The sequence below is a fragment of the Enterobacter sp. BIDMC 29 genome, assembly GCF_019378755.1.
Lineage (GTDB): Bacteria > Pseudomonadota > Gammaproteobacteria > Enterobacterales > Enterobacteriaceae > Enterobacter > Enterobacter ludwigii.
This window is the reverse complement of sequence record NZ_CP080000.1, coordinates 3,495,332-3,547,175: the sequence shown is the minus strand read 5'-3', so window position 1 is coordinate 3,547,175 and position 51,844 is coordinate 3,495,332. Positions and strand designations below refer to the sequence as shown.

The following is a 51,844-nucleotide window of genomic DNA, read 5'->3' as shown; positions in this document are numbered from 1 at the left end:
AGTGATGATCCATAAACGGGTCATCTTTGGCATGAATGATAAGCGTCGGTTGCGTGATCTTGCTGAGCAGCGGCATGGCGCTGCACTGACGGTAGTAGTCAATCGCATCGGCAAAACCGTGAATTTTGGCGGTGATCAGATCGTCGAATTCGCGGATGCGACGGACCTTTTTCAACTGACGCAGGCTCACCGGCAGCGTATCCGGATAGGCTTTCAACTTGCGCGCCGCGTTGGCTTTCAGCAGGTTGAGCAGGTAACGTTGATAGACCCGGGAAAAGCCTTTCTCCATATGGTAGCTGCACTGCTCCAGCATAAAGGGCGCGGAGACAATGACGGCCGCATCCAGCGGCACGGTGTCGCCCTCTTTTGCCAGCAGGCAGGCCAGCATATTGCCACCCAGCGAGTAGCCCACGGCCGCCGTCGGGACGGTACCAAAGTTTTCCCGTAACCAGTGTAAAAACCAGGTGCCGTCTTCGGTTTCACCCGAGTGATAGATGCGCTTCTGGCGATTCGGTTCGCCGCTACAGCCGCGAAAGTGCATCACCACGCCGAGCCAGCCCCGCGCTTTGGCTGCCTGGATGAGCCCGTGTGCATAGGGGCTGTGCAGACTGCCTTCCAGACCGTGAAAAACCACCAGACGCGGCTTGTGGCGCGCCTGTTCTGGCTCTTCGCTCCATGCCAGGTCCAGAAAGTCACCGTCCGGTAAGTCTAGCCGTTGCCAGTGCGGCGTGAACTGAACCTTACGGCGGATGAGTCGCGGCAGCATGGTCTGCAGATGGCAATTGGCCACGCCGCGCATGGGCACGAACTCGGTGCTGTCTTCGGCGATGATGTCGAAGTCTGATGGAATGATTTGGCTCATAACGGCGATGCTAATTCTTGTCAGTTATTTTCTGTTCTTTCCGAATTGTACCCCGTTTAGCCTGGTTTTCCGAAACATGAACTGATCTCGATCACAAATATTTACCTTGATTATTACTCTCAGGCTAATGATTCCGCCCTGCGCTTAATTGATGACTTCCTCGCCACAGCGCACACTTTACACAACGTTAAGCAAATCAGAATGATGTGCTGAATCAGGAGGTTAATAATGTTATCTGGGCAAACACCCACCCGGCAATGGAACACACGACGCACCGAGAAAGCGCGTCGTCTGGCCTCCGTACCGGTGCAGGGCAAGGTACTGCCAACCGGCGATCTTGTCGCCATGCTGGAAAAACTGATCGCGCCTGGCGACAAAGTCGTTCTGGAAGGTAATAACCAGAAGCAGGCCGATTTCCTTTCACGCTCGCTGGCTGAAGTGAACCCGCAAATCGTGCATGACCTGCACATGATTATGCCAAGCGTGGGCCGTAGCGAGCATCTGGATATCTTTGAGAAAGGTATCGCCCGCAAGCTGGACTTCTCCTTCTCCGGTACCCAGAGCCTGCGCATCTCGCAGCTGCTGGAAGATGGTCAGCTCGAAATTGGCGCTATCCATACCTACATAGAACTCTATTCACGTCTGTACGTGGACCTCTCGCCAAACGTGGCGCTGATTGCCGGCTTTAAAGCGGACCGAAAAGGTAATCTTTATACCGGTGCAAGCACCGAAGATACCCCCGCGCTGGTGGAAGCGGCCGCGTTCCATGACGGCATTGTCATCGCACAGGTGAATGAGCTGGTGGACGACGAATGCGACCTGCCGCGCGTTGATATTCCCGGCTCCTGGATTGACTTCGTGGTGGTGGCCGACAAACCGTTCTTTATCGAACCGCTGTTTACCCGCGACCCGCGTCTCATCAAACAGGAACATATCCTGATGGCGATGATGGCCATTAAGGGCATTTATGCGGAACATCAGGTGCAATCCCTGAACCACGGGATTGGTTTTAATACCGCGGCGATTGAACTGCTGCTGCCGACCTACGGTGAACAGCTCGGCCTGAAAGGCAAAATCTGTAAACACTGGACCCTTAACCCGCACCCAACCCTGATCCCGGCGATTGAAAGCGGCTGGGTGGAAAGCGTGCACTGCTTCGGCGGTGAGCTGGGGATGGAAGAGTACATTCGTGCACGTCCGGATATCTTCTTTACCGGTGCCGACGGCTCTATGCGTTCCAACCGCGCCTTCTGTCAGCTGGCAGGCCAGTACGCCGTTGATATGTTCATCGGCTCAACCCTGCAGGTTGACGGGTATGCCAACTCCTCAACCGTGACCCGTGGTCGTCTCTCTGGTTTCGGCGGTGCGCCAAACATGGGCCATGACCCGCATGGTCGTCGTCATGCCACCCCGGCCTGGCTGAACATGATCACCGAACCTGATCCGATGCAGCGCGGTAAAAAACTCGTCGTCCAGATGGTGGAAACCTTCCAGGCAGGCGTGAAACCGACCTTTGTGGAAAAACTCGATGCTGTTGACGTTGCGAAAGCGTCCGGGATGCCTCTGGCTCCGGTCATGATCTACGGCGACGACGTGACACATGTGCTGACGGAAGAGGGGATTGCTTACCTCTATCGCGCAGAAAGTCTGGAAGAGCGCCGGGCGATGGTTGCGGCCGTCGCGGGGATCACCGATATCGGTCTGGGCGTCGATGCCAAACGTGTGGCGCAGTTGCGCCAGAGCGGCAAAGTGGTTTACCCGGAAGATATGGGAATTCGCCGCACCGATGCCACCCGTTCTCTGCTGGCAGCAGGCAGCGTGTCAGACCTGGTTGAATGGTCTGGCGGTCTTTACAACCCACCTGCGAAATTCCGGAGCTGGTAATGAAACTTCTGCCCCAGATTCAGGTTGAAGGCGGTGCCGAATGGCTGGCGCGAACCGCCACGCAGTGTCTGATTGACGAAGCACAGTTAAGCCCGAAACCCGGTCTGGTGGACAGTCGGGGGAACGGCGCGCACCACGATCTGTCGCTCGCGTTGATGGAGCGTTCCGCGCGCAGCCTGACCCCCACGTTTCAGACGCTGGCGCAACACAGCTGGCAGCGTCCGGCGGATATTGCGCTCAGGCAAACCATAGGGCGGCTCGGCCGTGAAGGTGAGCAGCAGATGATGGCGGCTACCGACGGTGTAAATACCCACCGCGGCGCGATTTGGGCGCTGGGGCTGCTGGTCAGTGCCGTGGCGATGCTCGGTGGCGATGCCAGCGCGCAGGCGGTAGCGAATACCGCGGCACAGCTGGCGAAACTGCCCGATGACGTGGCGCCGAAAGTGTTCAGCAAAGGGCTACGCGCCACGCGCCGCTACCGGGTTCCGGGCGCACGTGAAGAGGCTCAGCAGGCATTTCCACACGTGATGCAGCGTGCTCTGCCGCGGCTTCGTCTGAGCCGTCTTAACGGCAGCAGCGAAACGTACGCAAGGCTCGATGCGCTGATGGCCATCATGACGTCGCTTACCGACACCTGCGTGCTGTCGCGCGCCGGGATGGCGGGGCTGGAGGCCATGCAGAACGGTGCGCGTGCGGTGCTGAGTGCCGGAGGATGCGCGACATCCGCAGGCCAGATGGCGCTGGCGAGGTTAGACCGCCACATGCTGGCACTCAATGCCTCACCGGGCGGAGCAGCCGACCTGCTTGCCGCCACGCTGTTTCTCGATCGCATCGAAACGCCTTATTCAAAGCATTAAGAGGATGTTATGGAAAAAATCACATTAACCATGCCAGCGAGCCGCGCGTTAAGCGGCAAAGCGCTCGCAGGGGTTGTTGGTTCCGGGGATATGGAGGTGTTGTTTGCCGCCGAACCGGGCCAGACGTTAACCATTGATATCACCACGTCCGTCGACAACAGCCGCGGTCGCTGGGAGGCGTTGTTCAGCCGCCTGCACACCGTCAGCAGCCTGCCTGCAGGAAAACTGACGATCCACGACTTTGGCGCGACGCCGGGGGTGGCACGCATTCGTATCGAACAGGTTTTTGAAGGGGTGAGCCATGCGTGATGATCGGAGTTTTATTGAATTAAAAGCTCGCCAGCGTGCGCAGGCATTGCTGGACGACGGGAGCTATCGCGAACTGCTGGATCCTTTTGAAGGCATTATCTCCCCGTGGCTGGGGCCGCAGGGCATCGTTCCTCAGGCCGATGACGGCATGGTGGTCGCCAAAGGCACCCTCAACGGCCAGCCTGCGGTAGTGGTGGCGATCGAAGGTGCGTTCCAGGGCGGCAGTATGGGCGAAGTGTCTGGCGCCAAAATGGCGGCCGCGCTGGAGCTGGCGGCAGAAGATAACCGCAACGGGATCCCGACGCAGGCGGTACTGTGTCTCGAAACCGGCGGCGTGCGCCTGCAGGAAGCCAACCTTGGCCTGGCGGCCATTGCCGATATTCATGCGGCAATTGTTGACCTGCGCCGTTACACCCCGGTGGTCGGGATTGTGGCCGGGACCGTGGGCTGCTTCGGTGGGATGTCTATCGCTGCTGCACTGTGCAGTTACCTGATTGTCACCCGCGAAGCGCGTCTCGGTCTGAATGGTCCTCAGGTTATCGAGCAGGAAGCGGGGATTGAAGAGTATGACTCCCGCGACCGTCCGTTTATCTGGAGCATGACCGGTGGCGAAGTCCGCTATGAAAGCGGCCTGGTGGATGCGCTGGTTGGCGATGGCGTGAATGCGGTGAAAGCGGCGATGAACGACGCGATTGCCAAAGGCGTGCCTGCGAAACATCGCACCGATAACTATGACGATTACCTGAACCGTCTGACGAATTTCGACACCCGCAAACAGGCCGATGCCGAACAGATTAAAGCGCTCTTTGCCCGGGAGGTGAAATGATGACTAACTCAGTAAGCCGTGGCGAACTCTGGCTGCAAACGCTCGCGCCGAACGCCAGACGCCTGGAAGGGTTATGCCCGTCCGTACAGGCGGCCGATGGTGAACTTAACGGTGAAACGGTACGTTTTGTTGCCGTGGTACCGGATGCCAACAACCACTTCCCGCGCGCGGCGAAAGGGGAAGTCGGTCTGCTGGAAGGCTGGACGCTGGCGAAAGTGGTGAGCGAAACCGTTGCCGCCGATGCCAACAGCGCCGTGAAGCGCCCGATCGTGGCGGTGATTGACGTGCCAAGCCAGGCCTATGGCCGTCGTGAAGAGGCATTTGGTATTCACCAGGCGTTGGCCGGCGCGGCGGCGGCCTATGCTAACGCGCGTCTGGCCGGTCATCCGGTGATTGGGCTTATCGTTGGTAAAGCGATGTCCGGTGCGTTTCTGGCGCACGGGTACCAGGCAAACCGCCTGATTGCCTTTAACGATAAAGGCGTGCTGATCCATGCCATGGGTAAAGAGTCTGCGGCGCGTATTACGCTACGTACCGTGGATGCGCTGGAAAAACTGGCGGCAACGATCCCGCCAATGGCCTATGACATCAGCAACTACGCCACACTGGGGCTGCTTTCCAACCTGCTGGACATCAGCAACCCGGATGCCCCTTCTGAAAACGATCTGACGCAGGTGAAAACCACGCTGCAACAGGCCATCCATGACGCTCGTCAGGACAACACCCTGAAAAACCGTCTCGGTGCTGACAATCGCCGCAGCTCTGCCCTCGTACGCGAACGCATGCGGGCAAGCTGGTAAGTAAAAAGAGACCTGCCAGATGCACTCCCCGCGGACGTAACCGTTACGTCCGCGCGGGAACCTGCATCCTGAAAATAATAATCATCGCGCCAGTGCTTAAACTTTTTTACTACAGGTGAATTATGACTTACGTAATTGTTCATGCTCTTGCACCGATTTTCGTCATCATGCTGCTGGGATTCTGGGCCGGTAAGGCAAAGATGGTCGATAACAAAAATGTCTCCCTGCTCAATATTTTCGTCATGGATTTTGCTTTGCCTGCCGCGCTGTTCAGCGCCACGGTGCAAACCCCGTGGACCGGCATCGTAGCCCAGTCGCCGCTGATTCTGGTGCTGACCCTGGCGATGTGGATAACCTACGCGGCCATTTACTTCCTCGCGACCAGCGTCTTTAAAAAATCCCCACAGGATGCCGCCGTGCTTACGCTGACGGTTGCGCTGCCAAACTATGCCGCGCTTGGCTTGCCGATTCTGGGCAGCGTGCTTGGTGAGAGCTCTTCAACCTCACTGTCCGTGGCGGTCTCTATCGCCTGTGGTTCGGTACTGATGACGCCGTTCTGCCTGCTGATTCTGGAACGTGAAAAAGCGCGTGCCGAAGGCAATAACTCCGGTTCAACGCTCTCGATGCTGCCGGTGCTGATGTGGCGCTCGATTAAAAAACCGATTGTGATGGGTCCCCTGCTGGGTGTGATTTTGTCTGCTATCGGCATCAAAATGCCTGAACTTGTTCTGGCCGCCATTAAGCCACTGGGCCTTTCTGCAACGGCTGCCGCGCTGTTCCTGACCGGGGTGATCCTCTCTGCGCGTAAGCTGCAGATCAACACCATGGTGATTACCTCAACCGTAGCCAAGCTGCTGATCCAGCCTGCGATTGCCTGGGGTATCGTTCTGATCTTCGGTCTGCACGGCTCCGTGGCGATCACCGCTATTCTGATGATTGCGCTCTCAGCCGGTTTCTTCGGCGTGGTGTTCGGTAACCGCTTTGGCGTGCAGTCTCCGGATGCGGAAGCGGTGCTGCTGTTAAGCTCGGTACTGTGTATCCTGTCGCTGCCGCTGTTTATCTCGCTGACTTCAGGAATGTAATCATGACCACAACATTACGCCCTCACGACCTCATCTGGCTTAACGCGCGTGACGCGCTGGAAGGCATCACTGACGACTGGGTGGATGCGGTATGGCATACCGGTTTGCCGGTGGTCGTGCGGCGTGATGTTGATAACGCTGGCCGTATTCCCGTTGGCGTACGCGGTTTACGCCGCGACCAGCGGGCGGCCGGTTGGGTGAAGCCAGACAACGTCGTGCGGGTGGTCTCACCCGAGGCGTTGAGCGTGACCGCCGATCTTCTGCGTTCACCGTTTGTGACTCAGCCACCGGTGCAGGTGGCGTTGCAACTTTCTCAGCAGGCATGGCCGTGGACGTGGGGAATTACGGGCAGCACGGGCTACGCCCTGGCGACCGGTATCCCGGTCATTCATGCCGACAGCGATCTCGATCTGCTGGTGCGAGCCCCTCAGCCTCTGACGGCTGACGCTTTGCGTGTCTGGGCGTCACAGCTCAGCCGCGCGTTATGTCGGGCAGACACCCAGGTCGACACCCCTGAAGGCGGCTTTGCGCTGACGGAGTGGCTGCGCGACGGCAAAACGTTGCTGAAGACCCGCCGTGGGCCGCGCCTGGTGGCGGACCCGTGGCACAGGGAGGAGTGATGAAAATACTGTTTACCTTTCCAGGGCAGGGCACCCAGCATGTCGGTATGCTGCAAAACCTGCCTGGCACGACGCTGGAGCAGGCCCGCGAGGTATTGGGTGACGAAGTCGATATGCTGGATAGCGCGGCAGCGTTAACCCACACGCGAGCCGTTCAGCTTTCGTTGTTAATTGCCGGTGTTGCCTGGGCGCGTGAGCTTGAACAACGCGGCGTGGCACCGGATATCGTCAGCGGTCTGTCTATTGGCGCGTATCCGGCCGCGGTCATTGCCGGAGCGCTGGAATTTGCCGACGCGCTGAAGCTGGTCGCGCTGCGTGGCGATCTCATGGAGCAAGCCTATCCGCACGGTTATGGCCTGACCGCGATAATGGGGCTGACCCTGCCTCAGGTTGAAGCGTTGCTGGAAGGCACCGGAACGTATATCGCCAATCTGAACGCGGAAACGCAGATTGTGATCGCCGGCACCGATGAGGGGATGGCGCAGGTGGCGAAACGCGCGCTGGCAAAAGGGGCTAATAAGGCGCATCGGCTGACCGTCAGCGTGCCTTCCCATTGCGAGCTGCTGGCGGAGCCGGCGCACAAGCTGGTGGAGGCATTCACATCCGTCACGCTCACACGCCCGCGCTGTGCTTACCTGAGCGGCAGCACAGGACGCGTGCTCTGGACGCCTGAGAAAATCGCGGACGATCTGGCGATGAATATGGCGCGCACGGTGCGCTGGCAGGAAGCGGTGATTTCTGCCAACGAGCGTGAAGCTCGGCTGGCGATTGAAATGCCACCAGGCGGAGTACTGACCTGCCTGACGCGTCAGGCGGCCTGGGAAGGGGAGTCGGTTTCGCTGGAGCGCAGTGGTGTAGACGTGGCGGTACACCTCGCTAAGCGGCTACAGCGGTAGGGTCTGCGCAGGGTCGGTGGCGATACTGCGGGCATACATTCGCCCTTCGGCTGCCAGTGCCCGCAGGCTGGGGTCTTGCTCGCGGTTGCGGGCAAACACAATGGCAATCAACTGCTGCATTTGATACGGCTGGGCCAGCTTCAGTAGCTGTACTGAGTTCTCATACACTTTCTTCATTCTGCCTGGCATGAGCGTAAAGCCCACGCCCGCCTGCACCAGACTCAGCATCGAGAAAATGTCATTTACGCGGGTGACGATTTCCGGTTCGAAACCGGCAATATGAAACGCCTCCTGAAACCCGGCGTAGGTGGCAAACCCTTCCGACAGCGCGACAAACTTCTGCTCTTTGTAATCACGTAAGTCGGCAGGCCCGCTGGTGTTCAGCGTGGCAGAGGCCGGCGCGGCAAGAAAAATGTCGTCATGGAACAGGGGGAGCACTTCCAGACTGTTGCGGTCGATATCGCTTTCGGAAATAGAGATGAGGATGGCGTCGAGCAAACCGTCGTCCAGCATACGCAACAGGGTCTCGTTAGAGCCCATCGTCAGGTCCATCTCCAGGTCCGGACGGCGCAGTTTCATCCCCATAATCAGGCGTGGCACGGTTTCCAGCGTCAGCGAGTAGAGTGTGCCGACGCGCAGTCGTCCCTGGCCAACGCCGGCCGTTTTGCGCGCTTCTTCCAGCCCGCGCGCCATTACCTGCATTACTTCCTGACAATATTCCAGCAGCGTCCAGGCCGAAGGCAGCGCAATGAGATTGCGACCTTTGTGCGTAAAGAGCGGGCAGCGCACATTTTCTTCGAGAGTATGCAGCGCGCGGTGCACGCTAACGCCGCTCAGGCCAAGCGCTTCGGCGGTACGGGCGATATTGCCCTTCTCCATAAAGGTCATGAAGATGCTGAGTTTACGAAATGTAATGTCGCTCGTGATATCGAAACTCATAACCCTCCCGGGGATTTAGTCGGCCTGCAGCATGGCTTCCAGCTGTTCCTGGGCGTCCAGCCACGCCATCTCGCACGCTTCGAGGCTGGATTTCGTCTTCGCCTGTGTCTGCAGGCAGTCGGTCAGTTCCGCCTTACGGCTCTGGTCATACAGACCGCTGTCGCCCAGCTTCTCTTCAACGGTAGCCAGCAGAGCGTTAAGTTTCTCCATCTCCTTTTCGAGACGGGCAATCTCTTTACGCAGCGGCTGGGTCTGAGTACGCAGTTCCGCTTCACGGCGCTTCTGGTCTTTACGCGCCTGGGCGCTGTTGGCGTTATCTTTCGACGAGTCGTCCGGCTGGTTTTCCTGCTTCTGCACGTCCGTCAGCCACTGCTGGTAGTCTTCCAGATCGCCATCGAACGGCTCGACTTTGCCATCGTGCACTAAATAGAGATCGTCCGTTGTGGAGCGGATCAGGTGACGATCGTGCGAGACGACAACCAGCGCGCCTTCAAACTCAATTAACGCTTCGGTCAGCGCCTGACGCATGTCGAGATCGAGGTGGTTTGTAGGTTCATCGAGCAGCAGCAGGTTCGGGCGTTGCCAGACGATGAGCGCCAGCACCAGACGCGCTTTTTCGCCGCCGGAGAAACGTTCGGTGTTTTCGGTGACTTTATCGCCCTGGAAGCCAAAGCCGCCAAGGTAATCGCGCAGCTTCTGCTCCATCTCCTGCGGTGCCAGTCGCGCGAGGTGCTGGATGGGCGATTCATCCGCGCGTAAGAATTCCAGCTGATGCTGGGCGAAGTAGCCAAGCTTAATGCCTTTTGCCAGGCCGATCTCGCCGCTGACCGGGTTAAGCTCGCCCGCCAGCAGTTTAATCAGCGTCGATTTACCGGCGCCGTTACGCCCCAGCAGACCAATACGTGAACCCGGCACCAGGTTGAGCTTGATGGAGTCGAGAATAATGCGATCGCCGTAGCCAGCGCTCACCTTTTCCATCTTCAGCAGTGGGTTCGGCAGGCTCTCGGGCTCGCGAAAACTGAAGTGGAACGGGTTATCGACGTGCGCCGGGGCGATCATCTCCATGCGTTCCAGCATCTTGATGCGGCTCTGGGCCTGCTTGGCTTTAGACGCTTTTGCCTTGAAGCGGTCAACAAAGCTTTGCAGATGCGCCACGCGCTGCTGCTGGCTTTCGTACATTGCCTGCTGTTGAGCAAGGCGCGTCGCGCGCTGGCGCTCGAATGAGCTGTAGTTGCCAGTGTATTCAAACAGGCTTTGCTGTTCGATATGAATGATTTTATCCACCACCGGGTCGAGGAAGTCGCGGTCGTGGGAGATCAGAATCAGAGTGCCCTGATAGCTCTTGAGCCACTTCTCCAGCCAAATAACCGCATCGAGATCGAGGTGGTTAGTGGGTTCATCAAGCAGCAGCAGGTCGGAACGGCAAATCAGTGCCTGCGCCAGGTTAAGGCGCATACGCCAGCCGCCGGAGAAGTCGCTGACGGGGCGTTCAAGCTGTTCGTTGCTGAAACCCAGACCGTGCAGCAGGCTGGAGGCGCGGGAGCGAATGGTCCATGCGTCGATGGCGTCCAGCTTACCGTGGACGGTGGCGATAGCATGACCGTCATTACGCTCGTTGGCGGCGTTCAGTTCAGCTTCCAGCTTACGGTATTCACGATCGCCGTCGATAACATAGTCGAGAGCGGGTTCGCTCAGGGCAGGCGTCTCCTGATTTACCCAGGCAAGCTGCCAGTTGCCCGGATAGGTAAAGTTACCGCCGTCAGCGCTAATCTCGTTTTTCAGCAGCGCAAGCAGGGTCGATTTTCCGCAGCCGTTTTTGCCGACCAGACCCACTTTTTGACCGGGATTGATGGTGGCGGAGGCGTTATCCAGCAGGACGCGCACGCCGCGGCGAATTTGTAACGAGGAGAAAACAATCATAGAAGCGCCGTATGTTCCGACTATGTTAATTTGTCATTATGATAATGTAAGGTGTGGGCCATTTTCCGCACCGGGCCGCCATGGTAGCCCAAAACAACGACGATACACAAAAACAGAAACAGAACCGGGAGGGGAGTGATGTCTCAGACAGCGAAAGTGCTGCTGCTGTATGCCCATCCGGAATCTCAGGACTCGGTGGCAAACCGGGTTCTGCTTAAGCCGGCTACTCAGCTCAGCAATGTGACGGTGCACGATCTCTACGCGCACTATCCTGATTTCTTTATTGATATTCCTTACGAGCAGGAACTGCTGCGTCAGCATGACGTGATTGTGTTCCAGCATCCGCTTTATACCTATAGCTGTCCGGCACTGCTGAAAGAGTGGCTGGACCGTGTGCTGAGCCGGGGGTTCTCCAGCGGGGTGGGGGGCAACCAGCTGGCGGGAAAGTACTGGCGCAGTGTCATTACGACCGGTGAGCCAGAGAGCGCTTACCGCCACGACGGTCTTAACCGTTATCCCATGAGTGATATCCTGCGGCCGTTTGAGCTGACGGCTGCGATGTGCCGCATGCACTGGATGAGCCCGATTATTGTCTACTGGGCGCGTCGCCAGAAGCCTGAAGCGCTGGCGAGCCACGCCAGAGCGTATGGCGATTGGCTTGCATCACCGATATCGGCGGGAGGTCGCTAATGGAAGGATCGAATTTACTCCTGGCCGGCGTGCTGTTTTTATTTGCCGCAGTGGTGGCGGTTCCGCTGGCCGCCCGGCTGGGCATTGGCGCGGTGCTGGGCTACCTGCTGGCCGGGATCGCCATTGGCCCCTGGGGACTGGGATTCATCAGCGATGTGGATGAAATTCTCCACTTCTCTGAACTGGGCGTAGTGTTCCTGATGTTCATCATTGGCCTCGAACTGAACCCGTCAAAACTGTGGCAGCTCCGGCGATCGATATTTGGCGTGGGGGCGGCGCAGGTCTTGTTCAGTGCCGCAATTCTGGCCGGGCTGTTAATGCTGACCAACTTCTCGTGGCAGGCGGCGGTGATCGGCGGAATAGGTCTTGCGATGTCGTCGACAGCGATGGCGCTGCAGTTAATGCGTGACAAAGGGATGAACCGCAACGAGGCAGGACAGCTGGGCTTTTCGGTACTGCTGTTTCAGGACCTGGCCGTGATCCCGGCGCTGGCACTGGTGCCGTTACTGGCAGGCTCTGGTGACGATCATTTTGACTGGGTCAAAATCTCCATGAAGGTGCTGGCCTTCGCCGGCATGCTGATTGGCGGACGTTTCCTGCTGCGGCCGGTGTTTCGTTTTATTGCCGCCTCTGGCGTGCGCGAGGTGTTTACTGCCGCGACGCTGCTGCTGGTGCTGGGCTCGGCATTGTTTATGGACGCGCTGGGGCTGTCGATGGCGCTCGGTACGTTTATCGCCGGGGTGCTCCTTGCTGAAAGCGAATATCGTCACGAACTGGAAACGGCTATCGATCCGTTTAAAGGGCTGCTGTTAGGGTTGTTCTTTATTTCGGTGGGAATGGCGCTCAACCTGGGCGTGCTCTATACCCATCTGCTGTGGGTGGTGATGAGCGTTGTTGTGCTGGTGGCGGTAAAAACGCTGGTGCTGTACGTCATGGCACGGATATACGGGCTGCGCAGTTCCGAGCGCATGCAGTTTGCCAGCGTCTTAAGTCAGGGCGGAGAGTTCGCGTTCGTGCTGTTCTCCACCGCCTCCTCCCAGAAGCTGTTTAAAGACGATCAGATGGCGCTGCTGCTGGTAACGGTCACGCTGTCGATGATGACCACCCCGCTGCTCATCAGGCTGGTGGATAAGCTGCTCTCGCGGCGCTTAAATCCGACAGAGGATGAAGATGAGATGCCATGGGTGGAGGATGATAAGCCGCAGGTGATTGTGGTGGGCTTTGGCCGCTTTGGGCAGGTGATTGGACGTCTGCTGATGGCGAACAAAATGCGCATCACGGTGCTGGAGCGCGATATCAGCGCGGTGAACCTGATGCGTAAATACGGCTACAAGGTTTACTACGGCGACGCGACCCAGCTCGAACTGTTGCGTTCAGCGGGAGCAGAAGCGGCAGAATCCATCGTGATTACCTGCAACGATCCGGAAGATACGATGAAGCTGGTGGAACTGTGCCAGCAGCATTTCCCGCATCTGCATATTCTGGCGCGTGCGCGTGGACGTGTTGAAGCGCACGAACTGCTGCAGGCAGGTGTGAAGCACTTCTCCCGTGAGACATTTTCCAGTGCGCTGGAGTTGGGACGTAAAGCGCTGATTTCGCTGGGCATGCATCCTCATCAGGCTCAGCGGGCCCAGATGCATTTTCGCCGGCTGGACATGCGAATGCTGCGCGAATTAATGCCGGTACACTCTGATACGGCGCAGATCTCCCGCGTGCGGGAAGCGCGTCGGGAGCTGGAAGAGATTTTCCAGCGAGAGATGCAACAGGAACGACGCCAGCTCGATGGCTGGGATGAATTTGAATAAAGGGTAACGAAAGATGGCTGTACGTAAACGCTTTATTGCGGGCGCAAAATGCCCGAGCTGCCAGGCGCAAGATACGCTGGCGATGTGGCGGGAAAATAATATTGATGTCGTAGAGTGTGTTAAGTGCGGTCATCAGATGCGCGAGGCGGATAAAGAAGCCCGCGATCATGTTCGCAAAGAAGAGCAAGTTATCGGGATTTTTCATCCGGACTAGCGATATGCCCTGAGTTTTTTTAAGCTAAAGGGTACACGGGTGCAGATTTCCGCTACAATCTGCGCCAGCAATTTTCCCTTGCTCAGGAGATATCATGAAAGTAGCAAAAGACCTGGTGGTCAGCCTGGCCTATCAGGTACGTACAGAAGACGGTGTGTTGGTTGATGAGTCTCCGGTGAGTGCGCCGCTTGACTACCTGCATGGTCACGGTTCCCTGATTTCCGGCCTGGAAAACGCGCTGGAAGGTCACGACGTTGGCGACAAATTCGACGTTGCTGTTGGCGCGAACGACGCTTACGGTCAGTACGACGACAACCTGGTGCAGCGCGTTCCTAAAGACGTGTTCATGGGCGTTGACGAACTGCAGGTTGGCATGCGCTTCCTGGCGGAAACTGACCAGGGTCCGGTTCCTGTTGAAATCACTGAAGTGGAAGACGACCACGTTGTGGTTGACGGCAACCACATGCTGGCTGGCCAGAACCTGAAATTCAACGTAGAAGTTGTTGCGATCCGTGAAGCGACCGAAGAAGAGCTGGCTCATGGCCACGTTCACGGTGCGCACGGTCACGACCATGACCACGATCACGGCCACGACGGCTGCTGTGGTGGTCACGGCCACGATCACGACCATGGTCACGACCACGGTAAAGGTGGTTGCGGTAACGGCGGCTGCGGTTGCCACTAATTCCGTTATGCGGAAAATAAAAAAGCGGGATAATAATCCCGCTTTTTTTACGCCTCAATAATGAGGTGGTGGCGTCTCTTCTGACTGAGAGGCAATATGTGACGGCTGTGTGGCCTTCAGTTTGTCCGTCAGCAGGCGCATGAGATCCCGCAGTTTCGCCATTTCCAGTTCATGTGCGGTCACGGTCTGGTTTAGCTCTTCGATGGTGATGTCCTGAAAAGCCAGGCGGCTTTCCAGCTCAGCCATTCTCGCTTCTAACATTGTGTCCTTCATCATTCACCTCGTTGTATCTCATTAACCACAATCGGCCAGCGGCGGCGAAGTTTAACTGAGTTTATCCTTAAGTTCAGTATCTATCCCCTTGGCAAGAAACTTATTTAAACAAAAATAGTCTGAAAAGTGGCGAGAATCGGGAGAGTCTGTCTGTAGATTTCTTCCGCAACGTTTTATAGTACGTAACTCATTTACGTTTAACGCTGGGGTGAGAGTCCCCAGGCCCTGGAGATATGGATGAAATCACTGTTTAAAGTAACGCTGCTGGCGACGACGATGGCTGTTGCGCTGAACGCGCCGCTGTCCTTCGCTGCTGATACTGCTGCGAAGCCTGCTGCAACTGCAGACAGCAAAGCGGCGTTCAAAAATGACGACCAGAAATCCGCCTACGCACTTGGCGCATCTCTGGGTCGTTACATGGAAAACTCTCTGAAAGAACAAGAGAAACTGGGCATTAAACTGGACAAAGCTCAGCTGATCGCGGGCGTTCAGGACGCATTTGCAGATAAGAGCAAACTGTCTGACCAGGAAATTGAACAGACTCTGCAGGCGTTCGAAGCACGTGTGAAAGGTGCCGCTCAGACTAAGATGGAAGCGGATGCAAAAGACAACGAAGCGAAAGGCAAAGCCTACCGCGATACCTTTGCTAAAGAGAAGGGCGTGAAAACCTCCTCTACGGGTCTGGTGTACAAAGTTGAGAAAGAAGGTACCGGTGACGCGCCTAAAGACAGCGATACTGTCGTGGTTAACTACAAAGGTACGCTGATCGACGGTAAAGAGTTCGATAACTCTTACACCCGTGGTGAGCCTCTCTCCTTCCGTCTGGATGGTGTGATCCCAGGCTGGACTGAAGGTCTGAAAAACATCAAGAAAGGCGGCAAGATCAAACTGGTTATTCCACCGGATCTGGCATATGGCAAAACCGGCGTTCCAGGTATCCCTGCTAACTCTACCCTGGTCTTTGACGTAGAGCTGCTGGACATCAAGCCAGCGCCGAAAGCTGATGCGAAACCAGAAGCGCAGGCAGAACAGAAAGCTGCGACAGACGCGAAGAAGTAATGGAATGAAAACCGCCGCCTTTAAGGCGGCGGTTTTTTTTATTGTGGGGCAGATATAATTAACACTGGAAAGCGTTATGCACGCTGTATTAATTTAGTTGTCCGTGTAGATAATGAGCCTGCCCTGAAAACCTAACGACAGGCTCCTGAAAAGGAGTGTTTTTTTCATGTCCAGGTCGCTTTTAACCAACGAAACCAGTGAACTTGATTTACTGGATCAACGTCCTTTCGACCAGACCGACTTCGATATTCTGAAATCCTACGAGGCGGTAGTGGACGGGTTAGCGATGCTCATTGGGTCCCACTGCGAAATCGTATTGCACTCCCTGCAAGATCTTAAGTGTTCCGCCATCCGCATTGCTAATGGTGAGCATACTGGCCGTAAAATTGGTTCGCCAATCACCGACCTTGCATTGCGTATGCTGCATGACATGACCGGCGCGGACAGCAGCGTCTCCAAATGTTATTTCACCCGCGCCAAAAGCGGCGTACTGATGAAATCAGAAACCATCGCGATTCGAAATCGCGAGCATCGCGTGATCGGTCTGTTGTGCATCAACATGAACCTTGATGTGCCGTTCTCGCAAATCATGAGCACTTTCATACCGCCTGAAACGCCGGACGTTGGCTCCTCAGTTAACTTTGCCTCCTCGGTTGAAGATCTGGTGACGCAGACGCTTGAGTTCACTATCGAAGAGGTGAATGCCGATCGCAACGTATCGAACAACGCCAAGAATCGTCAGATCGTGCTGAATCTCTATGAGAAAGGGATTTTTGACATCAAAGACGCCATTAACCAGGTGGCCGATCGCCTGAACATTTCCAAGCATACGGTCTACCTCTACATCCGCCAGTTCAAAAGCGGTGATTTCCAGGGGCAAGACAAGTAATGCGTTTTTCGCTGATGGTGACAGGCCCGGCGTATGGTACTCAGCAGGCCAGCAGCGCGCTGCAGTTTGCGCATGCGTTACTGGCTGCCGGACATGAGCTGGTGAGCGTCTTCTTTTATCGGGAAGGGGTGTATAACGCCAACCAGTTTACCTCACCGGCCAGCGATGAATTTGATCTGGTGCGCGCCTGGCAGACGCTGAACGAGACAAGGGGGGTTGCGCTGCATATCTGCGTGGCGGCAGCCCTGCGTCGCGGCGTGACCGATGCCACCGAAGCTGAACGTCTTGGCTTGCCAGGGGCCAACCTGCAGCCGGGGTTTTCGTTGAGCGGTCTAGGCGCACTGGCACAGGCTGCGTTAACCTGCGACAGAGTGGTGCAATTCTGATGAAACGCGTGGCGTTTGTTTTTTCATCTGCTCCGCACGGTAGTGCGTCCGGCAGAGAAGGGCTGGATGCGTTGCTCGCAACATCAGCGCTGACCGAAGACATCGGTGTCTTCTTTTTAGGGGATGGCGTGTTTCAGCTTCTGGCAGGCCAGCAGCCGCAGGCTATTCTGGCGCGGGATTACATCGCGACCTTTAAAGTGCTGCCGCTTTACGACATTGAAACCTTTTTTGTCTGCGCTGATTCTCTTGCTGCGCGCGGTCTGAGCGATAAGACGTCTTTCGTGCTGGATGTCACACTCCTCCCGGCCGACGCGCTGCGCGACCAACTTTCCCATTACGACACTGTTCTGAATTTCTGAGGCTGACATGCTCCATACCCTGAGCCGTTCACCGTGGCATTGTGATATCGACGCATTACTGAGCATGCTGCGCGAAGGTGATGACCTGCTGCTGATTCAGGATGGCGTACTGGCTGCGCTTGAAGGGAGTCGTTTCGTTGAAATTCTCAGCAATGCCCCCATATCCGTCTCTGCGCTGAAAGACGATCTTGAGGCGCGAGGTCTTTCTGGTCAAATTTCAGCCAAAATTGACGTGGTTGGCTATACTGATTTCGTCAATCTTACTGTGACGCACGCCAGTCAAATGAACTGGTGATCCGAGATCGCTGTATATTTCTTGACACCTTTTCGACGTAGCCCTAAAATTTCGCGTCCTCATATTGTATGAGGTCGTTTTATTACGTGTTTACGAAGCAAAAGCTAAAACCAGGAGCTATTTAATGGCAACAGTTAACCAGCTGGTACGCAAACCACGTGCGCGCAAAGTTGCAAAAAGCAACGTGCCTGCACTGGAAGCCTGCCCGCAGAAACGTGGCGTATGTACTCGTGTATATACCACCACTCCTAAAAAACCAAACTCCGCACTGCGTAAAGTATGCCGTGTGCGTTTGACTAACGGTTTCGAAGTGACTTCCTACATCGGTGGTGAAGGTCACAACCTGCAGGAGCACTCCGTGATCCTGATCCGTGGCGGTCGTGTTAAAGACCTTCCGGGTGTTCGTTACCACACCGTTCGTGGTGCGCTGGACTGCTCAGGTGTTAAAGACCGTAAGCAGGCTCGCTCCAAGTACGGCGTGAAGCGTCCTAAGGCTTAATGGTTCTCCGTTAAGTAAGGCCAAACTGATTTATCTTAATGTCAAACTAAACTCGTAGAGTTTTGGACAATCCTGAATTAACAACGGAGTATTCCCATGCCACGTCGTCGCGTCATTGGTCAGCGTAAAATTCTTCCAGATCCGAAATTCGGATCAGAACTGCTGGCAAAATTTGTAAATATCCTGATGGTAGATGGTAAAAAATCTACTGCAGAAGCAATCGTATACAGCGCGCTGGAGACCCTGGCTCAGCGCTCTGGTAAAAATGAACTGGAAGCTTTCGAAGTCGCTCTCGACAACGTGCGCCCGACTGTAGAAGTTAAGTCTCGCCGCGTTGGTGGTTCTACTTATCAGGTTCCAGTTGAAGTTCGTCCGGTTCGTCGTAATGCTCTGGCAATGCGTTGGATCGTTGAAGCTGCTCGTAAACGCGGTGATAAATCCATGGCTCTGCGTCTGGCGAACGAACTTTCTGATGCTGCAGAAAACAAAGGTACTGCAGTTAAGAAACGTGAAGACGTTCACCGTATGGCAGAAGCCAACAAGGCGTTCGCACACTACCGTTGGTAATCCCTTCGGAGTATTAGTCACCAGGCGGGCGCTTCAGCGAAGCTGCCCGTCCTGGGTTACTTAACTGAACGCCTAAAGAAACAAACGAGGAATCAAATGGCTCGTACAACACCCATCGCACGTTACCGTAACATTGGTATCAGTGCGCACATCGACGCCGGTAAGACCACTACTACCGAACGTATTCTGTTCTACACCGGTGTAAACCATAAAATCGGTGAAGTTCATGACGGCGCAGCCACCATGGACTGGATGGAACAGGAGCAGGAGCGTGGTATTACTATCACCTCCGCAGCGACTACTGCATTCTGGTCAGGTATGGCTAAGCAGTACGAACCGCATCGCGTTAACATCATCGACACCCCAGGGCACGTTGACTTCACCATCGAAGTAGAACGTTCCATGCGTGTTCTTGACGGCGCGGTAATGGTTTATTGCGCAGTTGGTGGTGTTCAGCCACAGTCTGAGACCGTATGGCGTCAGGCGAACAAATATAAAGTTCCACGCATCGCGTTCGTTAACAAAATGGACCGTATGGGTGCTAACTTCCTGAAAGTTGTTGGTCAGATCAAATCCCGTCTGGGCGCGAACCCTGTTCCGCTGCAGCTGGCAATTGGTGCTGAAGAAGGCTTCACCGGCGTTATCGACCTGGTGAAAATGAAAGCCATCAACTGGAACGATGCAGACCAGGGCGTTACCTTCGAATACGAAGATATCCCAGCTGAGATGCAGGACCTGGCTGACGAATGGCACCAGAACCTGATCGAATCCGCTGCTGAAGCTTCTGAAGAGCTGATGGAGAAATACCTGGGTGGTGAAGAACTGACTGAAGAAGAGATCAAAAAAGCTCTGCGTCAGCGTGTTCTGAACAACGAAATCATCCTGGTAACCTGTGGTTCTGCATTCAAGAACAAAGGTGTTCAGGCGATGCTGGATGCGGTAATTGATTACCTGCCATCCCCGGTTGACGTTCCTGCGATCAACGGCATCCTGGACGACGGTAAAGATACTCCGGCTGAACGTCACGCAAGCGACGAAGAGCCGTTCTCTGCACTGGCGTTCAAAATTGCTACCGACCCATTCGTGGGTAACCTGACCTTCTTCCGCGTTTACTCTGGTGTGGTTAACTCCGGTGACACCATCCTGAACTCCGTGAAAACGGCGCGTGAACGTTTTGGCCGTATCGTACAGATGCACGCTAACAAACGTGAAGAGATCAAAGAAGTTCGTGCGGGCGACATCGCTGCAGCAATCGGTCTGAAAGACGTGACTACTGGTGACACCCTGTGTGACCCGGATCACCCGATCATTCTGGAGCGTATGGAATTCCCTGAGCCGGTAATCTCCATCGCGGTTGAACCAAAAACCAAAGCTGACCAGGAAAAAATGGGTCTGGCTCTGGGCCGTCTGGCGAAAGAAGACCCATCATTCCGCGTATGGACTGATGAAGAATCTAACCAGACCATCATCGCTGGTATGGGTGAACTGCACCTGGACATCATCGTTGACCGTATGAAGCGTGAATTCAACGTTGAAGCGAACGTGGGTAAACCTCAGGTTGCTTACCGCGAAGCGATTCGTGCGAAAGTTACCGATGTTGAAGGTAAACACGCTAAGCAGTCTGGTGGTCGCGGTCAGTACGGTCACGTTGTGATCGACATGTACCCACTGGAGCCGGGCTCTAACCCTAAAGGTTACGAGTTCATCAACGACATCAAAGGTGGTGTAATTCCTGGCGAATACATCCCAGCCGTTGATAAAGGTATCCAGGAACAGCTGAAAGCGGGCCCTCTGGCTGGCTATCCGGTTGTTGACATGGGTGTCCGTCTGCACTTCGGTTCTTACCACGACGTTGACTCCTCTGAACTGGCGTTTAAACTGGCTGCGTCTATTGCCTTTAAAGAAGGCTTTAAGAAAGCAAAACCAGTTCTGCTTGAGCCAATCATGAAGGTTGAAGTAGAGACTCCTGAAGAGAACACCGGTGACGTTATCGGTGACTTGAGCCGTCGTCGCGGTATGCTGCGCGGTCAGGAATCCGAAGTAACTGGCGTTAAGATCCATGCTGAAGTTCCGCTGTCTGAAATGTTCGGATATGCAACTCAGCTGCGTTCTCTGACCAAAGGTCGTGCATCATACACCATGGAATTCCTGAAGTATGATGATGCGCCTAACAACGTTGCTCAGGCCGTTATCGAAGCCCGTGGTAAGTAATCCACAGGATTAAAACCTAAGTCCCGTGCTCTCTCCGAAGGGGAGAGCACTATAGTAAGGAATATAGCCGTGTCTAAAGAAAAATTTGAACGTACAAAACCGCACGTCAACGTTGGTACTATCGGCCACGTTGACCATGGTAAAACTACCCTGACCGCTGCAATCACTACCGTACTGGCTAAAACCTACGGCGGTGCTGCTCGTGCATTCGACCAGATCGATAACGCACCAGAAGAAAAAGCGCGTGGTATCACCATCAACACTTCTCACGTTGAATATGACACCCCGACTCGCCACTACGCACACGTAGACTGCCCAGGCCACGCCGACTATGTTAAAAACATGATCACCGGTGCTGCGCAGATGGACGGCGCGATCCTGGTTGTTGCTGCGACTGACGGCCCAATGCCTCAGACTCGTGAGCACATCCTGCTGGGTCGTCAGGTAGGCGTTCCTTACATCATCGTGTTCCTGAACAAATGTGACATGGTTGATGACGAAGAGCTGCTGGAACTGGTAGAGATGGAAGTTCGTGAACTGCTGTCTCAGTACGATTTCCCAGGCGACGACACCCCAATCGTTCGTGGTTCCGCGCTGAAAGCGCTGGAAGGCGACGCTGAGTGGGAAGCGAAAATCATCGAACTGGCTGGCTTCCTGGATTCTTACATCCCAGAACCAGAGCGTGCGATTGATAAGCCGTTCCTGCTGCCAATCGAAGACGTATTCTCCATCTCCGGTCGTGGTACCGTTGTTACCGGTCGTGTTGAGCGCGGTATCATCAAAGTTGGCGAAGAAGTTGAAATCGTTGGTATCAAAGAGACTGCTAAGTCTACCTGTACTGGCGTTGAAATGTTCCGCAAACTGCTGGACGAAGGCCGTGCTGGTGAGAACGTAGGTGTTCTGCTGCGTGGTATCAAACGTGAAGAAATCGAACGTGGTCAGGTACTGGCTAAGCCAGGCTCAATCAAGCCACACACCAAGTTCGAATCTGAAGTGTATATCCTGTCCAAAGACGAAGGCGGCCGTCATACTCCGTTCTTCAAAGGCTACCGTCCACAGTTCTACTTCCGTACAACTGACGTGACCGGTACCATCGAACTGCCAGAAGGCGTTGAGATGGTAATGCCAGGCGACAACATCAAGATGGTTGTGACGCTGATCCACCCAATCGCGATGGACGACGGTCTGCGTTTCGCAATCCGTGAAGGTGGCCGTACCGTTGGCGCGGGCGTTGTTGCTAAAGTTCTGGGCTAATTACTTATCCCTGAATTAAAAAAGGACGCTTCGGCGTCCTTTTTTGTTTTCTGCCGTTATGTGTCTGTCACAAATTTTCGCATTTTTCGTCCTCTCCCGCCCCGTATACGGGGGTTTGTGCTATTGTAATCATAACCATTCTCACTTACACTTTGCGCATATTTTGAACGGGAGTCTTTATGTACGTTTGTTTATGTAATGGTGTAAGCGACAAAAAAATACGTCAGGCCGTTCGCCAGTTTCAGCCACAATCTTTTCAGCAGCTTCGCAAATTTGTTCCAGTGGGAAATCAATGCGGTAAATGTGTACGTGCTGCACGTGAGATCATGCAGGACGAATTGATGCAGATCCCGGAATACAAAGAGATTGCGTAAGCGCCCATCTTTTTTTTGACATCCCTGTAGCCCGATCTACGCTTCAATGAGTGGAAGCGGAGGGACTATATAATGAAAGGTGATGTTAAAATCATAAGTTATCTCAATAAATTATTGGGAAATGAGCTTGTCGCAATCAATCAGTATTTTCTCCATGCGAGAATGTTCAAAAACTGGGGCCTGATGCGCCTCAACGATGTTGAATACCACGAATCCATCGATGAGATGAAACATGCCGATAAATACATCGAGCGTATTTTATTCCTTGAAGGCATTCCTAACCTGCAGGATCTCGGCAAACTCGGCATCGGTGAAGATGTTGAAGAGATGCTACGGTCCGACCTCAGGCTGGAGCTTGAAGGCGCAAAAGATCTCCGCGAAGCCATTGCCTATGCGGACAGTGTTCATGACTACGTCAGCCGCGATATGATGATCCAGATTCTGGCCGATGAAGAAGGGCACATTGACTGGCTTGAAACTGAGCTGGATCTCATCAGTAAAATTGGTCTGCAGAATTATCTTCAATCCCAGATTAAAGTGGCTGACTAAACAGCGTCTGCCAGCCAACGCTTAAACCCGCTGCCGCCAGAAATGGCCCAAAAGGCAGTGGGTTTTTTAATGCCTGTTTATCAGGAGCCGGTAAAGCGAGAATCAGCTGGTAAAGAAGCGCCAACAATGCGGCGGTTAACACCAGTGCGGGCAATATGTGCCAACCGTGCCACGCCCCCAGTGCCGAAAGATATTTCACATCGCCATAGCCCATCCCTTCACGTCCAGTCAGAAGCCGGTAGCCCCAGTAGATAATCGCAAAGCTCACATACCCTGCCATCGCGCCAGCCACTGCGTTCGAAAGAAAGTCAGGATGAAGGCAAAGCTGGAAGAGCAGGCCGGTCCATAAGAGGGGACAGAGGTATTTATCCGGGAGAAGGCCGGCACGAATATCTTCACGTACCAGTAAACCGGAGAGTGCGAAGTAAACGAGCAGAAAGGGGAGGGGAATCAGCATACGCAAAGCCTCAAAGATGTTTGGTGCATACTCTTCTCATGATGCAAGGCCAGCAACGTCCGTACACAGGAATTGCGTGAGGGGTTCATAAGAAGAGATGAAAGCAGACAGGTTGCTGCAAATAATGGAATGCCCTACGCATCGCATGTCTTTGGCGCTTAATTTCTAAACGGCACTTGCGTCTTGCTCAGATTTACGTATAATGCGCGGGCTTGTCGTAGTTGACGGCGGGTTCAATCTGAACCGGAGTAGCTAATTTTGTTACTCAACAATGCTCCCAATCGGGGAGCTACGTAAGAACGGTTACACTCTCCCATCAATCGTAATGGGTTTGAGGAGTAATCATTTTCGTTTATAAAATAATTGGAGCTCTGGTCTCATGCAGAACCAAAGAATCCGTATCCGCCTTAAAGCGTTTGATCATCGTCTGATCGATCAATCAACCGCGGAAATCGTCGAGACTGCTAAGCGCACTGGTGCGCAAGTCCGTGGTCCGATCCCGCTGCCGACCCGCAAAGAGCGCTTTACCGTTCTGATCTCTCCGCACGTTAACAAAGATGCGCGTGATCAGTACGAAATCCGCACTCACAAGCGTCTGGTTGACATCGTTGAGCCAACTGAGAAAACCGTTGATGCTCTGATGCGTCTGGATCTGGCTGCCGGTGTAGACGTGCAGATCAGCCTGGGTTAATCAGGTCATCGAGCGATTGAGAGGTTGAAACAATGATTGGTTTAGTCGGTAAAAAAGTGGGAATGACCCGCATCTTCACTGAAGATGGCGTTTCTATCCCAGTAACCGTAATCGAAGTTGAAGCAAACCGCGTTACTCAGGTTAAAGATCTGGCTAACGATGGCTACCGCGCTGTTCAGGTTACCACCGGTGCTAAAAAAGCTAACCGTGTAACCAAACCAGAAGCGGGTCACTTCGCTAAAGCTGGCGTTGAAGCTGGCCGTGGTCTGTGGGAATTCCGTCTTGCTGAAGGCGAAGAGTTCACCGTAGGTCAAGACATTAGCGTTGAGCTGTTTGCTGACGTTAAAAAAGTTGACGTAACCGGTACCTCTAAAGGTAAAGGTTTTGCTGGTACCGTTAAGCGCTGGAACTTCCGTACCCAGGACGCTACTCACGGTAACTCCTTGTCTCACCGCGTTCCGGGTTCTATCGGTCAGAACCAGACTCCGGGCAAAGTGTTCAAAGGCAAGAAAATGGCAGGTCAGCTGGGTAACGAACGTGTAACCGTTCAGAGCCTGGACGTAGTACGTGTTGACGCTGAGCGCAACCTGCTGCTGGTTAAGGGTGCTGTTCCGGGTGCTACCGGTAGCGACCTGATCGTTAAACCAGCTGTGAAGGCGTAAGGGGATAGCAATGGAATTAGTATTGAAAGACGCGCAGAGCGCGCTGACTGTTTCCGAAACTACCTTCGGTCGTGATTTCAACGAAGCGCTGGTTCACCAGGTTGTTGTTGCTTATGCAGCTGGTGCTCGTCAGGGTACTCGTGCTCAGAAGACTCGTGCTGAAGTAACTGGTTCTGGCAAAAAGCCATGGCGCCAGAAAGGTACCGGCCGTGCGCGTTCAGGTTCTATCAAGAGCCCGATCTGGCGTTCAGGTGGCGTGACCTTCGCTGCGCGTCCACAGGACCACAGTCAAAAAGTTAACAAAAAGATGTACCGCGGCGCGCTGAAAAGCATTCTGTCCGAACTGGTACGTCAGGATCGTCTGATCGTTGTCGAGAAGTTCTCTGTAGAAGCGCCTAAAACTAAGCTGCTGGCACAGAAACTGAAAGACATGGCTCTGGAAGATGTGCTGATCATCACCGGTGAGCTGGACGAGAACCTGTTCCTGGCCGCACGTAACCTGCACAAGGTTGACGTACGCGATGCGACTGGTATCGACCCGGTTAGCCTGATCGCCTTCGACAAAGTCGTAATGACTGCTGATGCTGTTAAGCAAGTTGAGGAGATGCTGGCATGATTCGTGAAGAACGTCTGCTGAAGGTGCTTCGCGCACCGCACGTTTCTGAAAAAGCGTCTACTGCGATGGAAAAAACAAACACCATCGTTCTCAAAGTTGCTAAAGACGCGACCAAAGCAGAGATCAAAGCTGCTGTGCAGAAACTGTTTGAAGTCGAAGTCGAAGTCGTTAACACCCTGGTTGTTAAAGGGAAAGTTAAACGTCACGGACAGCGTATCGGTCGTCGTAGCGACTGGAAAAAAGCTTACGTCACCCTTAAAGAAGGCCAGAACCTGGACTTCGTTGGCGGCGCTGAGTAAGTCGGAGGAGTAATACAATGGCAGTTGTTAAATGTAAACCGACATCTCCGGGTCGTCGCCACGTAGTTAAAGTGGTTAACCCTGAGCTGCACAAGGGCAAACCTTTTGCTCCGTTGCTGGAAAAAAACAGCAAATCCGGTGGTCGTAACAACAATGGCCGTATCACCACTCGTCACATCGGTGGTGGCCACAAGCAGGCTTATCGTATTGTTGACTTCAAACGCAACAAAGACGGTATCCCAGCAGTTGTTGAACGTCTTGAGTACGATCCGAACCGTTCCGCGAACATCGCGCTGGTTCTGTACAAAGACGGTGAACGCCGTTACATCCTGGCCCCTAAAGGCCTGAAAGCTGGCGACCAGATTCAGTCTGGCGTTGATGCTGCAATCAAAGCAGGCAACACCCTGCCGATGCGCAATATCCCGGTTGGTTCTACCGTTCATAACGTAGAAATGAAACCAGGTAAAGGCGGTCAGCTGGCGCGTTCCGCGGGTACTTACGTTCAGATCGTTGCTCGTGACGGTGCTTATGTCACCCTGCGTCTGCGTTCTGGTGAAATGCGTAAAGTCGAAGCAGATTGCCGCGCTACTCTGGGCGAAGTTGGCAATGCTGAGCATATGCTGCGCGTTCTGGGTAAAGCTGGTGCTGCACGCTGGCGTGGTGTTCGTCCTACCGTTCGCGGTACTGCGATGAACCCAGTAGACCACCCACATGGTGGTGGTGAAGGTCGTAACTTTGGTAAGCACCCGGTAACTCCGTGGGGCGTTCAGACCAAAGGTAAGAAGACCCGCAGCAACAAGCGTACTGATAAATTTATCGTACGTCGCCGTAGCAAATAATTTTAGAGGATAAGCCATGCCACGTTCTCTCAAGAAAGGTCCTTTTATTGACCTGCACTTGCTGAAGAAGGTAGAGAAAGCGGTGGAAAGCGGAGACAAGAAGCCCCTGCGCACTTGGTCCCGTCGTTCAACGATCTTTCCTAACATGATCGGTTTGACCATCGCTGTCCATAATGGTCGTCAGCACGTTCCAGTCTTTGTTACCGACGAAATGGTTGGTCACAAACTGGGTGAATTCGCACCGACTCGTACTTATCGCGGCCACGCTGCTGATAAAAAAGCGAAGAAGAAATAAGGTAGGAGGAAGAGATGGAAACTTTAGCTCAACATCGCCATGCTCGTTCTTCTGCTCAGAAGGTTCGCCTTGTTGCTGACCTGATTCGCGGTAAGAAAGTGTCGCAGGCCCTGGACATCCTGACCTATACCAACAAGAAAGCTGCGGTATTGGTCAAGAAAGTACTGGAATCTGCCATTGCTAACGCTGAACACAACGATGGCGCTGACATCGACGATCTGAAAGTCGCGAAAATTTTCGTAGATGAAGGCCCAAGCATGAAGCGCATTATGCCGCGTGCGAAAGGTCGTGCAGATCGCATCCTGAAGCGCACCAGCCACATTACTGTGGTTGTGTCCGATCGCTGAGACTCTGGAGACTAGCAATGGGTCAGAAAGTACATCCTAATGGTATTCGCCTGGGTATTGTAAAACCATGGAACTCTACCTGGTTTGCGAACACCAAAGAATTCGCTGACAACCTGGACAGCGATTTTAAAGTACGTCAGTACCTGACTAAGGAACTGGCTAAAGCGTCTGTATCTCGTATCGTTATCGAGCGTCCAGCTAAGAGCATTCGTGTAACCATTCACACTGCTCGTCCTGGCATCGTTATCGGTAAGAAAGGCGAAGACGTAGAAAAACTGCGCAAGGTCGTAGCGGATATCGCTGGCGTTCCTGCACAGATCAATATCGCTGAAGTTCGTAAGCCTGAACTGGACGCTAAATTGGTTGCTGACAGCATCACTTCACAGCTGGAACGTCGTGTTATGTTCCGTCGTGCTATGAAGCGTGCTGTACAGAACGCAATGCGTCTGGGCGCTAAGGGTATCAAAGTTGAAGTTAGCGGCCGTCTGGGCGGCGCGGAAATCGCACGTACCGAATGGTACCGCGAAGGTCGCGTACCGCTGCACACTCTGCGTGCTGACATCGACTACAACACCTCTGAAGCGCACACCACTTACGGTGTAATCGGCGTTAAGGTATGGATCTTCAAAGGTGAGATCCTGGGTGGTATGGCTGCTGTTGAACAACCGGAAAAACCGGCTGCTCAACCTAAAAAGCAGCAGCGTAAAGGCCGTAAATAAGGAGCGTCGCTGATGTTACAACCAAAGCGTACAAAATTCCGTAAAGTGCACAAAGGCCGCAACCGTGGTCTGGCGCAGGGTACGGATGTTAGCTTCGGCACTTTCGGTCTGAAAGCTGTTGGCCGTGGTCGTCTGACTGCACGTCAGATCGAAGCAGCACGTCGTGCAATGACCCGTGCAGTTAAGCGTCAAGGTAAGATCTGGATCCGTGTATTCCCGGACAAACCGATCACCGAGAAGCCGCTGGAAGTTCGTATGGGTAAAGGTAAAGGTAACGTGGAGTACTGGGTTGCCTTGATCCAACCGGGCAAAGTCCTTTATGAAATGGACGGCGTTCCGGAAGAGCTGGCCCGTGAAGCCTTCGGCCTGGCAGCAGCGAAACTGCCTATCAAAACCACCTTTGTAACTAAGACGGTGATGTAATGAAAGCAAAAGAGCTGCGTGAAAAAAGCGTTGAAGAGCTGAACGCTGAGCTGCTGAACCTGCTGCGTGAGCAGTTCAACCTGCGTATGCAGGCTGCAAGTGGCCAGCTGCAACAGACTCACCTGCTGAAGCAAGTGCGTCGCAATGTTGCGCGCGTTAAGACTTTACTGACTCAGAAGGCGGGTGCGTAATGACCGATAAAATCCGTACTCTGCAAGGTCGTGTTGTTAGCGACAAGATGGAGAAATCCATCGTTGTAGCTATCGAACGTATTGTGAAACACCCGATCTACGGTAAATTCATCAAACGTACGACCAAACTGCACGTACATGACGAGAACAACGAATGTGGTATCGGCGACAAGGTTGAAATCCGTGAATGCCGTCCACTGTCCAAGACTAAGTCCTGGACGCTGGTTCGCGTTGTAGAGAAAGCGGTTCTGTAATAGAGTACGCATTCTCAATACGAATAAACGGCTCAGCGATGAGCCGTTTATTTTTTCTACCCATATTGTAGAAGCGGTGTTATAATGCCGCGCCCTCGATATGGGGCTTTTTAACGGCTCTGATTTTAGAGTCTCAGGTAGTAGTTGACATTAGCGGAGCACTAAAATGATCCAAGAACAGACTATGCTGAACGTCGCCGACAACTCCGGTGCACGTCGCGTAATGTGTATCAAGGTTCTGGGTGGCTCGCACCGTCGCTACGCAGGCGTAGGCGACATCATCAAGATCACCATCAAAGAAGCAATTCCACGTGGTAAGGTCAAAAAAGGTGATGTGCTGAAAGCGGTAGTGGTGCGCACCAAGAAGGGTGTTCGTCGCCCTGACGGTTCTGTCATTCGCTTCGATGGTAATGCATGCGTTATTTTGAACAATAACAGTGAGCAGCCAATCGGCACGCGTATCTTTGGGCCGGTAACTCGTGAACTTCGTACTGAAAAGTTCATGAAAATTATCTCTCTGGCACCAGAAGTACTCTAAGGAGCGAATCATGGCAGCGAAAATCCGTCGTGATGACGAAGTTATCGTGTTAACCGGTAAAGATAAAGGTAAACGCGGTAAAGTAAAAAATGTCCTGTCTTCCGGCAAGGTCATTGTTGAAGGTATCAACCTGGTTAAGAAACATCAGAAGCCGGTTCCGGCCCTGAACCAACCAGGCGGCATCGTTGAAAAAGAAGCTGCTATTCAGGTTTCTAACGTTGCAATCTTCAATGCGGCAACCGGCAAGGCTGACCGTGTAGGCTTTAGATTCGAAGACGGGAAAAAAGTCCGTTTCTTCAAGTCTAACAGCGAAACTATCAAGTAATTTGGAGTAGTACGATGGCGAAACTGCATGATTACTACAAAGACGAAGTAGTGAACAAACTCATGACTGAGTTTAACTACAATTCTGTCATGCAAGTCCCTCGGGTCGAGAAGATCACCCTGAACATGGGTGTTGGTGAAGCGATCGCTGACAAGAAACTGCTGGATAACGCAGCAGCTGACCTGACAGCAATCTCCGGTCAAAAACCGCTGATCACCAAAGCACGCAAATCTGTTGCAGGCTTCAAAATCCGTCAGGGCTATCCGATCGGCTGTAAAGTAACTCTGCGTGGCGAACGCATGTGGGAGTTCTTTGAGCGCCTGATCACTATTGCTGTACCACGTATCCGTGACTTCCGTGGCTTGTCCGCTAAGTCTTTCGACGGTCGTGGTAACTACAGCATGGGTGTCCGTGAGCAGATCATCTTCCCAGAGATCGACTACGATAAAGTCGACCGCGTGCGTGGTTTGGATATTACCATTACCACTACTGCGAAATCTGATGAAGAAGGCCGTGCTCTGCTGGCTGCCTTTGACTTCCCGTTCCGCAAGTAAGGTAGGGTTACTGAATGGCTAAGCAATCAATGAAAGCACGCGAAGTAAAACGCGTAGCTTTAGCTGATAAATTCTTCGCTAAACGCGCTGAACTGAAAGCGATCATTTCTGATGTGAACGCTTCCGACGAAGATCGTTGGAATGCGGTTCTCAAGCTGCAGTCTCTGCCGCGTGATTCCAGCCCGTCTCGTCAGCGTAACCGCTGTCGTCAAACAGGTCGTCCACATGGTTATGTGGGCAAGTTTGGGTTGAGCCGTATCAAACTGCGTGAAGCCGCCATGCGCGGTGAAGTACCAGGCTTGAAAAAGGCTAGCTGGTAATTACCAATTGAATCACGGGAGTAAAGACAGATGAGCATGCAAGATCCGATCGCGGATATGCTGACCCGTATCCGTAACGGTCAGGCCGCGAACAAAGTTGCGGTCACCATGCCTTCCGCCAAGCTGAAAGTGGCAATTGCCAACGTGCTGAAGGAAGAAGGTTTTATCGAAGATTTTAAAGTTGAAGGCGACACCAAGCCGGAACTGGAACTTACTCTCAAGTATTTCCAGGGTAAAGCTGTTGTAGAAAGCATTCAGCGTGTCAGCCGCCCAGGTCTGCGCATCTATAAGAAAAAAGATGAGCTGCCTAAAGTTATGGCTGGTCTTGGTATCGCAGTTGTTTCTACCTCTAAAGGTGTTATGACTGATCGTGCAGCGCGCCAAGCTGGTCTTGGTGGCGAAATTATCTGCTACGTAGCCTAATCGGAGGAAAGAATGTCTCGTGTTGCTAAAGCACCGGTCGTTATTCCTGCCGGCGTTGATGTAAAAATCGACGGTCAGGTTATTACGATCAAAGGTAAAAACGGCGAGCTGACTCGTACCCTCAACAAAGCTGTTGAAGTTAAACATGCAGATAACGCTCTGACCTTCGGTCCACGTGATGGTTTCGTGGATGGATGGGCTCAGGCTGGTACCGCGCGTGCCCTGCTGAACTCAATGGTTGTTGGTGTTACCGAAGGCTTCACTAAAAAGCTTCAACTGGTTGGTGTAGGTTATCGTGCAGCTATCAAAGGGAATGCAGTAGGCCTGTCTCTGGGCTTCTCACACCCTGTTGAGCATCCGCTGCCGGCCGGTATCACTGCAGAATGTCCGACCCAGACTGAAATCGTGCTGAAAGGCGCTGATAAACAGCTGATCGGTCAGGTTGCAGCAGATCTGCGCGCCTACCGTCGTCCTGAGCCTTATAAAGGCAAGGGTGTTCGTTACGCCGACGAAGTCGTGCGTACCAAAGAGGCTAAGAAGAAGTAAGGTAACACTATGGATAAGAAATCTGCTCGTATCCGTCGTGCGACCCGCGCACGCCGCAAGCTCAAAGAGCTGGGTGCAACTCGCCTGGTGGTACATCGTACCCCGCGTCATATTTACGCACAGGTCATTGCACCAAACGGTTCTGAAGTTCTGGTAGCTGCTTCTACTGTAGAAAAAGCTATTGCAGAGCAATTGAAGTACACCGGTAACAAAGACGCCGCTGCAGCTGTAGGTAAAGCTGTTGCAGAACGCGCTCTGGAAAAAGGCATCAGCAATGTTTCCTTTGACCGTTCCGGGTTCCAATATCATGGTCGTGTCCAGGCACTGGCAGATGCTGCCCGTGAAGCTGGCCTTCAGTTCTAAGGTAGAGGTGTAAGATGGCTCACATCGAAAAACAGGCTGGCGAACTGCAGGAAAAGCTGATCGCGGTTAACCGCGTATCTAAAACCGTTAAAGGTGGTCGTATTTTCTCCTTCACAGCTCTGACTGTAGTTGGCGATGGTAACGGTCGCGTTGGTTTTGGTTACGGTAAAGCGCGTGAAGTTCCAGCAGCGATCCAGAAAGCGATGGAAAAAGCCCGTCGCAATATGATTAACGTCGCGCTGAACAACGGTACCCTGCAGCACCCAGTTAAAGGTGTTCACACGGGTTCTCGTGTATTCATGCAGCCAGCTTCAGAAGGTACCGGTATCATCGCCGGTGGTGCAATGCGCGCCGTTCTGGAAGTTGCTGGGGTTCATAACGTTCTGGCTAAAGCATACGGTTCCACCAACCCGATTAACGTGGTTCGTGCAACTATTGATGGCCTGGAAAATATGAATTCTCCAGAAATGGTCGCTGCCAAGCGTGGTAAATCCGTTGAAGAAATTCTGGGGTAATTGACCATGGCAAAGACTATTAAAATCACTCAAACCCGCAGTGCAATCGGTCGTCTGCCGAAACACAAGGCAACGCTGCTTGGCCTGGGTCTGCGTCGTATTGGTCATACCGTTGAGCGTGAGGATACTCCCGCTGTTCGTGGTATGGTCAACGCGGTTTACTTCATGGTTAAAGTTGAGGAGTAAGAGATGCGTTTAAATACTCTGTCTCCGGCCGAAGGCTCTAAAAAGGCGGGTAAACGCCTGGGTCGTGGTATCGGTTCTGGCCTCGGCAAAACCGGTGGTCGTGGTCACAAAGGTCAGAACTCTCGTTCTGGCGGTGGCGTACGTCGCGGTTTCGAGGGTGGCCAGATGCCACTGTACCGTCGTCTGCCGAAGTTCGGCTTCACTTCTCGCAAAGCAGCGATTACAGCGGAAATCCGTCTGTCTGACCTGGCGAAAGTTGAAGGCGGCGTTGTAGACCTGAACACGCTGAAAGCGGCAAACATTATCGGTATCCAGATCGAGTTCGCGAAAGTGATCCTGGCTGGTGAAGTTTCTACTCCGGTAACTGTTCGTGGCCTGCGTGTTACTAAAGGTGCTCGTGCTGCTATCGAAGCCGCTGGCGGTAAAATTGAGGAATAAGTAGCAGATGGCTAAGCAACCGGGATTAGATTTTCAAAGTGCCAAAGGTGGATTTGGCGAGCTGAAACGCAGACTGCTGTTTGTTATCGGCGCGCTGATTGTGTTCCGTGTTGGCTCTTTTATTCCGATCCCTGGTATCGATGCCGCTGTACTTGCCAAACTGCTTGAGCAACAGCGAGGCACCATCATTGAAATGTTTAACATGTTCTCTGGTGGTGCTCTCAGCCGTGCTTCTATCTTCGCTCTGGGTATCATGCCGTATATTTCGGCATCGATTATTATCCAGCTGCTGACGGTCGTTCATCCGGCCCTGGCAGAACTGAAGAAAGAAGGGGAGTCTGGACGTCGTAAGATAAGCCAGTACACCCGTTACGGCACTCTGGTGCTGGCAATATTCCAGTCGATCGGTATTGCTACCGGTCTTCCGAATATGCCTGGTATGCAGGGCCTGGTATTAAACCCAGGCTTTGCATTCTATTTCACCGCTGTTGTAAGTCTGGTCACAGGAACAATGTTCCTGATGTGGCTCGGCGAACAGATTACTGAGCGTGGTATCGGTAACGGTATCTCAATCATTATCTTCGCTGGTATCGTTGCGGGTCTCCCGCCAGCCATTGCCCACACTATCGAGCAAGCGCGTCAAGGCGACCTGCACTTCCTCCTGTTGCTGTTGGTTGCAGTATTAGTATTTGCAGTGACGTTCTTTGTTGTCTTCGTTGAACGTGGTCAACGCCGCATTGTGGTGAACTACGCTAAGCGTCAACAAGGTCGTCGTGTCTATGCTGCACAGAGCACACATTTACCGCTGAAAGTGAACATGGCGGGGGTTATCCCGGCTATCTTCGCTTCCAGTATTATTCTGTTCCCGGCAACCATCGCGTCATGGTTCGGGGGCGGTACTGGTTGGAACTGGCTGACAACAATTTCGCTGTATTTGCAGCCTGGGCAACCACTTTATGTGTTACTCTATGCGTCTGCGATCATCTTCTTCTGTTTCTTCTACACGGCGTTGGTTTTCAACCCGCGTGAAACAGCAGATAACCTGAAGAAGTCCGGTGCATTTGTACCAGGAATTCGTCCGGGAGAGCAAACGGCGAAGTATATCGATAAAGTAATGACTCGCCTGACTTTGGTTGGTGCGCTTTATATTACTTTTATCTGCCTGATCCCGGAGTTCATGCGTGATGCAATGAAGGTACCGTTCTACTTCGGTGGGACCTCACTGCTTATCGTTGTTGTCGTGATTATGGACTTTATGGCTCAAGTGCAAACTCTGATGATGTCCAGTCAGTATGAGTCTGCATTGAAGAAGGCGAACCTGAAAGGCTACGGCCGCTAAATGGTCGCCTGAGAAGTTACGGAGAGTAAAAATGAAAGTTCGTGCTTCCGTCAAGAAATTATGCCGTAACTGCAAAATCGTTAAGCGTGATGGTGTCATCCGTGTGATTTGCAGTGCCGAGCCGAAGCATAAACAGCGCCAAGGCTGATTATTTCGCATATTTTTCTTGCAAAGTTGGGTTGAGCTGGCTAGATTAGCCAGCCAATCTTTTGTATGTCTGTACGTTTCCATTTGAGTATCCTGAAAACGGGCTTTTCAGCATGGTGCGTACATATTAAATAGTAGGAGTGCATAGTGGCCCGTATAGCAGGCATTAACATTCCTGATCAGAAACATGCTGTGATCGCATTAACTTCGATCTATGGCGTCGGCAAGACCCGTTCCAAAGCCATTCTGGCTGCAGCGGGTATCGCTGAAGATGTTAAGATCAGTGAGCTGTCTGAAGAACAAATCGACACGCTGCGTGACGAAGTTGCCAAATTTGTCGTTGAAGGTGATCTGCGCCGTGAAATCAGCATGAGCATCAAGCGCCTGATGGATCTTGGTTGCTATCGCGGTTTGCGTCATCGTCGTGGTCTGCCAGTGCGCGGTCAGCGTACTAAGACCAACGCACGTACCCGTAAGGGTCCGCGCAAACCGATCAAGAAATAATCGGGGTGATTGAATAATGGCAAAGGCACCAGTTCGTGCACGTAAACGTGTAAGAAAACAAGTCTCTGACGGCGTGGCTCATATCCATGCTTCTTTCAACAACACCATCGTTACTATTACTGATCGTCAGGGTAACGCTTTGGGTTGGGCAACAGCCGGTGGTTCCGGTTTCCGTGGTTCTCGCAAATCCACTCCGTTTGCAGCTCAGGTTGCAGCAGAGCGTTGCGCAGAAGCCGTAAAAGAATACGGCATCAAGAATCTGGAAGTTATGGTTAAAGGTCCGGGTCCGGGTCGTGAATCTACTGTTCGCGCTCTGAACGCCGCTGGTTTCCGCATCACGAATATTACTGATGTGACTCCGATCCCTCATAACGGTTGTCGTCCGCCGAAAAAACGTCGCGTATAACGCTCGTTTTTTAGGTTAGTTGGAGATAGAAAATGGCAAGATATTTGGGTCCTAAGCTCAAGCTGAGCCGTCGTGAGGGCACCGACTTATTCCTTAAGTCTGGCGTTCGCGCGATCGATACCAAGTGTAAAATTGAACAAGCTCCTGGCCAGCACGGTGCGCGTAAACCGCGTCTGTCTGACTATGGTGTGCAGTTGCGTGAAAAGCAAAAAGTTCGCCGTATGTACGGTGTGCTGGAGCGTCAGTTCCGTAACTACTATAAAGAAGCAGCACGTCTGAAAGGCAACACAGGTGAAAACCTGCTGGCTCTGCTGGAAGGTCGTCTGGACAACGTTGTTTACCGTATGGGCTTCGGCGCGACTCGTGCTGAATCACGCCAGTTGGTTAGCCATAAAGCAATCATGGTAAACGGTCGTGTTGTTAACATCGCTTCTTATCAGGTTAAAGCGAATGACGTTGTTAGCATTCGTGAGAAAGCGAAAAAGCAATCTCGCGTGAAAGCCGCTCTGGAGCTGGCTGAGCAGCGTGAAAAGCCAACCTGGCTGGAAGTTGATGCTGGCAAGATGGAAGGTACGTTCAAGCGTCAGCCAGAACGTTCTGATCTGTCTGCGGACATTAACGAACACCTGATCGTCGAGCTTTACTCCAAGTAAAGCTTAGTACCAAAGAGAGGACACAATGCAGGGTTCTGTGACAGAGTTTCTAAAACCGCGCCTGGTAGATATCGAGCAAGTGAGTTCGACGCACGCCAAGGTGACCCTTGAGCCTTTAGAGCGTGGCTTTGGCCATACTCTGGGTAACGCACTGCGCCGTATTCTGCTCTCATCGATGCCGGGTTGCGCGGTGACCGAGGTTGAGATTGATGGTGTACTTCATGAGTACAGCACCAAAGAAGGCGTTCAGGAAGATATCCTTGAAATCCTGCTCAACCTGAAAGGGCTGGCGGTGAGAGTTCAGGGTAAAGATGAAGTTATTCTTACTCTGAATAAATCTGGCATTGGCCCTGTGACTGCAGCCGACATCACCCACGACGGTGATGTTGAAATCGTCAAGCCGCAGCACGTGATCTGCCACCTGACCGATGAGAACGCAGCGATTAGCATGCGTATCAAAGTTCAGCGCGGTCGTGGTTATGTGCCGGCTTCTGCCCGAATTCATTCGGAAGAAGATGAGCGCCCAATCGGCCGTCTGCTGGTCGACGCATGCTACAGCCCTGTAGAGCGTATTGCCTACAATGTTGAAGCAGCGCGTGTAGAACAGCGTACCGACCTGGACAAGCTGGTCATCGAAATGGAAACCAACGGCACAATCGATCCTGAAGAGGCGATTCGTCGTGCGGCAACCATCCTGGCAGAACAACTGGAAGCTTTCGTTGACTTACGTGATGTTCGTCAGCCGGAAGTGAAAGAAGAGAAACCAGAATTCGATCCGATCCTGCTGCGCCCTGTTGACGATCTCGAATTGACTGTCCGCTCTGCTAACTGCCTCAAGGCAGAAGCTATCCACTATATCGGTGATCTGGTACAGCGTACCGAGGTTGAGTTGCTGAAAACGCCGAACCTGGGTAAAAAATCTCTTACCGAGATTAAAGACGTGCTGGCTTCACGTGGTCTGTCTCTGGGCATGCGCCTGGAAAACTGGCCACCAGCAAGCATTGCTGACGAGTAACCGGATCACAGGTTAAGGTTTTACTGAGAAGGATAAGGTCATGCGCCATCGTAAGAGTGGTCGTCAACTGAACCGCAACAGCAGCCATCGCCAGGCTATGTTCCGCAACATGGCAGGTTCACTGGTTCGTCATGAAATCATCAAGACGACCCTGCCTAAAGCGAAAGAGCTGCGTCGCGTAGTTGAGCCGCTGATTACTCTTGCCAAGACTGACAGCGTTGCAAATCGTCGTCTGGCATTCGCCCGTACTCGTGATAACGAGATCGTGGCAAAACTGTTTAACGAACTGGGTCCGCGTTTCGCGAGCCGTGCCGGTGGTTACACTCGTATTCTGAAGTGTGGCTTCCGTGCAGGCGACAACGCTCCGATGGCTTACATCGAGCTGGTTGATCGTTCAGAATCTAAAGCAGAAGCTGCTGCAGAGTAATCTGTAGTAACGTAAAAAAACCCGCTTCGGCGGGTTTTTTTATATCCGCTGAATCCCCACTTCTCTACAATATCTGTATCTTTTCTGTTCATCTTCTGGAGTTATTCATGTGGTTGCTCGACCAGTGGGCAGAACGCCATATCAGCGATGCTCAGCGAAAAGGCGAATTTGATAACCTTGCGGGACGCGGTGAGCCGTTAGTGCTTGATGATGATTCGCATGTTGCCCCTGAATTACGGGCCGGATATCGCTTACTCAAAAATGCCGGTTGTTTACCACCGGAACTGGAGCAGCGTAAAGAGGCCATGCAACTGGCTGACCTGCTGAAAGGGATTCGCAAGGATGATCCCAGCCACTGTGAAATTAGCCGTCGACTGGCTCTCATCGAACTCAAAATGCGTCAGGCCGGAATGAGCACAGACTTTTTGCACGGTGAGTACAGTGACAGGCTAATGCAGAAAATAAATGAGGAATAACCATGTACCGTATCGGTGAACTTGCCAGGCTTGCTAACGTAACGCCGGACACTGTCCGCTATTACGAAAAGCAGCAGATGATTGATCACGAGGTTCGTACTGAAGGTGGATTTCGACTCTATACCGATCATGACCTGCAGCGCTTACGGTTTATCCGCTACGCTCGCCAGCTTGGTTTCACGCTGGACTCGATCCGCGAGTTACTTTCGATCCGCATCGATCCTGAACACCATACTTGCCAGGAGTCGAAGAGTATCGTACAGGCAAGGCTTGATGAAGTTGAAGCGCGTATACAGGAACTGCAGACCATGCAGCGTTCTCTGCAACGGTTGAATGACGCCTGCTGCGGTACAGCCCATAGCAGTATTTATTGTTCAATTCTTGAAGCCCTTGAACAGGGGGCCAGTGGAACCCAGGGCTGTTGATTTTTACTTCATCCGGGACTAGACTCCCGTCGACATACACCATGCTCAGGAGAAATTATGAGCCGCTATCAGCATACGAAAGGGCAAATTCAGGACAATGCCATTGAGGCACTGCTCCACGACCCGCTTTTCAGGCAGCGTATTGAGAAGAATAAAAAAGGAAAAGGGAGTTATTTACGAAAAGGGAAACATGCAAAACGGGGTAACTGGGAGGCCAGTGGCAAGCAAGCGAATCGCTTTTTTACCACTGGCCTTCCTTTTTTCAACGTCTGATTAAGAGCGGTTATTTTGCTCTTTCAACAGATCGCGAATTTCAGTCAATAACACTTCTTCTTTTGTCGGAGCAGGCGGCGCAGCCGGTTCTTCAGCCTTTTTACGGTTAAGCTTATTGATAAGCTTGATAGCCATAAAAATGGCGAACGCCACGATCACGAAATCAAATATGTTCTGAATGAAAACGCCATAATGCATAACAACGGCAGGGACATCACCCTGTGCATCCCGAAGCGTCACGGCAAACTGTTTAAAATCAATGCCCCCGATTAACAGCCCGAGGGGAGGCATAATAATGTCGGCTACCAGTGATGAAACGATCTTACCGAACGCTGCACCGATAATGACACCCACTGCCAGATCCACCACATTCCCGCGCATCGCAAATTCGCGAAATTCTTTAACTAAACTCATTTTCTTCTCCTTGAGCCAACTGACGATTATAAGTTTAACAAATGATTAGTTAATTTCCATTGGGGATAATTAATCGTTATGAAAAATAAAAGGCATGGGAATAAGAGGGTTAATAATCAGGTGCTCTTTTATAAGCACCTGATTGATTACAGGAAGAATGGACTTGGCTGGAATAAACGTTCGACGTCGGTAATAAACTTTTTATCGGTAAGGAACATAATGACGTGGTCGCCTTGCTCGATACGTAAATTATCATTCGCAATCATCACGTCGTTTCCACGCACCACGGCACCAATAATTGTTCCCGGTGGCAGTTTAATTTCATCGATAGCGCGGCCCACAACGCGTGATGTGGTTTCATCACCATGAGCAACGGCCTCAATGGCTTCAGCCACACCGCGGCGAAGGGAGGATACGCCAACAATATCCGCCTTACGAACATGGCTCAGCAGGGCAGAAATGGTTGCTTGCTGCGGTGATATCGCGATATCAATAACGCTTCCCTGCACGAGGTCAACGTAGGCGCGGCGTTGAATAAGCACCATGACTTTTTTTGCCCCCATACGCTTGGCGAGCATGGCGGACATAATGTTCGCCTCGTCGTCGTTAGTGACGGCAATAAACAGATCAACTTGATCAATATGCTCTTCTGCCAGCAGCTCTTGATCAGAGGCATCGCCATAAAACACGATGGTGTTTTGCAGCTTTTCAGCCAGCTCAGCCGCGCGCTGTTGATCGCGCTCGATCAACTTCACGCTGTAGTCTTTTTCCAGCCGGTGCGCCAGTCCCGCGCCGATATTACCACCGCCAACGAGCATAATGCGTTTATACGGTTTTTCGAGACGCTGCAGTTCGCTCATTACCGCGCGAATATGCTGAGATGCCGCGATGAAGAAGACTTCATCACCTGCCTCGACTATGGTTGAACCCTGTGGGCGAATTGGCCTGTCATGGCGGAAAATGGCTGCAACGCGGGTATCAATATGCGGCATATGCTCACGCATGGTGGAGAGCGCATTACCGATCAATGGGCCGCCGTAATAGGCCTTAACGACCGCCAGGCTCACTTTACCTTCGGCGAAGTTCACCACCTGCAGCGCACCAGGATATTCGATCAGGCGGTAGATATTGTCGATAACCAGCTGTTCTGGAGCGATAAGATGGTCGATAGGGACCGCTTCGGAATTAAACAGCTTCTCTGCATCCCGGACATAGTCCGGGGAGCGGATGCGCGCGATCCGGTTCGGCGTGTTGAACAGCGAATAGGCCACCTGACATGCCACCATGTTGGTTTCGTCAGAACTGGTCACCGCAACCAGCATGTCAGCATCGTCGGCGCCCGCTTCACGCAGGACACGCGGGTGCGAGCCATGACCTTGCACGACGCGAAGGTCAAATTTGTCCTGTAAAACACGCAGCCGATCGCCATTGGTATCGACAATCGTGATGTCATTATTTTCGCCAACAAGGTTTTCAGCCAGCGTCCCACCAACCTGTCCGGCGCCCAGAATGATTATCTTCATATCTCGTGACCTGTTCTCAACATCACTCTTTGATTAGCTTAGCGTAAAAGAAGCCATCACCTTCTTCAGCGGCCGGCAGATTCTGCAGGCCTGGGCGTTCAGGCGTGCCCGTGTCGTGTAGCACTGCATCCGGGGTACGTTTAAGGAAGGCTGCAATCTGTTGGCTGTTTTCTTCCGGAAGGACCGAACAGGTCGCATAGACCAACGTGCCTCCTGGCTTCAGGTGTGGCCAAATGGCATCAAGAATGTCGGATTGCAGTTGAGTCAGTTCCTTGATATCACGATCGCGACGTAACCACTTGATATCCGGGTGGCGACGAATAACGCCGGTAGCCGAGCAGGGAGCATCCAGCAAGATGCGATCGAATTGCGTTTCACCACACCATTCTGCGGGTTTGCGGCCATCGCCTTGCTTAACCTGCGCTTTCATTCCCAGGCGCTTAAGGTTGTCATAGACGCGTGAAAGACGCTGCTCATCGACATCCACGGCCATGACGTTTGCCTGAGGGGCCACTTCCAGAATATGCGTCGTCTTACCGCCTGGCGCGGCACAGAGATCGAGGATGTGCTCGCCGTTTTTAGGTTCCAGCCAGGTCATGCAGCCCTGCGCGGAAGCATCTTGTACGGTCACCCAGCCTTCATCAAAACCAGGTAAAGCATGTACCGGAGCAGGAGAGGCTAAACGCACAGCGTCAGGATATGCTTCATGTGTGAAGCCGCTCATTCCAGCCTCTTCCAGTAAAGCCAGCCAGGCGTCGCGCGTATGGTGATTACGGTTGATGCGTAACCACATCGGCGGACGCTGATTATTCGCGTCGGCAATTGCCTGCCACTGCTCTGGCCAGGCTTTTTTAAGGCGATTCAGGAGCCAGTCAGGATGCAGATAACGTGCTTCACTTTGCTCGAACTCAGCCAGAAGCTCTTCCTGCTGTCGTTGGAACTGGCGCAGAACGCCATTAATCAACCCTTTCAGCATAGGACGTTTAATCACAACGGCACCTTCCACTGTCTCAGCCAGTGCGGCATGAGGCGGGATACGCGTGTGAAGAAGCTGATAGAAGCCAACCATAATCAAATAATGCACGGTGCGCTGCTTGCCGGTCATTGGACGTGACATCAGCTTATTAACCAGCCACTCGAGCTGAGAAAGCGTGCGCAGGACGCCAAAACAGAGCTCCTGAAGCAGGGCTTTGTCTTTGTCGGACACTTTTTGCTGCAAAGCTGGCAGGATATTGCTCAATGACTGGCCCTGCTCGACAACCTGCTCAACGGCCTGAGCCGCCATACTGCGTAAATTTTGTTTTTTCATAACCGTAAAAATAAAAATGCCCGGAAACACCGGGCGCTAAAATTAAATGAGGTCAGGCAAGGCGATTGCCCGGGATAAACCATTCGCGACGAGAATTTAACAAATCCTGTGCGCTCATCGCCTTCTTACCCGCAGGTTGTAGCGATTCCAGATTCAGGATCCCTTGTGCGGTAGCTACCTGAATACCGTTCTTGCTGGCGTCGATAATCGTACCGGGCTCAGCCGTTGTGTGACCGTCAATAAGGGAGGCTTTCCAGACTTTCACCGGCTGCTCGTCGATAACCATCCAGCTCATCGGCCATGGATTAAAGGCGCGAATGCAGCGTTCAAGTTGAGCCGCTGACAGAGACCAGTCAATCCGGGCTTCTTCTTTACTCAATTTTTCAGCGTAAGTGACCAGCGCTTCATCCTGAACTTCAGGTTTCGCCGTATTATTCGCAATCTGCTGGAGGGTTTCAATCAGCCCTTGCGGGCCAAGCTCTGCCAGCTTGTCATACAGGGTGGCACTGGTATCCTCGGCCGTAATGGGGCAGGCCAGTTTATAAAGCATGTCACCGGTGTCTAAACCTACATCCATCTTCATGATTGTGACGCCCGTTTCAGCATCACCCGCCCATAAAGAGCGCTGAATAGGTGCTGCCCCACGCCAGCGTGGAAGCAAAGAACCATGCACGTTAATGCAACCCAGGCGAGGCATATCAAGCACAGCTTTTGGCAGAATTAAACCGTAAGCCACCACCACCATTACATCGGCATTCAGGTCAGCGACAAGCTGCTGGTTTTCCTGAGGGCGTAAGGATGCTGGCTGGAAAACAGGTAACCCATGTTCTTCTGCCAGCACCTTAACAGGACCTGGCATCAGTTTTTTACCACGGCCAGCCGGGCGATCCGGTTGGGTAAACACGCCAACAACCTGGTGGCCAGAAGATAACAGCGCGTCAAGATGACGCGCTGCAAAATCAGGGGTTCCCGCGAAGATAATACGTAGTGATTTAGACACGATGATCCTTGTATCCGGGGGGACGTTATGCGCGAGAACGCAAACGATCCAGTTTCTCTACTTTCTGACGAATTCGTTGCTGCTTCAGCGGCGAGAGATAATCGATAAACAGTTTACCGACCAGATGATCCATCTCATGCTGAATACAGATCGCCAGCAGGTCGTCAGCTTCCAGTTCGAACGGATTGCCGTCACGATCCAGGGCGCGAATTTTCACTTTTTCGGCGCGCGGCACTAAAGCACGCTGTTCCGGAATAGACAGACAACCTTCCTCAATACCTGTTTCGCCACTCTTCTCGAGCAGCTCAGGATTGATTAACACCAGGCGGCCATCGCGATTTTCAGATACGTCGATCACGATAATACGCTTGTGAATGTCGACCTGAGTGGCCGCAAGACCAATACCTTCTTCGGCGTACATGGTATCGAACATATCATCAACGATACGCTGAATTTCTGCATTCACTTCTTTTACCGGTTCAGCGACGATGCGAAGGCGCTCGTCCGGAATATGTAACACTTGCAAAACTGCCATAAATTTCCAGAGTCGTGTTCAGGAGTTGATAAGAATATTATCTCCTATTCTAGACAAAACCCCCATCGATTGACAGCATCAGTGACCAATCGCAATGATTGCGGAGGCCGCTTATGGCAGGGGAAAGGATGACGTCGACTGAGTTATGGCTACGGTTAATACACACCGGTTCTCTTTATGGCGATGTGATGCTGGAAGCGGCAGCACGATTGCACAACCAGACAACCATTGATGGTCCTGTTGTCAGAGACGCCGGTCTGTCTGTCAAACAGGCTGCACGGTTCTTTGCGCTCAGAGAAAGTGAGCTGGAAAGTAGCCTGCTATGGCTTGAGCTGCCGGGTAACTATCTGATCACGGCGGATCACCCCCTTTATCCCCCCTTACTCCGGACGATCCCGGATTATCCAGGCGCAGTCTTTGTTAAAGGCAACCCTAATGTACTGAATGCAGTTCAACTGGCGGTTGTTGGCAGCCGTGCGCCGTCATGGTACGGCGAGCGATGGGGAAAAATTCTCTGTGAACAGCTTTCTCAAAGTGGTTTAACGATCACCAGCGGGCTGGCCTGCGGTATTGACGGTGTCGCCCACAACGCTGCGCTATCGGCAAAAGGGCGTAGCGTTGCGGTGCTGGGTAACGGTCTCTTTAGTATTTATCCTCGTCGGCATCAGGCGCTGGCTGCGCGGCTTATCGATTCTGGTGGCGCGATAGTGTCTGAGTTTCCGCTATCAGCGCAGCCCCGGCCGGGACACTTTCCCCGGCGTAATCGAATTATCAGCGGGCTAAGTCAGGGGGTGTTCGTGGTTGAAGCAGCGGTACGCAGCGGTTCGCTTGTTACCGCACGGTGCGCGCTTGAGCAGGGGCGAGACGTGTTTGCCTTACCCGGCCCAATTGGTAACCCGGGATGCGAAGGGCCGCACTGGCTGATAAAGCAGGGTGCAACACCGGTAACGGAAGTCAGGGACATTCTTGAAAATTTGCAATATGGATTGCAATGGCTGCAGGAAGATCCCGAAAAGCGACATTATTCATCAGATCAGGGAAAGGTGGCATTGCCATTTCCCAAGCTCCTGGCTAACGTAGGAGATGAGGTAACACCTGTTGACGTTGTCGCTGAACGTGCCGGCCAACCTGTGCCAGTTACGGTAGCACAGCTACTCGAACTGGAGTTAGCAGGATGGATCGCAGCTGTACCCGGCGGCTATGTCCGATTAAGGAGGGCAAGCCATGTTCGACGTACTGATGTATTTGTTTGAGACTTACATCCATAACGAAGCAGAAATGCGAGTGGATCAGGACAAATTGACACAGGATCTTACCGATGCGGGGTTTGAGCGGGAAGATATCTATAATGCGTTGATGTGGCTGGAAAAACTGGCTGATTATCAGGAAGGCCTCGCCGAACCGATGCAGTTAGCTTCTGACCCATTGTCTGTGCGCATCTACACAGCTGAAGAGTGTGAAAGGCTGGACGCGAGCTGCCGGGGATTCATTTTATTCCTTGAGCAGATTCAGGTGCTAAACCTCGAAACGAGAGAGATGGTGATAGAGCGCGTTATGGCGCTGGATACGGCAGACTTCGAACTGGAAGATCTCAAGTGGGTCATCCTGATGGTTCTGTTTAATATTCCAGGCTGTGAAAATGCCTATCAGCAAATGGAAGAATTACTCTTTGAAGTGAATGAAGGTATGCTGCATTAATTCAATGTGCAGCACCAAGAGTTGTTATGGCCAAATCAGCACTATTCACGGTGCATAAAAATGAGCCCTGCCCGCAGTGCGGGGCTGAACTTGTTATTCGGTCCGGGAAACACGGCCCGTTTCTCGGTTGTTCCCACTATCCGGAATGTGATTATGTCCGTCCCCTGAAAAGCCAGGCGGATGGACATATCGTCAAAATTCTGGAGGGACAGCTTTGCCCTCTTTGCGGCGGCGAGTTAGCGCTACGTCAGGGTCGTTTCGGCATGTTTATTGGCTGTAGCCTCTATCCTGAATGTGAACATACAGAACAAATTGATAAACCTGATGAAACGGCTATTGCCTGTCCTCAATGCCAGCGTGGACAGCTCGTGCAGCGCCGTTCTCGTTTTGGTAAGACCTTTCATTCCTGCGATCGCTATCCTGAATGTCAGTTTGTTATCAATTTCAAACCGGTAGCGGGTGTCTGCTCTCATTGCAATTATCCGCTACTTATAGAGAAAAAAACGGCGCAAGGTTTGAAACGCTTCTGCGCCAGTAAACAATGTGGAAAGCCGGTTCCGGCGGATCAAAACAGTGAAGAATAACCTGCCATCAGGCTCTATTGCTCATGCGGTGGATGTCCTGAAAAATGAAGAAGTCATCGCCTATCCAACTGAAGCTGTTTTTGGGGTCGGTTGTGATCCTGACAGCGAAACGGCCGTTGGTCGACTGCTCACACTTAAACAGAGGCCAGTCGAAAAAGGGCTTATTTTAATCGCTGCTAACTATGAGCAGCTTAAGCCTTATATCGATGATTCCATGCTAACGCCGGAGCAGCGGGAGACTATTTTCTCAGCATGGCCCGGCCCCGTGACCTTTGTTTTCCCGGCGAAGCCGACAACGCCGCGCTGGTTGACCGGGCGCTTTGATTCCCTCGCCGTGCGCGTGACGGACCATCCGCTGGTGGTCGAGCTTTGCCTGGCCTTTGGAAAACCACTGGTCTCAACCAGCGCGAATCTGACCGGGCAGCCACCTTGCCGCACAACTGACGAAGTAAGGGCGCAGTTTGGGAATGATTTCCCGGTTGCCGTCGGTGAGACGGGAGGGCGCCTCAATCCGTCTGAAATCCGCGACGCCTTGACCGGCGAACGTTTTCGCCAGGGGTAATCCAATGGAAACCTATGCTGTTTTTGGTAATCCGATAGCACACAGCAAGTCACCGTTAATCCATCAACTGTTTGCCGAGCAACTGCAAATAAATCATCCCTATGGCCGCGTGCTGGCACCTGTTGATGCATTTATTCCTGCGCTGGAGGGTTTTTTCAACGCGGGCGGCAAAGGTGCGAATGTAACGGTACCGTTTAAAGAGGAAGCCTTCGAACGTGCGGATAAACTCACCGAGCGTGCTTCCCTTGCGGGTGCAGTGAATACCTTAAAACGGCTTGAGGATGGACGCCTGCTGGGAGACAACACTGACGGAATTGGGTTACTGAGCGATCTGGAAAGGCTCTCGTTTATTAAGCCTGGTTTCAGGGTTCTGCTGATTGGTGCGGGCGGAGCGTCGCGGGGAGTATTGCTGCCTCTGCTGTCACTGGATTGCGCGGTGACCATTACAAACAGGACCTTCTCGCGGGCAGAAGCGCTGGCTGCGTTGTTCGCACATACCGGCAGCGTGAGCGCGGTCGCCCTGGATGAACTTGCCGATTGTGAGTTTGATCTGATCATCAACGCCACCTCCAGTGGTATCGGTGGTGACGTGCCGGCGATCCCTGCTTCGCTGGTAAGTGCCCATATTTACTTCTACGACATGTTCTATCAGAAAGGGAAGACACCTTTTTTGAGCTGGTGTGAACAGCACGGCGGAAAACACGTAGCCGATGGGCTGGGAATGCTGGTGGGACAGGCGGCACACGCGGTGCTGCTCTGGCACGGTGTATTGCCTTTGGTCGAACCGGTCATTGAAAAGCTGAAAAGGGAGCTCACGGCGTGAATCAGGCAATACATTTTCCGGACAGGGAAAGCTGGGACGAGAGTAAACAGGCGGTCTGTTTCCCGGTGCTGGTGCATGGAATGCAACTTACCTGCGCCATTCGTGGGGAAACGCTGTTGCGCCGCTTTGGTGGTTCAGACCCGTTAGAGGTGTTTTGTGAAAATCGCTGGGATCTTGAAGAGGAAGCCAGCGATTTAATCCGCGATCAGCAGGAAGACGATCAGGGCTGGGTCTGGGTATCCTGACTCAGATAGTCATTCTTCCATTTAACGTAGTTATTCGCCGAGTATTTTAATCCTTCGATCTCTGCCTCCTTCAGGGGGCGGATCTGTTTTACCGGGCTTCCCAAATAGAGATAGCCGCTCTCCAGTCTTTTGTTCTGAGGAACAAGGCTGCCTGCGCCAATCATCACGTCATCTTCTACAACGACGCCATCCAGCAAAATCGACCCCATGCCAACAAGAACCCGATTACCAATAGTGCAGCCGTGAAGCATCACTTTATGGCCGACGGTGACATCTTCTCCAATGATGAGTGGATTGCCCTGGGGGTTATAGGAGGATTTGTGGGTTACGTGCAGAACGCTACCGTCCTGAATATTGGTGCGTGCGCCAATGGCTACATGGTTTACATCCCCCCGAATGGCGACGAGCGGCCAGATACTGACGTCATCGGCCATTCGAACATCGCCGATGACCACGCTGCTGGCATCGATCATCACGCGATCGCCTTTTTGGGGGAGAAGATCTTTATAAGGACGTAACACTGCGGACATATCTACCTCGAACGATGAGCACTATATAGAAGACTTGATCATATTAATGGATCGAGGCAAGGCAAAAAGCGTCAATATTTAAGCATGTTGGGTGGGATTTCAGCGAAAAGCGCGGAAAATCGACAGTTGGAAAAAAAGATCCAAAAAGTACTTGTGCTAAAAATTGGGATCCCTATAATGCGCCTCCATCGACACGGCGGATGTGAATCACTTCACAGATAACCCGGTCGGTTGAAGAGAAAAAATCCTGAACTTCAGGGTTGACTCTGAAAGAGGAAAGCGTAATATACGCCACCTCGCGACGGTGAGCTGTAAGCCGCGTCGCAACTGCTCTTTAACAATTTATCAGACAATCTGTGTGGGCACTCAAAGTGACATGGATTCTTAAYGTCYTCGGACAAAAAATGAATACCAAGTCTCTGAGTGAACATACGTAATTCATTACGAAGTTTAATTCACGAGCATCAAACTTAAATTGAAGAGTTTGATCATGGCTCAGATTGAACGCTGGCGGCAGGCCTAACACATGCAAGTCGAACGGTAGCACAGAGAGCTTGCTCTCGGGTGACGAGTGGCGGACGGGTGAGTAATGTCTGGGAAACTGCCTGATGGAGGGGGATAACTACTGGAAACGGTAGCTAATACCGCATAACGTCGCAAGACCAAAGAGGGGGACCTTCGGGCCTCTTGCCATCAGATGTGCCCAGATGGGATTAGCTAGTAGGTGGGGTAACGGCTCACCTAGGCGACGATCCCTAGCTGGTCTGAGAGGATGACCAGCCACACTGGAACTGAGACACGGTCCAGACTCCTACGGGAGGCAGCAGTGGGGAATATTGCACAATGGGCGCAAGCCTGATGCAGCCATGCCGCGTGTATGAAGAAGGCCTTCGGGTTGTAAAGTACTTTCAGCGGGGAGGAAGGTGTTGTGGTTAATAACCNCAGCAATTGACGTTACCCGCAGAAGAAGCACCGGCTAACTCCGTGCCAGCAGCCGCGGTAATACGGAGGGTGCAAGCGTTAATCGGAATTACTGGGCGTAAAGCGCACGCAGGCGGTCTGTCAAGTCGGATGTGAAATCCCCGGGCTCAACCTGGGAACTGCATTCGAAACTGGCAGGCTAGAGTCTTGTAGAGGGGGGTAGAATTCCAGGTGTAGCGGTGAAATGCGTAGAGATCTGGAGGAATACCGGTGGCGAAGGCGGCCCCCTGGACAAAGACTGACGCTCAGGTGCGAAAGCGTGGGGAGCAAACAGGATTAGATACCCTGGTAGTCCACGCCGTAAACGATGTCGACTTGGAGGTTGTGCCCTTGAGGCGTGGCTTCCGGAGCTAACGCGTTAAGTCGACCGCCTGGGGAGTACGGCCGCAAGGTTAAAACTCAAATGAATTGACGGGGGCCCGCACAAGCGGTGGAGCATGTGGTTTAATTCGATGCAACGCGAAGAACCTTACCTACTCTTGACATCCAGAGAACTTAGCAGAGATGCTTTGGTGCCTTCGGGAACTCTGAGACAGGTGCTGCATGGCTGTCGTCAGCTCGTGTTGTGAAATGTTGGGTTAAGTCCCGCAACGAGCGCAACCCTTATCCTTTGTTGCCAGCGGTCCGGCCGGGAACTCAAAGGAGACTGCCAGTGATAAACTGGAGGAAGGTGGGGATGACGTCAAGTCATCATGGCCCTTACGAGTAGGGCTACACACGTGCTACAATGGCGCATACAAAGAGAAGCGAACTCGCGAGAGCAAGCGGACCTCATAAAGTGCGTCGTAGTCCGGATTGGAGTCTGCAACTCGACTCCATGAAGTCGGAATCGCTAGTAATCGTAGATCAGAATGCTACGGTGAATACGTTCCCGGGCCTTGTACACACCGCCCGTCACACCATGGGAGTGGGTTGCAAAAGAAGTAGGTAGCTTAACCTTCGGGAGGGCGCTTACCACTTTGTGATTCATGACTGGGGTGAAGTCGTAACAAGGTAACCGTAGGGGAACCTGCGGTTGGATCACCTCCTTACCTTAAAGAACCTGCCTTTGTAGTGCTCACACAGATTGTCTGATGAAAAGTAAATAGCAAGGCGTCTTGCGATTGAGACTTCAGTGTCCCCTTCGTCTAGAGGCCCAGGACACCGCCCTTTCACGGCGGTAACAGGGGTTCGAATCCCCTAGGGGACGCCACTTGCTGGTTCGTGAGTGAAAGTCACCTGCCGACATATCTCAAAACTCATCTTCGGGTGACGTTTGAGATATTTGCTCTTTAAAAATCTGGATCAAGCTGAAAATTGAAACGACACACATGTTATGTGTGTTCGAGTCTCTCAAATTTTCGCAAGCCGGTGATGAATCGAAAGAAACATCTTCGGGTTGTGAGGTTAAGCGACTAAGCGTACACGGTGGATGCCCTGGCAGTCAGAGGCGATGAAGGACGTGCTAATCTGCGAAAAGCGCCGGCGAGGTGATATGAACCTTTGACCCGGCGATGTCCGAATGGGGAAACCCAGTGTGATCCGTCACACTATCGTTAACTGAATACATAGGTTAACGAGGCGAACCGGGGGAACTGAAACATCTAAGTACCCCGAGGAAAAGAAATCAACCGAGATTCCCCCAGTAGCGGCGAGCGAACGGGGAGCAGCCCAGAGTCTGAATCAGCTTGTGTGTTAGTGGAAGCGTCTGGAAAGTCGCACGGTACAGGGTGACAGTCCCGTACACGAAAGCACACAGGCTGTGAACTCGAAGAGTAGGGCGGGACACGTGGTATCCTGTCTGAATATGGGGGGACCATCCTCCAAGGCTAAATACTCCTGACTGACCGATAGTGAACCAGTACCGTGAGGGAAAGGCGAAAAGAACCCCGGCGAGGGGAGTGAAAAAGAACCTGAAACCGTGTACGTACAAGCAGTGGGAGCCTCTTTTATGGGGTGACTGCGTACCTTTTGTATAATGGGTCAGCGACTTATATTCTGTAGCAAGGTTAACCGTATAGGGGAGCCGCAGGGAAACCGAGTCTTAACTGGGCGTTAAGTTGCAGGGTATAGACCCGAAACCCGGTGATCTAGCCATGGGCAGGTTGAAGGTTGGGTAACACTAACTGGAGGACCGAACCGACTAATGTTGAAAAATTAGCGGATGACTTGTGGCTGGGGGTGAAAGGCCAATCAAACCGGGAGATAGCTGGTTCTCCCCGAAAGCTATTTAGGTAGCGCCTCGTGAATTCATCTTCGGGGGTAGAGCACTGTTTCGGCTAGGGGGCCATCCCGGCTTACCAACCCGATGCAAACTACGAATACCGAAGAATGTTATCACGGGAGACACACGGCGGGTGCTAACGTCCGTCGTGAAGAGGGAAACAACCCAGACCGCCAGCTAAGGTCCCAAAGTCATGGTTAAGTGGGAAACGATGTGGGAAGGCACAGACAGCCAGGATGTTGGCTTAGAAGCAGCCATCATTTAAAGAAAGCGTAATAGCTCACTGGTCGAGTCGGCCTGCGCGGAAGATGTAACGGGGCTAAACCATGCACCGAAGCTGCGGCAGCGACGCTTATGCGTTGTTGGGTAGGGGAGCGTTCTGTAAGCCGTTGAAGGTGTCCTGTGAGGGGTGCTGGAGGTATCAGAAGTGCGAATGCTGACATAAGTAACGATAAAGCGGGTGAAAAGCCCGCTCGCCGGAAGACCAAGGGTTCCTGTCCAACGTTAATCGGGGCAGGGTGAGTCGACCCCTAAGGCGAGGCCGAAAGGCGTAGTCGATGGGAAACAGGTTAATATTCCTGTACTTGGTGTTACTGCGAAGGGGGGACGGAGAAGGCTATGTTAGCCGGGCGACGGTTGTCCCGGTTTAAGCATGTAGGCGGAGGTT

71 protein-coding genes, 1 tRNA gene and 2 rRNA genes (2 of these 74 cut by a window edge) are annotated in these 51,844 nt (G+C 52.9%); 63 read left to right on the top strand and 11 right to left on the bottom strand.

The window, feature by feature from the left end:
• Positions 1-862, bottom strand: the 5' portion of a protein-coding gene (locus JTA15_RS15805; protein ID WP_014171925.1) for a hydrolase. The gene continues 161 nt to the left of window position 1, outside the view; 862 of the gene's 1,023 nt are visible here — the first part of the coding sequence; it begins with the start codon at positions 860-862; its stop codon lies beyond the left edge, outside the window.
• A 228-nt stretch (positions 863-1,090) separates the two neighbouring features.
• On the opposite strand from JTA15_RS15805, the gene mdcA reads away from it, so the two are divergent.
• The 8 genes from mdcA to mdcH all read left to right on the top strand — a co-directional run bounded on the left by mdcA (position 1,091) and on the right by mdcH (position 8,136).
• Positions 1,091-2,746: a malonate decarboxylase subunit alpha gene (gene mdcA / locus JTA15_RS15800; RefSeq protein WP_014171924.1), complete on the top strand. Its 1,656-nt coding sequence runs from the start codon at positions 1,091-1,093 to the stop codon at positions 2,744-2,746.
• A complete protein-coding gene (locus JTA15_RS15795) occupies positions 2,746-3,603 on the top strand; it encodes a triphosphoribosyl-dephospho-CoA synthase (protein WP_219372475.1) in 858 nt (285 codons plus the stop codon). Before mdcA ends, JTA15_RS15795 begins: the two co-directional genes overlap by 1 nt.
• Positions 3,604-3,612: 9 nt before the next feature.
• Positions 3,613-3,912, top strand: a complete 300-nt coding sequence (mdcC, locus tag JTA15_RS15790; protein ID WP_219372474.1) for a malonate decarboxylase acyl carrier protein — start codon at positions 3,613-3,615, stop codon at positions 3,910-3,912.
• Complete coding sequence (locus JTA15_RS15785) at positions 3,905-4,738, top strand: biotin-independent malonate decarboxylase subunit beta (protein ID WP_014171921.1); 834 nt, start codon at positions 3,905-3,907, stop codon at positions 4,736-4,738. Before mdcC ends, JTA15_RS15785 begins: the two co-directional genes overlap by 8 nt.
• On the top strand, positions 4,738-5,538 hold the full coding sequence (gene mdcE, locus JTA15_RS15780) for a biotin-independent malonate decarboxylase subunit gamma (protein ID WP_032670503.1): 801 nt from the start codon (positions 4,738-4,740) through the stop codon (positions 5,536-5,538). The genes JTA15_RS15785 and mdcE overlap by 1 nt, the downstream gene beginning before the upstream one ends.
• Positions 5,539-5,660: 122 nt before the next feature.
• Positions 5,661-6,620 carry an AEC family transporter gene (locus tag JTA15_RS15775; protein ID WP_014171919.1) on the top strand — a complete coding sequence of 320 codons (960 nt, stop codon included), beginning with the start codon at positions 5,661-5,663 and terminating at the stop codon, positions 6,618-6,620.
• A gap of 2 nt (positions 6,621-6,622) precedes the next feature.
• Positions 6,623-7,240 (top strand): malonate decarboxylase holo-ACP synthase, encoded by a 618-nt coding sequence (locus tag JTA15_RS15770; protein ID WP_032679094.1) that lies wholly within the window; start codon positions 6,623-6,625, stop codon positions 7,238-7,240.
• Positions 7,240-8,136, top strand: coding sequence for a malonate decarboxylase subunit epsilon (gene mdcH / locus JTA15_RS15765; RefSeq protein ID WP_219372473.1), 897 nt, complete (start codon positions 7,240-7,242; stop codon positions 8,134-8,136). Before JTA15_RS15770 ends, mdcH begins: the two co-directional genes overlap by 1 nt.
• Here mdcH and JTA15_RS15760 read toward each other — a convergent pair.
• On the bottom strand, positions 8,125-9,075 hold the full coding sequence (locus tag JTA15_RS15760) for a LysR family transcriptional regulator (protein WP_032679092.1): 951 nt from the start codon (positions 9,073-9,075) through the stop codon (positions 8,125-8,127). The two genes, mdcH and JTA15_RS15760, sit on opposite strands and share 12 nt — an antisense overlap.
• Positions 9,076-9,090: 15 nt before the next feature.
• Positions 9,091-10,995 carry an ABC transporter ATP-binding protein gene (locus JTA15_RS15755; RefSeq protein WP_020884600.1) on the bottom strand — a complete coding sequence of 635 codons (1,905 nt, stop codon included), beginning with the start codon at positions 10,993-10,995 and terminating at the stop codon, positions 9,091-9,093.
• A 138-nt stretch (positions 10,996-11,133) separates the two neighbouring features.
• Between JTA15_RS15755 and kefG the strand changes: the two genes are divergently transcribed.
• The 4 genes from kefG (at position 11,134) to slyD (ending at position 14,389) form a co-directional block, all read left to right on the top strand.
• On the top strand, positions 11,134-11,685 hold the full coding sequence (kefG, locus tag JTA15_RS15750; protein ID WP_020884601.1) for a glutathione-regulated potassium-efflux system ancillary protein KefG: 552 nt from the start codon (positions 11,134-11,136) through the stop codon (positions 11,683-11,685).
• Positions 11,685-13,490, top strand: a complete 1,806-nt coding sequence (kefB, locus tag JTA15_RS15745; protein WP_020884602.1) for a glutathione-regulated potassium-efflux system protein KefB — start codon at positions 11,685-11,687, stop codon at positions 13,488-13,490. The genes kefG and kefB overlap by 1 nt, the downstream gene beginning before the upstream one ends.
• A gap of 13 nt (positions 13,491-13,503) precedes the next feature.
• Positions 13,504-13,704 carry a YheV family putative zinc ribbon protein gene (locus JTA15_RS15740; RefSeq protein WP_013099038.1) on the top strand — a complete coding sequence of 67 codons (201 nt, stop codon included), beginning with the start codon at positions 13,504-13,506 and terminating at the stop codon, positions 13,702-13,704.
• A gap of 94 nt (positions 13,705-13,798) precedes the next feature.
• Complete coding sequence (slyD, locus tag JTA15_RS15735) at positions 13,799-14,389, top strand: peptidylprolyl isomerase (RefSeq protein WP_014171912.1); 591 nt, start codon at positions 13,799-13,801, stop codon at positions 14,387-14,389.
• 54 nt (positions 14,390-14,443) lie between these two features.
• Here the strand turns inward: slyD and JTA15_RS15730 are convergent, their stop codons facing one another.
• A complete protein-coding gene (locus JTA15_RS15730) occupies positions 14,444-14,662 on the bottom strand; it encodes a protein SlyX (protein WP_020884603.1) in 219 nt (72 codons plus the stop codon).
• A gap of 237 nt (positions 14,663-14,899) precedes the next feature.
• Between JTA15_RS15730 and fkpA the strand changes: the two genes are divergently transcribed.
• From fkpA to bfr, 11 genes are all read left to right on the top strand, one after another.
• A complete protein-coding gene (gene fkpA, locus JTA15_RS15725; protein ID WP_014171910.1) occupies positions 14,900-15,721 on the top strand; it encodes an FKBP-type peptidyl-prolyl cis-trans isomerase in 822 nt (273 codons plus the stop codon).
• 166 nt (positions 15,722-15,887) lie between these two features.
• A complete protein-coding gene (locus tag JTA15_RS15720) occupies positions 15,888-16,610 on the top strand; it encodes a transcriptional regulator (RefSeq protein ID WP_014171909.1) in 723 nt (240 codons plus the stop codon).
• On the top strand, positions 16,610-16,996 hold the full coding sequence (tusD, locus tag JTA15_RS15715) for a sulfurtransferase complex subunit TusD (protein WP_014171908.1): 387 nt from the start codon (positions 16,610-16,612) through the stop codon (positions 16,994-16,996). The genes JTA15_RS15720 and tusD overlap by 1 nt, the downstream gene beginning before the upstream one ends.
• Complete coding sequence (gene tusC / locus JTA15_RS15710; protein ID WP_014171907.1) at positions 16,996-17,355, top strand: sulfurtransferase complex subunit TusC; 360 nt, start codon at positions 16,996-16,998, stop codon at positions 17,353-17,355. Before tusD ends, tusC begins: the two co-directional genes overlap by 1 nt.
• Before the next feature lie 7 nt (positions 17,356-17,362).
• The gene (gene tusB / locus JTA15_RS15705; RefSeq protein WP_014171906.1) at positions 17,363-17,650 is read left to right on the top strand and encodes a sulfurtransferase complex subunit TusB; all 288 of its coding nucleotides are present in this window, start codon (positions 17,363-17,365) and stop codon (positions 17,648-17,650) included.
• Positions 17,651-17,774: 124 nt separating this feature from the next.
• Complete coding sequence (gene rpsL, locus JTA15_RS15700; RefSeq protein ID WP_000246815.1) at positions 17,775-18,149, top strand: 30S ribosomal protein S12; 375 nt, start codon at positions 17,775-17,777, stop codon at positions 18,147-18,149.
• Between the two features lie 96 nt (positions 18,150-18,245).
• Complete coding sequence (rpsG, locus tag JTA15_RS15695) at positions 18,246-18,716, top strand: 30S ribosomal protein S7 (protein WP_003861706.1); 471 nt, start codon at positions 18,246-18,248, stop codon at positions 18,714-18,716.
• A gap of 96 nt (positions 18,717-18,812) precedes the next feature.
• The gene (gene fusA, locus JTA15_RS15690) at positions 18,813-20,927 is read left to right on the top strand and encodes an elongation factor G (protein WP_014171904.1); all 2,115 of its coding nucleotides are present in this window, start codon (positions 18,813-18,815) and stop codon (positions 20,925-20,927) included.
• 69 nt (positions 20,928-20,996) lie between these two features.
• Positions 20,997-22,181 (top strand): elongation factor Tu, encoded by a 1,185-nt coding sequence (gene tuf, locus JTA15_RS15685; RefSeq protein WP_023323999.1) that lies wholly within the window; start codon positions 20,997-20,999, stop codon positions 22,179-22,181.
• Between the two features lie 179 nt (positions 22,182-22,360).
• Positions 22,361-22,555: a bacterioferritin-associated ferredoxin gene (gene bfd / locus JTA15_RS15680; RefSeq protein WP_008503493.1), complete on the top strand. Its 195-nt coding sequence runs from the start codon at positions 22,361-22,363 to the stop codon at positions 22,553-22,555.
• Between the two features lie 72 nt (positions 22,556-22,627).
• The gene (gene bfr, locus JTA15_RS15675) at positions 22,628-23,104 is read left to right on the top strand and encodes a bacterioferritin (RefSeq protein WP_014171902.1); all 477 of its coding nucleotides are present in this window, start codon (positions 22,628-22,630) and stop codon (positions 23,102-23,104) included.
• On the opposite strand, the gene JTA15_RS15670 is transcribed toward bfr, so the two are convergent.
• On the bottom strand, positions 23,088-23,561 hold the full coding sequence (locus JTA15_RS15670) for an A24 family peptidase (protein ID WP_047956186.1): 474 nt from the start codon (positions 23,559-23,561) through the stop codon (positions 23,088-23,090). The genes bfr and JTA15_RS15670 overlap by 17 nt on opposite strands.
• 379 nt (positions 23,562-23,940) lie before the next feature.
• Here JTA15_RS15670 and rpsJ point away from each other — a divergent pair, with 379 nt between their 5' ends.
• The 31 genes from rpsJ to JTA15_RS15515 all read left to right on the top strand — a co-directional run bounded on the left by rpsJ (position 23,941) and on the right by JTA15_RS15515 (position 38,770).
• Positions 23,941-24,252, top strand: a complete 312-nt coding sequence (gene rpsJ, locus JTA15_RS15665; RefSeq protein ID WP_001181005.1) for a 30S ribosomal protein S10 — start codon at positions 23,941-23,943, stop codon at positions 24,250-24,252.
• 32 nt (positions 24,253-24,284) lie between these two features.
• Positions 24,285-24,914: a 50S ribosomal protein L3 gene (gene rplC, locus JTA15_RS15660; protein WP_006178923.1), complete on the top strand. Its 630-nt coding sequence runs from the start codon at positions 24,285-24,287 to the stop codon at positions 24,912-24,914.
• 10 nt (positions 24,915-24,924) lie between these two features.
• Positions 24,925-25,530: a 50S ribosomal protein L4 gene (gene rplD, locus JTA15_RS15655; RefSeq protein ID WP_000424395.1), complete on the top strand. Its 606-nt coding sequence runs from the start codon at positions 24,925-24,927 to the stop codon at positions 25,528-25,530.
• On the top strand, positions 25,527-25,829 hold the full coding sequence (gene rplW, locus JTA15_RS15650) for a 50S ribosomal protein L23 (RefSeq protein ID WP_000617546.1): 303 nt from the start codon (positions 25,527-25,529) through the stop codon (positions 25,827-25,829). Before rplD ends, rplW begins: the two co-directional genes overlap by 4 nt.
• A gap of 17 nt (positions 25,830-25,846) precedes the next feature.
• The gene (rplB, locus tag JTA15_RS15645) at positions 25,847-26,668 is read left to right on the top strand and encodes a 50S ribosomal protein L2 (RefSeq protein WP_000301859.1); all 822 of its coding nucleotides are present in this window, start codon (positions 25,847-25,849) and stop codon (positions 26,666-26,668) included.
• A 16-nt stretch (positions 26,669-26,684) separates the two neighbouring features.
• Complete coding sequence (rpsS, locus tag JTA15_RS15640; RefSeq protein ID WP_001138117.1) at positions 26,685-26,963, top strand: 30S ribosomal protein S19; 279 nt, start codon at positions 26,685-26,687, stop codon at positions 26,961-26,963.
• Positions 26,964-26,977: 14 nt separating this feature from the next.
• Complete coding sequence (rplV, locus tag JTA15_RS15635) at positions 26,978-27,310, top strand: 50S ribosomal protein L22 (protein WP_002919773.1); 333 nt, start codon at positions 26,978-26,980, stop codon at positions 27,308-27,310.
• Positions 27,311-27,327: 17 nt separating this feature from the next.
• Positions 27,328-28,029 (top strand): 30S ribosomal protein S3, encoded by a 702-nt coding sequence (rpsC, locus tag JTA15_RS15630; RefSeq protein ID WP_000529945.1) that lies wholly within the window; start codon positions 27,328-27,330, stop codon positions 28,027-28,029.
• A gap of 12 nt (positions 28,030-28,041) precedes the next feature.
• Complete coding sequence (rplP, locus tag JTA15_RS15625) at positions 28,042-28,452, top strand: 50S ribosomal protein L16 (protein ID WP_002919759.1); 411 nt, start codon at positions 28,042-28,044, stop codon at positions 28,450-28,452.
• Positions 28,452-28,643, top strand: a complete 192-nt coding sequence (rpmC, locus tag JTA15_RS15620) for a 50S ribosomal protein L29 (RefSeq protein WP_003863282.1) — start codon at positions 28,452-28,454, stop codon at positions 28,641-28,643. Before rplP ends, rpmC begins: the two co-directional genes overlap by 1 nt.
• A complete protein-coding gene (rpsQ, locus tag JTA15_RS15615) occupies positions 28,643-28,897 on the top strand; it encodes a 30S ribosomal protein S17 (RefSeq protein WP_008503489.1) in 255 nt (84 codons plus the stop codon). Before rpmC ends, rpsQ begins: the two co-directional genes overlap by 1 nt.
• Positions 28,898-29,063: 166 nt before the next feature.
• A complete protein-coding gene (rplN, locus tag JTA15_RS15610; protein WP_002919748.1) occupies positions 29,064-29,435 on the top strand; it encodes a 50S ribosomal protein L14 in 372 nt (123 codons plus the stop codon).
• Positions 29,436-29,445: 10 nt separating this feature from the next.
• On the top strand, positions 29,446-29,760 hold the full coding sequence (gene rplX, locus JTA15_RS15605) for a 50S ribosomal protein L24 (RefSeq protein ID WP_000729185.1): 315 nt from the start codon (positions 29,446-29,448) through the stop codon (positions 29,758-29,760).
• A 14-nt stretch (positions 29,761-29,774) separates the two neighbouring features.
• On the top strand, positions 29,775-30,314 hold the full coding sequence (gene rplE, locus JTA15_RS15600) for a 50S ribosomal protein L5 (RefSeq protein ID WP_001096206.1): 540 nt from the start codon (positions 29,775-29,777) through the stop codon (positions 30,312-30,314).
• A 14-nt stretch (positions 30,315-30,328) separates the two neighbouring features.
• A complete protein-coding gene (gene rpsN / locus JTA15_RS15595) occupies positions 30,329-30,634 on the top strand; it encodes a 30S ribosomal protein S14 (protein WP_003863291.1) in 306 nt (101 codons plus the stop codon).
• A 30-nt stretch (positions 30,635-30,664) separates the two neighbouring features.
• A complete protein-coding gene (gene rpsH / locus JTA15_RS15590) occupies positions 30,665-31,057 on the top strand; it encodes a 30S ribosomal protein S8 (protein ID WP_006178918.1) in 393 nt (130 codons plus the stop codon).
• A gap of 12 nt (positions 31,058-31,069) precedes the next feature.
• Complete coding sequence (gene rplF, locus JTA15_RS15585; protein ID WP_003863296.1) at positions 31,070-31,603, top strand: 50S ribosomal protein L6; 534 nt, start codon at positions 31,070-31,072, stop codon at positions 31,601-31,603.
• Positions 31,604-31,612: 9 nt separating this feature from the next.
• Positions 31,613-31,966, top strand: coding sequence for a 50S ribosomal protein L18 (gene rplR, locus JTA15_RS15580; RefSeq protein ID WP_013099023.1), 354 nt, complete (start codon positions 31,613-31,615; stop codon positions 31,964-31,966).
• A 14-nt stretch (positions 31,967-31,980) separates the two neighbouring features.
• Positions 31,981-32,481 (top strand): 30S ribosomal protein S5, encoded by a 501-nt coding sequence (gene rpsE / locus JTA15_RS15575; protein ID WP_003863299.1) that lies wholly within the window; start codon positions 31,981-31,983, stop codon positions 32,479-32,481.
• A 6-nt stretch (positions 32,482-32,487) separates the two neighbouring features.
• The gene (gene rpmD, locus JTA15_RS15570; RefSeq protein WP_003863301.1) at positions 32,488-32,667 is read left to right on the top strand and encodes a 50S ribosomal protein L30; all 180 of its coding nucleotides are present in this window, start codon (positions 32,488-32,490) and stop codon (positions 32,665-32,667) included.
• A 3-nt stretch (positions 32,668-32,670) separates the two neighbouring features.
• Entirely contained in the window at positions 32,671-33,105 is a 435-nt protein-coding gene (gene rplO, locus JTA15_RS15565) for a 50S ribosomal protein L15 (protein ID WP_003863304.1), read from the top strand.
• 7 nt (positions 33,106-33,112) lie between these two features.
• On the top strand, positions 33,113-34,444 hold the full coding sequence (secY, locus tag JTA15_RS15560; protein ID WP_014171896.1) for a preprotein translocase subunit SecY: 1,332 nt from the start codon (positions 33,113-33,115) through the stop codon (positions 34,442-34,444).
• Between the two features lie 31 nt (positions 34,445-34,475).
• Positions 34,476-34,592 carry a 50S ribosomal protein L36 gene (rpmJ, locus tag JTA15_RS15555; protein WP_000868187.1) on the top strand — a complete coding sequence of 39 codons (117 nt, stop codon included), beginning with the start codon at positions 34,476-34,478 and terminating at the stop codon, positions 34,590-34,592.
• 146 nt (positions 34,593-34,738) lie between these two features.
• The gene (gene rpsM, locus JTA15_RS15550) at positions 34,739-35,095 is read left to right on the top strand and encodes a 30S ribosomal protein S13 (protein ID WP_003863308.1); all 357 of its coding nucleotides are present in this window, start codon (positions 34,739-34,741) and stop codon (positions 35,093-35,095) included.
• Between the two features lie 16 nt (positions 35,096-35,111).
• Positions 35,112-35,501, top strand: a complete 390-nt coding sequence (gene rpsK, locus JTA15_RS15545; RefSeq protein WP_003863312.1) for a 30S ribosomal protein S11 — start codon at positions 35,112-35,114, stop codon at positions 35,499-35,501.
• Positions 35,502-35,533: 32 nt separating this feature from the next.
• A complete protein-coding gene (rpsD, locus tag JTA15_RS15540; protein ID WP_004868345.1) occupies positions 35,534-36,154 on the top strand; it encodes a 30S ribosomal protein S4 in 621 nt (206 codons plus the stop codon).
• 25 nt (positions 36,155-36,179) lie between these two features.
• Positions 36,180-37,169: a DNA-directed RNA polymerase subunit alpha gene (gene rpoA, locus JTA15_RS15535; protein ID WP_002919219.1), complete on the top strand. Its 990-nt coding sequence runs from the start codon at positions 36,180-36,182 to the stop codon at positions 37,167-37,169.
• Positions 37,170-37,209: 40 nt separating this feature from the next.
• A complete protein-coding gene (gene rplQ / locus JTA15_RS15530; protein ID WP_001216372.1) occupies positions 37,210-37,596 on the top strand; it encodes a 50S ribosomal protein L17 in 387 nt (128 codons plus the stop codon).
• Positions 37,597-37,703: 107 nt separating this feature from the next.
• Positions 37,704-38,072 (top strand): DUF1992 domain-containing protein, encoded by a 369-nt coding sequence (locus JTA15_RS15525; protein WP_044859364.1) that lies wholly within the window; start codon positions 37,704-37,706, stop codon positions 38,070-38,072.
• 2 nt (positions 38,073-38,074) lie between these two features.
• Positions 38,075-38,497, top strand: coding sequence for a Zn(2+)-responsive transcriptional regulator (gene zntR / locus JTA15_RS15520; RefSeq protein ID WP_219372472.1), 423 nt, complete (start codon positions 38,075-38,077; stop codon positions 38,495-38,497).
• A gap of 57 nt (positions 38,498-38,554) precedes the next feature.
• Positions 38,555-38,770 carry an alternative ribosome-rescue factor A gene (locus tag JTA15_RS15515; protein ID WP_014171893.1) on the top strand — a complete coding sequence of 72 codons (216 nt, stop codon included), beginning with the start codon at positions 38,555-38,557 and terminating at the stop codon, positions 38,768-38,770.
• Here JTA15_RS15515 and mscL read toward each other — a convergent pair whose 3' ends face one another.
• The 5 genes from mscL to def all read right to left on the bottom strand — a co-directional run bounded on the left by mscL (position 38,771) and on the right by def (position 43,551).
• Entirely contained in the window at positions 38,771-39,184 is a 414-nt protein-coding gene (gene mscL / locus JTA15_RS15510) for a large-conductance mechanosensitive channel protein MscL (RefSeq protein ID WP_014171892.1), read from the bottom strand.
• 146 nt (positions 39,185-39,330) lie between these two features.
• Positions 39,331-40,707 carry a Trk system potassium transporter TrkA gene (trkA, locus tag JTA15_RS15505; protein WP_014171891.1) on the bottom strand — a complete coding sequence of 459 codons (1,377 nt, stop codon included), beginning with the start codon at positions 40,705-40,707 and terminating at the stop codon, positions 39,331-39,333.
• Positions 40,708-40,729: 22 nt separating this feature from the next.
• Positions 40,730-42,016 carry a 16S rRNA (cytosine(967)-C(5))-methyltransferase RsmB gene (gene rsmB / locus JTA15_RS15500; protein WP_047356140.1) on the bottom strand — a complete coding sequence of 429 codons (1,287 nt, stop codon included), beginning with the start codon at positions 42,014-42,016 and terminating at the stop codon, positions 40,730-40,732.
• Between the two features lie 52 nt (positions 42,017-42,068).
• The gene (fmt, locus tag JTA15_RS15495; protein ID WP_014171889.1) at positions 42,069-43,016 is read right to left on the bottom strand and encodes a methionyl-tRNA formyltransferase; all 948 of its coding nucleotides are present in this window, start codon (positions 43,014-43,016) and stop codon (positions 42,069-42,071) included.
• Between the two features lie 25 nt (positions 43,017-43,041).
• On the bottom strand, positions 43,042-43,551 hold the full coding sequence (gene def / locus JTA15_RS15490) for a peptide deformylase (RefSeq protein ID WP_008503479.1): 510 nt from the start codon (positions 43,549-43,551) through the stop codon (positions 43,042-43,044).
• Between the two features lie 128 nt (positions 43,552-43,679).
• Here def and dprA point away from each other — a divergent pair, with 128 nt between their 5' ends.
• Genes dprA through JTA15_RS15460 form a run of 6 tightly spaced genes read left to right on the top strand, consistent with a single transcriptional unit; the run spans position 43,680 to position 47,463 of the window.
• Positions 43,680-44,804: a DNA-protecting protein DprA gene (dprA, locus tag JTA15_RS15485; protein ID WP_063157245.1), complete on the top strand. Its 1,125-nt coding sequence runs from the start codon at positions 43,680-43,682 to the stop codon at positions 44,802-44,804.
• Complete coding sequence (gene smg / locus JTA15_RS15480; protein WP_014171887.1) at positions 44,776-45,249, top strand: DUF494 family protein Smg; 474 nt, start codon at positions 44,776-44,778, stop codon at positions 45,247-45,249. The genes dprA and smg overlap by 29 nt, the downstream gene beginning before the upstream one ends.
• A gap of 26 nt (positions 45,250-45,275) precedes the next feature.
• On the top strand, positions 45,276-45,833 hold the full coding sequence (locus JTA15_RS15475; RefSeq protein WP_063215008.1) for a type I DNA topoisomerase: 558 nt from the start codon (positions 45,276-45,278) through the stop codon (positions 45,831-45,833).
• Positions 45,823-46,395, top strand: coding sequence for an L-threonylcarbamoyladenylate synthase type 1 TsaC (gene tsaC / locus JTA15_RS15470; protein WP_020882978.1), 573 nt, complete (start codon positions 45,823-45,825; stop codon positions 46,393-46,395). Before JTA15_RS15475 ends, tsaC begins: the two co-directional genes overlap by 11 nt.
• A 4-nt stretch (positions 46,396-46,399) precedes the next feature.
• Positions 46,400-47,218 (top strand): shikimate dehydrogenase, encoded by an 819-nt coding sequence (aroE, locus tag JTA15_RS15465; RefSeq protein WP_219372471.1) that lies wholly within the window; start codon positions 46,400-46,402, stop codon positions 47,216-47,218.
• Positions 47,215-47,463 (top strand): DUF1488 domain-containing protein, encoded by a 249-nt coding sequence (locus JTA15_RS15460; protein ID WP_014171883.1) that lies wholly within the window; start codon positions 47,215-47,217, stop codon positions 47,461-47,463. The genes aroE and JTA15_RS15460 overlap by 4 nt, the downstream gene beginning before the upstream one ends.
• Here the strand turns inward: JTA15_RS15460 and JTA15_RS15455 are convergent.
• Positions 47,439-47,993, bottom strand: coding sequence for a gamma carbonic anhydrase family protein (locus tag JTA15_RS15455; RefSeq protein WP_219372470.1), 555 nt, complete (start codon positions 47,991-47,993; stop codon positions 47,439-47,441). The two genes, JTA15_RS15460 and JTA15_RS15455, sit on opposite strands and share 25 nt — an antisense overlap.
• Before the next feature lie 472 nt (positions 47,994-48,465).
• On the opposite strand from JTA15_RS15455, the gene JTA15_RS15450 reads away from it, so the two are divergent.
• The 3 genes from JTA15_RS15450 to JTA15_RS15440 all read left to right on the top strand — a co-directional run.
• Positions 48,466-50,005: ribosomal RNA gene (locus JTA15_RS15450) — 16S ribosomal RNA — on the top strand.
• An 85-nt stretch (positions 50,006-50,090) separates the two neighbouring features.
• Positions 50,091-50,166, top strand: a tRNA-Glu gene (locus JTA15_RS15445).
• A 192-nt stretch (positions 50,167-50,358) separates the two neighbouring features.
• A 23S ribosomal RNA gene (locus JTA15_RS15440) occupies positions 50,359-51,844 on the top strand (it continues 1,421 nt past the right edge of the window).
• The 16S and 23S rRNA genes sit together here with 1 tRNA gene alongside, the layout of an rRNA operon.

Bases quoted from the DNA above. Each gene is read 5' to 3' on its own strand.
- mdcA (WP_014171924.1), top strand. From the start codon at position 1,091: ATGTTATCTGGGCAAACACCCACCCGGCAATGGAACACACGACGCACC.
- JTA15_RS15795 (WP_219372475.1), top strand. From the start codon at position 2,746: ATGAAACTTCTGCCCCAGATTCAGGTTGAAGGCGGTGCCGAATGGCTG.
- mdcC (WP_219372474.1), top strand. From the start codon at position 3,613: ATGGAAAAAATCACATTAACCATGCCAGCGAGCCGCGCGTTAAGCGGC.
- JTA15_RS15785 (WP_014171921.1), top strand. From the start codon at position 3,905: ATGCGTGATGATCGGAGTTTTATTGAATTAAAAGCTCGCCAGCGTGCG.
- mdcE (WP_032670503.1), top strand. From the start codon at position 4,738: ATGACTAACTCAGTAAGCCGTGGCGAACTCTGGCTGCAAACGCTCGCG.
- JTA15_RS15775 (WP_014171919.1), top strand. From the start codon at position 5,661: ATGACTTACGTAATTGTTCATGCTCTTGCACCGATTTTCGTCATCATG.
- JTA15_RS15770 (WP_032679094.1), top strand. From the start codon at position 6,623: ATGACCACAACATTACGCCCTCACGACCTCATCTGGCTTAACGCGCGT.
- mdcH (WP_219372473.1), top strand. From the start codon at position 7,240: ATGAAAATACTGTTTACCTTTCCAGGGCAGGGCACCCAGCATGTCGGT.
- JTA15_RS15760 (WP_032679092.1), bottom strand. From the start codon at position 9,075: ATGAGTTTCGATATCACGAGCGACATTACATTTCGTAAACTCAGCATC.
- JTA15_RS15755 (WP_020884600.1), bottom strand. From the start codon at position 10,995: ATGATTGTTTTCTCCTCGTTACAAATTCGCCGCGGCGTGCGCGTCCTG.
- kefG (WP_020884601.1), top strand. From the start codon at position 11,134: ATGTCTCAGACAGCGAAAGTGCTGCTGCTGTATGCCCATCCGGAATCT.
- kefB (WP_020884602.1), top strand. From the start codon at position 11,685: ATGGAAGGATCGAATTTACTCCTGGCCGGCGTGCTGTTTTTATTTGCC.
- JTA15_RS15740 (WP_013099038.1), top strand. From the start codon at position 13,504: ATGGCTGTACGTAAACGCTTTATTGCGGGCGCAAAATGCCCGAGCTGC.
- slyD (WP_014171912.1), top strand. From the start codon at position 13,799: ATGAAAGTAGCAAAAGACCTGGTGGTCAGCCTGGCCTATCAGGTACGT.
- JTA15_RS15730 (WP_020884603.1), bottom strand. From the start codon at position 14,662: ATGAAGGACACAATGTTAGAAGCGAGAATGGCTGAGCTGGAAAGCCGC.
- fkpA (WP_014171910.1), top strand. From the start codon at position 14,900: ATGAAATCACTGTTTAAAGTAACGCTGCTGGCGACGACGATGGCTGTT.
- JTA15_RS15720 (WP_014171909.1), top strand. From the start codon at position 15,888: ATGTCCAGGTCGCTTTTAACCAACGAAACCAGTGAACTTGATTTACTG.
- tusD (WP_014171908.1), top strand. From the start codon at position 16,610: ATGCGTTTTTCGCTGATGGTGACAGGCCCGGCGTATGGTACTCAGCAG.
- tusC (WP_014171907.1), top strand. From the start codon at position 16,996: ATGAAACGCGTGGCGTTTGTTTTTTCATCTGCTCCGCACGGTAGTGCG.
- tusB (WP_014171906.1), top strand. From the start codon at position 17,363: ATGCTCCATACCCTGAGCCGTTCACCGTGGCATTGTGATATCGACGCA.
- rpsL (WP_000246815.1), top strand. From the start codon at position 17,775: ATGGCAACAGTTAACCAGCTGGTACGCAAACCACGTGCGCGCAAAGTT.
- rpsG (WP_003861706.1), top strand. From the start codon at position 18,246: ATGCCACGTCGTCGCGTCATTGGTCAGCGTAAAATTCTTCCAGATCCG.
- fusA (WP_014171904.1), top strand. From the start codon at position 18,813: ATGGCTCGTACAACACCCATCGCACGTTACCGTAACATTGGTATCAGT.
- bfd (WP_008503493.1), top strand. From the start codon at position 22,361: ATGTACGTTTGTTTATGTAATGGTGTAAGCGACAAAAAAATACGTCAG.
- bfr (WP_014171902.1), top strand. From the start codon at position 22,628: ATGAAAGGTGATGTTAAAATCATAAGTTATCTCAATAAATTATTGGGA.
- JTA15_RS15670 (WP_047956186.1), bottom strand. From the start codon at position 23,561: ATGCTGATTCCCCTCCCCTTTCTGCTCGTTTACTTCGCACTCTCCGGT.
- rpsJ (WP_001181005.1), top strand. From the start codon at position 23,941: ATGCAGAACCAAAGAATCCGTATCCGCCTTAAAGCGTTTGATCATCGT.
- rplC (WP_006178923.1), top strand. From the start codon at position 24,285: ATGATTGGTTTAGTCGGTAAAAAAGTGGGAATGACCCGCATCTTCACT.
- rplD (WP_000424395.1), top strand. From the start codon at position 24,925: ATGGAATTAGTATTGAAAGACGCGCAGAGCGCGCTGACTGTTTCCGAA.
- rplW (WP_000617546.1), top strand. From the start codon at position 25,527: ATGATTCGTGAAGAACGTCTGCTGAAGGTGCTTCGCGCACCGCACGTT.
- rplB (WP_000301859.1), top strand. From the start codon at position 25,847: ATGGCAGTTGTTAAATGTAAACCGACATCTCCGGGTCGTCGCCACGTA.
- rpsS (WP_001138117.1), top strand. From the start codon at position 26,685: ATGCCACGTTCTCTCAAGAAAGGTCCTTTTATTGACCTGCACTTGCTG.
- rplV (WP_002919773.1), top strand. From the start codon at position 26,978: ATGGAAACTTTAGCTCAACATCGCCATGCTCGTTCTTCTGCTCAGAAG.
- rpsC (WP_000529945.1), top strand. From the start codon at position 27,328: ATGGGTCAGAAAGTACATCCTAATGGTATTCGCCTGGGTATTGTAAAA.
- rplP (WP_002919759.1), top strand. From the start codon at position 28,042: ATGTTACAACCAAAGCGTACAAAATTCCGTAAAGTGCACAAAGGCCGC.
- rpmC (WP_003863282.1), top strand. From the start codon at position 28,452: ATGAAAGCAAAAGAGCTGCGTGAAAAAAGCGTTGAAGAGCTGAACGCT.
- rpsQ (WP_008503489.1), top strand. From the start codon at position 28,643: ATGACCGATAAAATCCGTACTCTGCAAGGTCGTGTTGTTAGCGACAAG.
- rplN (WP_002919748.1), top strand. From the start codon at position 29,064: ATGATCCAAGAACAGACTATGCTGAACGTCGCCGACAACTCCGGTGCA.
- rplX (WP_000729185.1), top strand. From the start codon at position 29,446: ATGGCAGCGAAAATCCGTCGTGATGACGAAGTTATCGTGTTAACCGGT.
- rplE (WP_001096206.1), top strand. From the start codon at position 29,775: ATGGCGAAACTGCATGATTACTACAAAGACGAAGTAGTGAACAAACTC.
- rpsN (WP_003863291.1), top strand. From the start codon at position 30,329: ATGGCTAAGCAATCAATGAAAGCACGCGAAGTAAAACGCGTAGCTTTA.
- rpsH (WP_006178918.1), top strand. From the start codon at position 30,665: ATGAGCATGCAAGATCCGATCGCGGATATGCTGACCCGTATCCGTAAC.
- rplF (WP_003863296.1), top strand. From the start codon at position 31,070: ATGTCTCGTGTTGCTAAAGCACCGGTCGTTATTCCTGCCGGCGTTGAT.
- rplR (WP_013099023.1), top strand. From the start codon at position 31,613: ATGGATAAGAAATCTGCTCGTATCCGTCGTGCGACCCGCGCACGCCGC.
- rpsE (WP_003863299.1), top strand. From the start codon at position 31,981: ATGGCTCACATCGAAAAACAGGCTGGCGAACTGCAGGAAAAGCTGATC.
- rpmD (WP_003863301.1), top strand. From the start codon at position 32,488: ATGGCAAAGACTATTAAAATCACTCAAACCCGCAGTGCAATCGGTCGT.
- rplO (WP_003863304.1), top strand. From the start codon at position 32,671: ATGCGTTTAAATACTCTGTCTCCGGCCGAAGGCTCTAAAAAGGCGGGT.
- secY (WP_014171896.1), top strand. From the start codon at position 33,113: ATGGCTAAGCAACCGGGATTAGATTTTCAAAGTGCCAAAGGTGGATTT.
- rpmJ (WP_000868187.1), top strand. From the start codon at position 34,476: ATGAAAGTTCGTGCTTCCGTCAAGAAATTATGCCGTAACTGCAAAATC.
- rpsK (WP_003863312.1), top strand. From the start codon at position 35,112: ATGGCAAAGGCACCAGTTCGTGCACGTAAACGTGTAAGAAAACAAGTC.
- rpsD (WP_004868345.1), top strand. From the start codon at position 35,534: ATGGCAAGATATTTGGGTCCTAAGCTCAAGCTGAGCCGTCGTGAGGGC.
- rpoA (WP_002919219.1), top strand. From the start codon at position 36,180: ATGCAGGGTTCTGTGACAGAGTTTCTAAAACCGCGCCTGGTAGATATC.
- rplQ (WP_001216372.1), top strand. From the start codon at position 37,210: ATGCGCCATCGTAAGAGTGGTCGTCAACTGAACCGCAACAGCAGCCAT.
- JTA15_RS15525 (WP_044859364.1), top strand. From the start codon at position 37,704: ATGTGGTTGCTCGACCAGTGGGCAGAACGCCATATCAGCGATGCTCAG.
- zntR (WP_219372472.1), top strand. From the start codon at position 38,075: ATGTACCGTATCGGTGAACTTGCCAGGCTTGCTAACGTAACGCCGGAC.
- JTA15_RS15515 (WP_014171893.1), top strand. From the start codon at position 38,555: ATGAGCCGCTATCAGCATACGAAAGGGCAAATTCAGGACAATGCCATT.
- mscL (WP_014171892.1), bottom strand. From the start codon at position 39,184: ATGAGTTTAGTTAAAGAATTTCGCGAATTTGCGATGCGCGGGAATGTG.
- trkA (WP_014171891.1), bottom strand. From the start codon at position 40,707: ATGAAGATAATCATTCTGGGCGCCGGACAGGTTGGTGGGACGCTGGCT.
- rsmB (WP_047356140.1), bottom strand. From the start codon at position 42,016: ATGAAAAAACAAAATTTACGCAGTATGGCGGCTCAGGCCGTTGAGCAG.
- def (WP_008503479.1), bottom strand. From the start codon at position 43,551: ATGGCAGTTTTGCAAGTGTTACATATTCCGGACGAGCGCCTTCGCATC.
- dprA (WP_063157245.1), top strand. From the start codon at position 43,680: ATGACGTCGACTGAGTTATGGCTACGGTTAATACACACCGGTTCTCTT.
- smg (WP_014171887.1), top strand. From the start codon at position 44,776: ATGTTCGACGTACTGATGTATTTGTTTGAGACTTACATCCATAACGAA.
- JTA15_RS15475 (WP_063215008.1), top strand. From the start codon at position 45,276: ATGGCCAAATCAGCACTATTCACGGTGCATAAAAATGAGCCCTGCCCG.
- aroE (WP_219372471.1), top strand. From the start codon at position 46,400: ATGGAAACCTATGCTGTTTTTGGTAATCCGATAGCACACAGCAAGTCA.
- JTA15_RS15455 (WP_219372470.1), bottom strand. From the start codon at position 47,993: ATGTCCGCAGTGTTACGTCCTTATAAAGATCTTCTCCCCCAAAAAGGC.